This window comes from Bradyrhizobium sp. MI1.7, from assembly GCF_055811795.1.
This window is the reverse complement of record NZ_JBVVPO010000002.1, coordinates 278,022-335,256: the sequence shown is the minus strand read 5'-3', so window position 1 is coordinate 335,256 and position 57,235 is coordinate 278,022. Positions and strand designations below refer to the sequence as shown.

Below are 57,235 nucleotides of genomic sequence, written 5' to 3'. Positions count from 1 at the left end.
GAGGCATTCGCCGATGGCTTCGCCAAGATCAATGTCGAAGCCGATATATTTGCTGGGATCCTTCGGGTCGATCGTTTCATAGCCCGGCGTGTGCGGGTTGATGGCGTTGACGAGGGTCTTGCCCTTCCAGTCCGGATATTTCTCCTGGAGTGCGGCGCAGGCGGCGGGTGCGGCGGCCTGCGCGCTCAGCGGTGCCGCGGCGACGAAGCCGAAAGCGATGGTTGCGCCGAGCGCGACCTTGCGCCATGGCAATGATGCGCGTGCGATCCCCCGTGCATGGGGCAATACCCGTGTCTCCATCTCCAGCTCCTTCGAATTGTCATGGCACTGGCCATGTTCCAGATCTCGGGAACGAGCCTAGGTGGAGTGCGGACGGGAAAGCTTGTCCGCGGGCGTACAAAAAATTGGATGAATGGGGCCCGAGAATTGGGCAGCCCGCTGCACAAAAACTGCTCGTGTGTCAGGTGTCCTGCGGCACGCAATTCCGAATTCGGGAAAACCAAATGATCTCGCACGACGCAATAATCTGCACGGTCGGAGAATCAATCAGTCAGGATATTTGACAGAGATATGACGTTCGCTGACGGAAATGAGGCGCGGGGCAGACGCATCTGTGGACGACATCCACAGCATCTCACCGCTTTCCACAGCCTGTCCGCAGCATATCCACAGGCCGACTATGCCGGATTCGCGAGGCCGCACGAGCCACTTGCTGCGCACAAACCCACAGGGCGGCTATGTCAGCCGCCGGCCTGGTCGAAGACGGTGCGGCAAGCCTCGCTCAAGCTTGACCGGTTACGGCGCAGACACGCCGTGACGGCGCGGACGTTGGGGATCTCGCCGGCGCAGAGCCGGTAGACGTCGGGGGTGCAGGCCCGGCGCTGCTCCGCCGTTCCCTGCTGCGCCTGAGCGACGGTGGCGAACAGCACCAGGAACAGCCCGACCGTCGAGGCGCGGCGCGCCCGGCTCTTCGCACCTGCAAACCGTAAGAACCTTGCCTTCATGACCAAGTCTCCCGTCCGCCTTGCCCCGCCCTTCGCTGGCCGGTGTCGTGGCGAGGGGTAGGAGAAATAAATCGCGGGGGATGTGATCTCTTTCACACTGAGGCCGGACGGGAGGAACGTACGGTTCCGCGGGGATTTTAAGGAATCGCTAACCAATCGGAGCCCGATCGCCGGGTCGCTAAAATGCGAACGATCGGCTCAATCGGGTGACAAACCGGCTTTGCGACATTGCGCCATCCGCGTTCTGCGAGGGTGCGATGAGCGAAGCCGAATTCAACTTGCTGCTGGATGCCGTCCGGGACGCCATGGTCTATCAAGATTTCGCGCCCGAGCCGGAGGAGGAATTCGTGCCCCGCTCGTGGTCGTACGTCGCAACGCCCAAAGCCGCCAATGACAATGAGGGCGCCTGGCCCCTTCTGCCGTTTCCGGACGGCTGGTACGCGGCCGGTTGAGGCCACTTTCAACGTCAACCGATGCGCCCGCTCCCGCGGGCGTTTTGCTATCGGCCATACGCCGGAACGGCGCGGCGCCGATCAGGTCTTGACCCGCTCCTCGCCGTCCTGCGGCACCCGGTCGGGTGCGGCCGGCGGAAAGATGCTGTCATAGATCGCACGGGCCTCGCGAATGAGGCGAGCCCGCTCCAGCTCGGATTTCGGGACAAATCGGACGACGTCGCTCACGTGCTCTCCAGCTCCAGGGGTTCGTGACGCATCACTTCGCAGATGCGAAGTCTATGCCATCGGGCCTGAATCGCTGGTGTCCGCCAAGCCCCGGGCAAACCCGGTGTGCACGGCCTAGCAGGCCTCAATCGCGTGCTCCGCGGAACGCGCGGTGAGCAAAATTTATGATGAAATATCAGGAGGTTGTTATGGAGGCCACGACCAGAATTGAACTGGTGTACACGGTTTTGCAGACCGTTGCGTAACCACTCCGCCACGTGGCCCCGTAAGGGCGGAGCAATATAGGGGATCAATGGCTTAGGCAACCCCGACCGGGCGTTTACGCCTTGCACCCGCCCGGGCCGGCGAGATATTTCGCAAGAATCGCATCGGTCGGGCCGGCCGCGGTGATCCGCCCTTCCTCGAGCAGGATCGCGCGGTTACAGGTGCTCTGGATCAGCTCGATGTCGTGGGAGGCCAGCACCAGGATGCCGGCACGGGCCACGATCTCGTCGAGCCGCTGCCGCGCCTTCCGGCGGAATTGCTGGTCGCCGACGCCGATCCATTCGTCGAGCAGCACGATCTCGCCTTCCACGGCGGTTGCGACCGCGAAGATCAGCCGCAGCATCATGCCGCTGGAATAGGTCCGCAGCGGCAGGTCGAGCCGGTCACCGAGCTCGGTGAACTCGGCGATCTCCGCCCGCCGCGCATCGATCTCGGAGCGCCGTGCGCCGATCACGAGACCGCGGCGCACGATGTTCTCGTAACCTGTCGCTTCCTCGTCGAAGCCGGCCGACAGGTCGAACAGCGACAGGCAGCGGCCGAGCACGTCCACGCTGCCCGCGGTCGGATGATAGATGCCGGCGAGAACCCGCAGCAGCGTGGTCTTGCCTGCGCCGTTGGCGCCGATGATGGCGACGCGGTCACCGGCGCGGATGTCGAGACTGACGTCGTTGAGCGCGGAGACGATGTGCGGCACCGCCGACGTCCGGCGCAGCGTCACCGCGCTGACGAAGCGGCTGCGCAGCGAACGGTCGCGGAACGACAGGACCGGAAATTTGACCGAAACGTTGCGAAGCACGATGTGGGCAGCAAGGCTCATGCGCGCCTCACAGCCAATACGCCACGCGGTGGCGGTATTTCGCGTAGCAGCCGAAGGCGATGACGGCTACGACGATCGCATAGATCGCCCCGAGCAGCCATTGCTCCGGATCGGTCGGCTGCGACAGCAACGGCCTGCGCACGAGGTCGAGCAGCGTCGCGAACGGATTGGCGCGGATCAGCCAGTAGAACGCGGTGCCGCGCAGGGCGTCCTCGGTCCAGATGATCGGCGTCAGGAAGAAGATGAATTGCAGGCCGCTGACGATCGCCGTGCCGATATCGCGAAAGCGCGCGCAGAGCATGCCGAGCGCGACCGAACCGCCGAGCAGAACGATGAGCAGGATCGCAAAGCCGGGCACCGCGAGCAGCATGCTCCCATGCAGCGGCCAGGGCATCACGATGTAGAGCAGCACGACGATCACCAGATGATGCGCGAAGATGAGCACGTTGCGCGCGATCATCTGGAGCACATGCACGATCAGCGGCGCCGGCACGGCCTTGATCAGGTGGCCCGACGCCACGAAGATGCTGGAGCCTTCCTGGAGCGTCGTCGCGATCAAGGTCCAGACGATCAAGCCGACGGCGAAGGGCGGCAGGAACCCCGCGATGTCCTGCTTGAACAGTGCGGCGTAGACCGTGCCGACACTTGCGATCGTCGCGGCGAGCGTCAGCGTGATCCAGAGCGGGCCGATCACGGTGCGCCGGTAGCGCAGCGAAATGTCCATCAGCGCGAGCGTGCCCCATCGATCGGGCCGCGCCGCCTGTGCAAGGATTTCCTTCGCCGCGGCCTGAATTCGACTGCCCCTTCCGCTTCCGGCTTTCCGATTCTGCGAAGATAACAGTTCGCGGCCCATCGGCCGATCGTCTCTACCCGCCCGTCTCGCGCGGGGCAATCAACCGTACGGAGGATTTAAGCGCGAGTCAGCTGCGCTTGCTGCGCCGGACACCGCGCCGGCGGTCCTTGACCGGCGGTTTTGGCGCCAATTCCGGCATTTCGGCCTGAACCTCGCGGTAGCGCGTCAACATCCGTTCAAAACTGGCATTGAGCGTCTCGGCGATATCGGGGCGCTTCTCAAGACTGGCCAGGATGGTCGCGGCCGCCTCGATGGTCGACAGCCCGTCTTTCCGCGGCTCCTTGCGCAGGCGTCCGTATCGGGAGGGATGCGCCGGGTTGAGGATCACGCGCTGGCATTTGAGCATCCAGGGATTGCGCCACCACAGCGCCTTGGCCTGGCTCCAGGTGCCGTCGAGCAGCACCACGCCTTCGAGCTTGCCGAGGATCGAGCGCTGGTTCTCCGCGACTTCGCCCTTGCGGTTGAGCGCCAGGATCTCGCCCTCGGCCTCCAGATCGGCCGCGCGCGCCGAGCCAAGATAGAGCACGGCCCAGTGCGAGGCGTTCTCGACCGGCCGCGCCAGCGCCTTGGACAGGCTCGACCAGGACAGGCCGACCCGCACCGTGGCATCGGCAAAGTGCTTCGCAAGCAGCCGGGCGGTGCCGAGCGCCCTGTCCTGCTCCTGCGGATGCTGGAGGATCAGGAGCGAGAGCCGGTTCTTGATGGGCGTGACACTGTCGCAGATGCACAGCGGCATCGGCTTCTGGCAGTGCGGGCATTCGGGGATCGGATCGGGCAAAGCGGCGGCGGCGACTGGGGGATTGGACATGACCGCCGCTATACGCTCGAAGCGGCGCTTCAACAACCCGGCCTTGCGTGGACTCGGCAGTGGCTGCCGCCGGATCTTCGTCGTCCTCGGCAGACAAAAAGACCGCCCGAAGGCGGTCGTTTCGCGTGCATGTCGAGAGCAATCCGACTACTTCACTAGGGAGCAATGGACACAACAACTGCTCCGGCGGCGTTCTTCCACTGGTCGTTGTCTTCACTGTCCTTACCGGCGTACCAGATCGGAATTCCGAGGCTGGTGTCATAGAACTGATCGCCGATCATGAGATTGCCCGTCGGCGGAGTACCGCCCCGGCCAGTCGCAAACGTATTGGTTGCACCCAATCGAACGCGCCCCGTGTTCGACGTGATGAAGCCCGCGTCTGGCCCGTCGACGTCGAGGTAGAGTCGGTGACCGATGACATTGCGGTTGGGATCGAGCTCGGCAGCGAACGCAAATTTGCCGAACGACACCGAGCGGTCGGCATCAACCGGAAACTGCAGGACCTGGCTGATCTGGTTGTAGATCACCGTGTACGACATCTTGGAAGGCGCGGCACACTGTACGATCGCCCCAGCAGCATGCGCCTTATCCAACGCCTTATCAATTGTGAGATCATACCACACATGCTGCGGAGGATTTAAACCGTCAGAGGCGACGGTGTAGGCCGTCGTGGTGCGGTCTTCCCGATTGGGGCCCGGATCGATCAATATCGGCGTGCCCACCGGGATGAAGTCCACGGACGAAATTTTGTCCGCGCCGATCGAAACATCAGACAGGATGGACGTAATGATGTTCTGCGGGCCGAACTGAATTTGCGGGAACGAGAACGTGGGGACGATGAATCCAATATCGACCTCACCCATCCGGTTGAGCGCGCCTACGACGCGGCCGTAGAAGAAATAATTTCCAAATGCGGCGAAATCGTCGTTGGTCGCATACGGGCTGGGCGGATTGTCGCTGTTGCGGCTCACGGCCCAGGCTCGCTTGACCATGGCGTTCAGGCCGGGGCTGTCGTTTTGATATTGAAGTGTCGGCTCGAGAAAGCATAGGCCACCCGTAAACTGAGACACACGCGTGTCGCTCCAGCCGAACACCTCGCCATTGGGACCGAAGATCACAACGCCGTTGCCGCGAACCGCCATCTTCACGCGATAGGTCGTCGTGCCGTCGTTCTTCATCGGCACTGTCCAGCTCCCCGCGGTGACCCCGGCGAGCGGCGCACCAGCCCCGACCGCATCTCCGAAGCTGAGAGAAAACCCCGTGGGTCCGAAGTTAAAATGGAGCATTCTGGTGAGCGTGAGTGTCGTGGTGTCGGGCGAGATCGTCAATGTCATTGGGAGCCTCGTCATATCGGAGCCCCCGGACCACACGATGTCGCATCCAAGTTCGTTAACTGGAGTAGGCTGGATCGAATAGAGGTAGCCAGGCCTTTGACCGTTCTGAGCCTTGCTGACGAGATAGTGGTGATCGATCGTCGGCGGGACCTCTCCGGACTCTTTCCAATTTGCCCTACGATCGGCGCTTGCCCCTGGATCGAACCATCGGGGTACCGGGAAAATTCGTCATAAAGCGAGAGATCGACATCGAAGCCGGTTGCAGGTACGGGCATTTTGATTGCTCTTCGTTGGTAACGACCGCGTCGCACTCGCAAAAAGGCGAGTGCAAGTGCCGATCAACGGGATGGGGATTGGGAGGCGATGGTCATGAAGTGTGGTGGTCAGGCCCTAATACACGCCCCAGTTGACCGCCGAATGACGTTATCGCTCGGACTTGGTGACGTCTTGGAGGTTACGATCTTTCTACAAGGCTGCTGCGTTGCGTGACGTTCCGCGCTCGAAGGCCTTTCGTCCCGTGCGCTCTTTCGTCTTCGCAACGAGGTGTACGGCAGCTTGAGCCCGGCGTAACTTGGCTGTCGGGCTCACGGCACGGGGCGTTTGCGCATGAACGCCGTCAACACCGTCTTGAACGGAGCCGGCGTGCAGTGCTGAACCGCAAGCAACAGCGAATAGAGCAGCTTCGATCCGAAATAATAGGCCGGCTCCGCGTCCCACGGGATCACATACAGATCGTATCGGGAGGCGGGAAAATGCCGTTTGAACGCGCCGGCAGTGTTCAGCCGATAGACGGCCGGGAAGACATCCTCGCCCTTGCGGTCGTCCTGGGCCGACTGGATGATGCGGGCATGCAACTGGTCGGGGATCATCCGGTTGGCGAGTGCGATGTATCCATAGCGGTTGGGCGTTCGCGCGCAGATCCAGCCGCCCGGCTTGAGCACGCGGTCGAGTTCACCGGCGGCTCTGGCAGGATCCTGGAGATGCTCGAACACAAAATCCGATACGATCACGTCGATGGAGTGATCGGCGATCGGTAGCTCTCCATCGGGTGTGATCACGAACGCCCGATCCAGCGCCTTGTTGGTCGTGACAGCCGGGTCGACATCCACCCCGACGAGCTCGCGCACCCGTCCCTTCAACGACCGCAGACTGCGCCGGTAGGCGACCGAATCCTCGCTCTGGCCGGCGCCTCGTCCGGCGCCAAAGTCCAGCACGATGGAATCCTGGCCAACCAAGGCCCCGACCCGCTGCCAGAACTGAACCGTGCCATCAACCCGAGAGAATCCACCCGCCGCAATCTCCGGGAAAAAGTGCGATCCGACCGTATTAGCCATTTGGCCAATCACTCCAAGACACCACGAGCCAGCCGATTTCCGCTCGCCCGCAAGGATTCCCAAGCACGTCACACGTTCTCGGGGCGGGATTCCGTTCGAATGCAATAGCTTCGGGCGGCGCGACGAGCGAAGGCCGCGCCCGTTCCGTTCTGTAACGAGCTTTGTTGACAGAAATGAGAAGTAACAGCCTTTATGAGAACAGATGTTAAGTTGACAACATCAAATGTTAGGGGATCGAGCCGACTGACGGTGTCGGAACGTGCGCGATACTTGGCCTATTCCGCGGGCGCGGCGAGCGGACGGGGCTCGGAACGGCGGCGCAGGCGGTCGATCAGCAGGTAGATCACGGGCGTCGTGTAGAGCGTCAGGATCTGCGAGACGAACAGGCCGCCGATGATGGTGATGCCGAGCGGACGGCGCAGCTCCGTGCCCGGACCGGTCGCGATGACCAGCGGAATGCCGGCGAACAGCGCCGCCATGGTCGTCATCAGGATGGGGCGGAAGCGCGCCTGGCAGGCCTCGAAGATCGCCTCCGCCGAGGACAGGCCGCGCTGGCGCTCGGCATCGAGCGCGAAGTCCACCATCATGATGCCGTTCTTCTTGACGATGCCGATCAACAGGATGATGCCGACGAAGGCGATCACCGTCAGCGGCGTGTTGGTGAGCTGCAAGGCGAGCAGTGCGCCGAGCCCGGCGGACGGCAGCGTCGAGATGATCGTCAGCGGATGGGCGAGGCTCTCATAGAGCACGCCGAGCACGATATACATCGCCACCAGCGCACCGAGGATCAGCAGCGGTTGCCGGCCGCTGGTCCTGGCGAAATCGCCGGCATTGCCGTCAAAACTGCCGCGAATGCCTTCCGGCATGTGCAGCTCCTCGATCGCGCGCTGCACGTTCTGGGTCGCGGTCTGGAGCGGCACGTCCGGCATCAGGTTGAACGATACCGTGGTCGAGGGAAACCCCTGCGAATGGTAGACCGCCAGCGCAGCGAGCCCGCGCGTCGCATGCACCACGGCCGACAGCGGCACCTGCGCGTCATTGGCACCGGCGACATAGATGCGATCGAGGTTGGATGGGTCGACCTGGAATTTCGGGTCGATCTCCAGCACGGTCATATACTGGTTGCGCTGAGTGTAGATGATCCCGATCTGCCGCTGCGAAAATGCGTTGTTGAGCGCGTTGTCGATGTCCTGGACCTTGACGCCGAGCGCCGAGGCCTTCTGGCGGTCGATCGAGAGCGTGAGCTGAAGCCCGCCGGGATCGCGGTCGCTGGAAATATCCGTGATGCCCTCGACGCTCTCCATGCGCTTGGCCACGATCGGCGCCCATTTCTGGAGCAGGCTAAGGTCGGTGCTGGTCAGCGTGTACTGGTAGTCGGAATCGCTCTGCCGTCCGCCGGCGCGGACGTCCTGGGCGGCGAACATGAACAGGCGGATGCCGGGCACCGGGTACAGGGCGCGCCTGAGACGGTCGATCACGACCTGCGTCGAGACGTGGTCACGCTCCTCCGGCGGCTTCAGGCTGATGAACATGGTGCCGCGGTTCGAGGTCGCTCCCCCCGGCCCGCCTCCGCTGCCGACCGTCGAGCCGATGCCGGCCACGGCCGGATCCTGCATCACGATGTCGGCGAGCCGCTGCTGCAGGCCGAGCATGGACTGGAACGAGATGTCGGCCGAGGCGCGCGTCGCGCCGATGACGAAGCCGGAATCGTCGGTCGGGAAATAGCCCTTGGGGACCTTGATGTAGAGCGTCACCGTGAGGCCGATGGTGGCGAAGAACACCAGCAGCGTCAGCAGCGGATATTGCAGCACGGTGCGCAAGCTGCGGGCGTAAAACGTGACGACGCGTGACAGCGAGCCTTCGATCAGCCGATCGAACAGCGTCGCGGTCCCGGACGTGGTCTGCCGGATGTAATGGGCGCAGATCATCGGCGTGACCGTCAGCGACACCAGCGTCGAGACCAGGATCGCGAAGGTCAGCGTCAGCGAGAACTCGCGCAGCAGGCGGCCGACGATGCCGTCCATGAAGATCAACGGCGTGAAAGCCGCGATCAGCGATAGGCTGATCGAGACCACGGTGAACCCGATCTGCCGGGCGCCTACGAGCGCCGCCTGGAGCGGCCGCATGCCATGTTCGAGATTGCGGTACATGTTCTCGATCATGACGATGGCGTCGTCGACCACGAAGCCGACCGAGATCGCCAGCGCCATCAGCGACAGATTGTCGATCGAGAAGCCCGCGACCCACATCCCGGCACAGGTCCCGGCCAACGCCAGCGGCACGGAGATGCCGGCCGCGATCGTCGGCGTCAGCCGCCGAAGGAACACGAACACCACGACCATTACGAGGACAGCGGTTGCCAGCAGCGTCCACTGCATGTCGAGCACGCTGGCGCGGATCGTACTGGTGCGATCGACCAGCGTGGAAATATCGACACCCGCCGGGATCCATTGCTTCAGCGCCGGGATCAGCGCCTTCACCCGGTCGACGGTGTCGATGACGTTGGCGTCGCCCTGCTTGGTGATCTGGATCAGCACGGCCGGCTGCTTGTTGAACCAGGCGATCGAGCGAGCGTTGCGGACGGAGTCCTCGATGTCGGCGACGTCGGACAGCCGGACGAAATTGCCGTTCGAGCTCTTGATGATGATGTCGCGGAACTCTTTCGCCGTCCGCATCTGCTTGTTCAGCGACAGCGTCTCGCTCTGGCGCTCGCCGTTGAAGATGCCGACGGGACCAAGCGGGTTGGCGTTGATGATCGCGGTCCTGACGTCGTCGGTGGCGATGCCGGCGTTGGACAATGCGACGGGGTTGAGCTGCACGCGCACCGCCGGCTGGTCGGCGCCGCTCACCGTCACGTCACCGACACCAGGCACCTGCGAGATGCGCTGCGCGAGCACGGTATCGGCGACGTCGTAGATCGCGCTGGCCGACAGCGTCTTCGAGGTCAGCGCCAGCACGAAAACGGGCGCGCCGGCCGTGTTCGCCTTGCGGAAGCGCGGCAGCGTCGGCAGGTCGCTCGGCAGGTCGATCAGCGCCGCGTTGATCGCCGCCTGCACGTCGCGTGCGGCCTTGTCGATGTTGCGACCGATGTCGAACTGCAGCTGGATGCTGGTCGTGCCGAGCGACGACGTCGAGGTGATCTGGTTGATGCCCGCGATCTCGCCGAGCCGACGCTCCAATGGCGAGGCCACCGTCGCCGCCATGACGGACGGGTCGGCGCCCGGCCGGCTGGCCGACACGAAGATGGCGGGGAAGTCGACGTTCGGGACCGAGGCGACGGGAAGGAACTCGTAGGCGACGACACCCAGCAGGAACAACCCGATCGACAGCAGCGTGGTCGCGACCGGCCGGCGGATGAAGGGCTCCGAGATCGATGCCATCACTGCATCCCCTCGGTTGCGCCCGCGACCGGCGGGCCGCCGGATTCAGCCGGCGGCAGCGCCTGCTCGAGGCGACGGTTGATGCGGTCGAGCGCCAGGTAGATCACGGGCGTGGTGTAGAGCGTCAGAAGCTGGCTCAGCAGCAGGCCGCCAATGATGGATATGCCGAGCGGAAAGCGCAGCTCGGCGCCGGTGCCGCTCTCGATCGCGAGCGGCAGCGCGCCGAACAGCGCCGCCAGCGTCGTCATCATGATCGGACGGAAGCGCAAGAGGCAGGCCTGCACGATCGCCTCGTTCGGCGACATCCCCTGCCTGCGCTCGGCCTCGAGCGCGAAGTCGATCATCATGATCGCGTTCTTCTTGACGATGCCCATCAGCAGGATGATGCCGATCAGGCCGATCACCGAGAGGTCCTGACCGCACAGCATCAGTGCCAGGATCGCGCCGACGCCGGCCGAGGGCAGCGTCGACAGGATGGTGATCGGGTGGATGTAGCTCTCATAGAGCACGCCCAGCACGATGTAGATCGTGATGACGGCGGCGAGCAGCAGCCAGGGCTGGCCGGCGAGCGCCTTGGCGAATTCGGCGGCATCGCCGGCATAGACGCCGACGATGCTGTTGGGCATCTCGATCCGGGTCTCGATCGTCTTCACCGCCTCGACGGCATCGCCGAGCGCGGCGCCCGGGGCGAGGTTGAAGCTGAGCGAGATCGACGGGAATTGCGCCTGGTGCGAGATCGCGAGCGGCGCCGTGGTGCGCTTCAGGGTCGCCACGGCCGAGAGCGGCACCTGGGCGTTGGGCGCGCCCACGATGCTGCTCGCCGCGCCCGGCAGATACAGCTTCGACAGGATCGAGGGATCGCGCTGGTACATCGGCAGCGCTTCCAGCACCACGCGGTACTGGTTGGCCTGGCCGTAGATGGTCGAGATCTGCCGCTGCGCGAACGCGTCGTTGAGCGTGTCGGTGATTCCTTGCAGGCTCACGCCGAGCTGTCCGGCCCGGGTCCGGTCCACATCGAGCTGCGCCCGCAGGCCGCCCTCCTGCGCCTCCGAGGAGACGTCGCGGAACAGCGGATCGCGCCGCATCTCGGCAACGAGCTTGCGCGCCCATTCCGACACCAGCGTCGCGTCGGTCCCGGTCAGCGTGTACTGGTACTGCGAACGGCTCGACTGGGTCGAGATCTGCACGTCCTGCACCGGCTGGAAATAGACGGTCATGCCGGGGATGGCCGACACCCGTTCCTTCAGCCGGGTCACGACCGCGCTGACGTCGTCGCGCCGCTCGCCGCGCGGCTTCAAGGTCATGACCAGGCGCCCGACATTGGTGGTCGGGTTGACCGAGCCCGCCCCGATCACCGAGACCACGCCGACCACATCAGGGTCCGCCTTGATGGCATCGGCCGCCTCGGCCTGCCGATTCTGCATCTCGGTGAACGACACGTCGGGTCCCGCCTCCGTCACCGCCGTGATCGATGCGGTGTCCTGAAGCGGCAGAAAGCCCTTTGGCGCGACGACGTAGAGGACGAGGGTCGCGCCCAGCGTGGCGAACGTCACGAGCAGCGTGGCGCGCTGGCGTTCCAGGACCCAGAGGAGCGTCCGGTGATAGAACTCGACGGTGCGATCGATGAAGCGGCTGATCGCGGCCAATCCCGGCACAGCCAGTTCCTCATGGGCGTGCTTGAGCAGCCGCGAGCACATCATCGGCGTCAGCGTCAGCGAGACCACGGCCGAGGTCACGACCGCGATCGTCAGCGTCAGCGCGAATTCGCGGAACATGCGCCCGACGAGGCCGGACATGAACAGCAGCGGGATGAACACCGCAATCAACGACACCGTCAGCGAGATCACGGTGAAGCCGATTTCGCTGGCCCCCTTCAGCGAGGCCTCCATCGCGCTGTCGCCGTTCTCCATGTGGCGGACGATGTTCTCGATCATGACGATGGCGTCGTCGACGACGAAGCCGGTGCCGATGGTGAGCGCCATCAGCGACAGATTGTCGAGGCTGAAGCCGGCGAAATACATGATGCCGAAGCTGGTGATCAGCGACAGCGGCAGCGCGACGCCCGCGATCAGCGTGGCCCGCAGCGAGCGCAGGAACAGCAGCACCACCAGCGTCACCAAGACGACGCTGAGGATCAGGGTGAACTGCACGTCGCGGACCGAGGCGCGGATCGTGACGGTGCGGTCGGAGACGATGGTGAGGTTCACGCCGGCCGGAATGGCGCGCTGGACTTTTGGGATTTCCGCCCGGATCTGGCTGACGACATCAATGACGTTGGCGCCGGGCTGGCGCTGGATGTCGATGATGACCGCCGGCGTGCCCTGGTACCAGCCGCCGGTGCGGTCGTTCTCCAGGCCATCCACGATCTGCGCGACGTCGCCGATCGTGACCGGGGAGCCGTTGCGGTAGGCGATGATAACAGGCTTGTAGGCGTCGGCAGCGGCGATCTGGTCGTTGGCGGCGATGAGGTAGGATTGCTGCGCGCCGTCGAGCGAGCCTTTTGGCCCGGAGACGTTGGCATTGGAGATCGCGGTGCGCAGATCCTCCATGGCGATGCCATAGGCGGCAAGGCGCGCCAGATCCGCCTGGATGCGCACGGCCGGCTTCAGCCCACCTAGCACCGAGACCCGGCCGACGCCGGAGATCTGGCTCAGCCGCTGCGCCAGAAGCGTGTCGGCGATGTCGCTCATCGCCCGCAGCGAGATCGTGTCGGAGCGAAGCGCCAGGGTCATCACCGGTGCGTCCGCCGGGTTCACCTTGGCGTAGGTCGGCGGATAGGGCAGCGTCTTGGGCAGCACGCCGGCCGCCGCGTTGATCGCGGCCTGCACGTCCTGGGTCGCGCCGTCGATGTCGCGGTTGAGATCGAACTGGAGCGAGATCTGGCTGACGCCGAACGAGCTCGTCGAGTTCATCGCCGTCAGCGACGGGATCTGGCCGAGCTGCCGTTCCAGCGGCGCGGTGATCAGCGAGGCGATCACGTCGGGGCTCGCGCCCGGAAGCTGCGTCGACACCTGCACGGTCGGGAAATCGACCTGCGGCAGCGCCGAGACCGGCAGCGAGAAATAGCCGAGCGCGCCCCCGATCAGCAGGGCGATGCCGAGCAGCGAGGTCGCGATCGGGCGGCGGATGAAGGGTTCGGAGACGCCCATGGGATATGCCTGCCGCTCAGGCGGCTGTTGTCGGGATCATGGCTGCTTGGCTCCAGGTCCCGATGCCCCCGGCCCCGATGCCGGTCCGGTCTGCCCCTTCTGGTCGCCTTCACTGCTGCTCCGCTTGGCGCGGTGCTCGCCGTCCTTGCCCTGTCCGTCCTTTTGCCCGTCCTTGGCCTGCCCATCCTTTTTCTGGCCGTCCGGGCCGCGCGTGCGCTTGCGCGGGGCGAGATCGGCCGACGGTGTCTGGTCATCGCGGCCGACGACCACCTTGGACCCGTCGGACAGATTGGCAAAGCCCGTCGTGACGACCTTGTCGGTCGGCGACAAGCCGCTGGCAATGACGGCGTCATGCTCGTTCTGCTGGGTCACGGTCACCGGCTTGGCGGAGACGACATTGTCCTCGCCGATGACGTAGCTGAAGGTGCCGATCGGTCCGCGCTGCACCGCCGATGTCGGCACCACCAGCGCCTGCATCAAGGTCTCGACCTTGAGGCGGACATTGACGAACTGGCCCGGCCAGAGCTGATAATTGGCGTTGGGGAATTCCGCCTTGAGCTTGAGCGTGCCGGTGGTCTGGTCGACCTGGTTGTCGATGCCGGTCAGCTTGCCGGTGTCGATCACGGTGATGCCGTCATTGCCGAACACGTCGACCGCGAGCGTGCCCTTCGACGCCGCTGCGTTGACGCGCATGATCTGCTGCTGCGGCAGGCTGAACCACACCGCGATCGGCTGCAATTGCGTGATCACCAGGAGGCCGGTGGCGTCGGCGGCGTGGATGATGTTGCCCTGGTCGACCTGCCGCAGGCCGGCGCGGCCCGAAAGCGGCGCCACGATCTTGGTGTAGCTCAACGTCGCCGTCGCATTGTCGATCGCGGCCTGATCGGCTTTGACCAGCGCCTCGGTCTGCGCGACCGCGGCGCGCTGGGTGTCGGCCTGCTGCTTGGAGCCCGCGTTGGAGGCAGCCAACTGCTCGTAGCGCGTGAGATCGATGCGCTGGTTGGCGAGCTGGGCCTCGTCCTGCGCCTTCTTGGCGACGGCCTGGTCGTACGTCGCCTGGTAGAGCGCGGGATCAATCTCGCCGAGCACGTCACCCTTCTTGACGTCCTGGCCCTCGGTGAATTTCACGGCGATCAGCTTGCCGTCGACCTGCGAGCGCACGGTCACGGTGTTGAGCGCGCGGATCGCTCCCACGCCGTCGAGATAGACCGGGACGTCCTGGATGCGGGGCGTCGCCGCCAGCACCGGCACCGGCAGATCGGGCCGTTGGTTGCGGCCATTCGCTTGCTGCGGCTGCTGGTGCCAGACGGTCCAGCCGAAATAGCCGAGCCCGCCAAGGATGGCGAGCGTGATCAGGGTCATGACGAAGCCGCGGCCGCGCGATTTCTTCGCCGTCCCTTCTTTCGCGCCTTCCTTCGTATCCGGCTTAAAGAGCATTGACCGGTTTCTCCATTCGCGGCTCCCAGCCGCCGCCGAGCGCCTGATACAGGCTGACGATGGCGAGAAGCCGTGCGAGTTGGGCCTGCCACAACGCATCTTCGGCCTGAAATAGTGTCTGCTGGACGTTCAGCACAGTCACGATGTCGGCCGTGCCGGCGCGCAATTGCTGCTCGGCGAGATCGAAGGCGCGCTTCGACGAGGTAACGACATCGCGCTGCAATTGTAGCTTGATCGTGGTCTGCTTGATCGAATACAGCGCGTTGTCGACGTCCGCAAACGACTGGATGATGGTCTTGCGGTAGGTCTGGAGCAACTCGTCCTGCCGCGCCTTGGCGAATTCGAAATTGCCGAGGATCTTGCCGCCGTCGAAGATCGGCTGCGTGGCGCTGCCGACGAGCTGGAAGAAGGCCGCATGCGGCTGGAACAGCGAGACCAGCGCCGAGCTCTGATAGCCGCCATTGCCGGTGAGCTGGATCGTCGGAAAGAACTGCGCGCGGGCATTGCCGATGTTCGCGGTCGCCGAGGCGAGCTGTGCCTCCTGGCGGCGGATGTCGGGCCGCTGCGTCAAAAGCTCCGACGGCAGGCCGGGCGTGACGCGCGGGATCGCGATCTTGTTCAGCGTGCCGCCGAGCACGCGCACGCTCTCCGGCGGCCGCGACACCAGCACGGCGAGCGCGTTGACGTTCTGGTCGAGCGTCTGGCGCAGCGGCGGCACCAGCGCCTTCTGGTTGGCGACCACGCTCTCCTGCTGGGCGACGTCGAGATCGGTCCCGGTGCCGGCCTTGCGGCGCTCGCGAATGGCATCAAGGATCCGCTGCGCGCTGGCGATGTTGCTCTGGGCGGTGCGCAGCCGGTCCTGCGAGGCCAGCACCTGGAAATAGGCGTTGGCAACGCCTGCCAGCGTCGTGAGCGCGACGACGTCACGATCGAACCGGTTGGCATTCGCCGTCTCTTCCGCCGATTGCAGCGCATCGCGGTTCTGGCCCCAGAAGTCGAGCTGGTAGCTCGCGCTCAGCGACGCCGAATAGTTGACGACCTCGCGGCCGCCGATGGACAGGCCCGAGGCGCTCGAACCCGAGGTGCGTGAATAGGTTTCCGATCCGCCGCCCGACAGGCTCGGCAGCAGCGCAGCGCCCGCCTGCCGCGCCTGGGCGTCGGCCTGGACGATGCGCGAGACGGCGGCGGCGATGTCGAGATTGACGGTCTGCGCCTCCTCCACCAGTTGCGTCAGCTCCGCGGAGCGAAAGCCGCGCCACCAATCCAGCGACGGCGGCGCATCCGGCTTGCCCGCGTATTTGTACTGCGCGGGAACATCGAGTGCGGGATCAGGCAAATCCTGCGTCAGCACGCAGGCGCCTGAACTGGCGGCAAGGCACGCCACGGCAGCCCATCGCGCCGCGCGCGACGTCCGGAACGTAAGGCCGGGAGATCGCCTCATGGCGACCGCAGGACCATCCTGTGTCACATCCACCCCCCGCCGGGCAGATAGATCCGCCACCGCAGAGCCGGATTAACCGATTCGTGGCGGGACGGCCGGGGGCGTTTATGTAACTCGTTCACAGCCGTGATGCTTTCTGCGGAACCTGAAGTTCATACTAGCGGGGCGCGGAACAGGGGGACAGTCCCGCACCTGCGAAATGCGGCCTCGAATGCGTCGATGTCGAACTCACGCAAATACAAAATATACCTGTGTCACAGGGCTTTTTTGTATTCCAACCTCGCTCCGAGGCGCATTCAAGCTTACCAAGATTTCATGTGATATTGCCGCCACGCCGACGCCAGAGCTACCGGTCCCGCCAGGCGCTCCACCGAAACCTGCGCCGCGGCGCACCGCAGCTTCCCCGGCCTTGGCTGAGCGCACGGCGCGCTATGATCGGGTGCTGGCCCGCAATTGCGCTGTGCACACGGCGGTGGACTGCCGGAGGTACCCCGCCAGCCCCTTGGCGACCGGCGCAGCGCGCACCTATATCATGCGCATGATTCGACGCTGACCGTTTGCGGGGCGCCCTCGGGTCCAGCGATATGAGGCGTATGGGGGCGCCTGGCTCGCGGTCGGACAGTATCCGTTCAGGTGATGGATCTGCCGATGTCGCATACCATCTCGGTGACGTCAGACACCATAGACACAGTGCTCGCCGATCTGCCGCGCATCGTTCGGCTCGCACTCAGTTTTGGCGCGCGGCTGCGGCGAGGAACGCTCGACGTCACCCTGCCCGACGGACGCGTGATCCGTCTCGGCGGCCAGGAGCCGGGCCCGAATGCGGCGATGCGACTGCACAATTACGGCTTCGCGTCGCGCCTCATCAACGGCGGCGACATCGGCATCGCGGAGGCCTATCTCGCCGGCGACTGGGATACGCCGGACCTGACGCAATTCCTCTACCTGTTCTGCGTCAATCACGATCTGATCCAGGCCATGCTGAACGACAAGCCGCTGATGCGGTTCGTCCAACTGCTGCAGCACTGGTTCAACCGCAACACCCGCCGTCAGGCGCGGCGCAACATCCATGCCCATTACGACATCGGCAACGCGTTCTATTCGGCCTGGCTCGATCCCGGCATGACCTATTCCTCGGCGCTGTTCGAGGAGAGCACCTCCGATCTCACGGCAGCCCAGACCAACAAATACCGCCGGCTCGCCGAGGCGCTCGACCTGAAGCCGGACCAGACGCTGCTCGAGATCGGCTGCGGCTGGGGCGGCTTCGCCGAGTTCGCCGCAAAGACCTTCGGCACGCGCGTGGTGGGCCTCACGATCTCGACCGAGCAGCGCGATTTTGCGCAGAAGCGCATTCACGAGGCGGGCCTTGCCGACAAGGTCGAGATCCGTCTTCAGGACTATCGCGACGAATGCGACCGCTACGACCGCATCGCCTCGATCGAGATGATCGAGGCCGTCGGCGAGCAGTTCTGGCCGAAATATTTCGCCCAGTTGCGGGACCGGCTGCTGCCCGGCGGCCTCGCCGGCATCCAGGCGATCACCATCCAGGACAGGCTGTTCCAGAGCTACCGGCGCGAGGTGGACTTCATCCAGCGCTACGTCTTTCCCGGCGGCATGCTGCCCTCGCCCGCCGTGCTCAAGTCGCTCGGCGACAGGTTCGGCCTGCCCGTCATTCGCGAGCGCATCTTCGGGCAGGATTATGCCAAGACGCTGGCCACCTGGCGGAATAACTTCCAGACGGCCTGGCCGGGCCTCGTGCCGCTCGGCTTCGACGACCGGTTCCGGCGGCTGTGGGAGTATTACCTGTCCTATTGCGAGGCCGGATTCCTGTCCGGAAATATCGACGTCCGGCAAGTCATCTTCGCAAAGCAGCAATAAGAGTTTGCGGGCTCGCCTTGCAAGGGTCGCTTGTAAGGCCCGCCACCCTACTTTAGGGTCGCGCCCACCCTATGATCCAGCCGGTAATTGCCTGACATGACCATCAAAAATGACGTTGTCGAAGCCATCGGCAACACCCCGCTCATCAAGCTCAAGCGCGCCTCCGAACTGACCGGCTGCACCATTCTGGGCAAGGCCGAGTTCATGAATCCGGGCCAGTCGGTGAAGGACCGCGCCGGCAAATGGATGATCCTGGAGGCCGAGAAGCGCGGCGAGCTCAAGCCGGGCGGTCTCGTGGTGGAGGCGACCGCCGGCAACACCGGAATCGGCCTCGCGGTCGTGGCGAGCGCGCGCGGTTACCGCACGCTGATCGTGATCCCGGAGACGCAGAGCCAGGAGAAGAAGGATTTTCTGAAGCTGTGCGGCGCCGAGCTGATCGAGGTGCCGGCCCTGCCCTATGCCAATCCTAACAATTATCAGCATGTCGGCCGCCGGCTCGCCGACGAGCTGCGCAAGACCGAGCCCAATGGCGTGCTGTTCGCAGACCAGTGGAACAACCTCGACAATGCGAAGGCGCACTACGAGTCGACGGGCCCCGAGATCTGGGAGCAGACCGGAGGCAAGGTCGACGGCTTCGTCTGCTCGGTCGGCAGCGGCGGCACGCTCGCCGGCGTCAGTCGCTATCTGAAAGAGAAGAACAAGGACGTCCGGATCGCCTGCGCCGATCCGCATGGCGCCGGCATGTTCGAATATTTCCGGAGCGGCGACGCCAAGGCGACGCCGGGCGGCTCGATCACGGAAGGTATCGGCCTCAACCGTGCGACCGCAATCGTCGAGAGCGCCAAGGTGGATGACGCCTATCTCGTTCCCGACGCGGAAGCCGTCACGGTGATCTACGAGCTGCTCCAGCACGAAGGCCTGTGCCTCGGCGGTTCCACCGGCATCAACATCGCCGGCGCGATACGACTCGCGAAACAGCTCGGGCCCGGCAAGACCGTCGTCACCGTGCTCTGCGATTCCGGCAGCCGCTATCAGTCGAAGCTGTTCAATGCGGATTTCATGCGCGCCAAGAACCTGCCGGTGCCGGAATGGCTGGAGAAGCGCAGCAACATCAAGCCGCCGTTCGTCTAGGCCGGGAGGGTTGCGGCCGCCCGGATTTCGAAGTCCGGCTCAAGTTGAGGCAAGCCGCGGTGCCGTAGCCGTAGGGTGGGCAAAGCGAAGCGTGCCCACCTTGCTTGCCGGAGACTGCGGACGGATGGTGGGCACGGCGCAAAGGCGCCTTTGCTCACCCTACGGGGTCACCGCAAGATCTGGCTCAAGAACAGCTTCGTCCGCGCGTGCTGGGGGGCGGCGAAGAACTCGTTCGGCGTATTGGCCTCGATGATCTGGCCCGCATCCATGAACACGACGCGGTTGGCGACCTCGCGGGCGAAGCCCATTTCGTGGGTGACAACCAGCATGGTCATGCCCTCCTCGGCGAGGTCGACCATGGTGTCGAGCACTTCCTTGACCATTTCGGGGTCGAGCGCCGAGGTCGGCTCGTCGAACAGCATCACCTTGGGGTTCATCGTCAGCGCGCGTGCGATCGCGACGCGCTGCTGCTGGCCGCCGGACATCTGTCCCGGAAACTTGTTGGCCTGGTGCGGGATCTTGACCCGCTCCAGGAATTTCATCGCGTTGACCTCGGCGTCCCTCTTCGGGATGTTGCGCACCCAGATCGGCGCCAGCGTGCAGTTCTCCAGGACGGTCAGATGCGGGAACAGATTAAAGCTCTGGAACACCATGCCGACCTCGCGGCGGACCGCATCAACGTGCTTCAGGTTCGGCCCGAGCTCGATGCCGTCGACGACGATCTCGCCCTCCTGGAATTCCTCGAGCGCGTTGATGCAGCGGATCAACGTCGACTTGCCCGAGCCTGAGGGGCCGCAGATCACGATGCGCTCGCCCTTCTTGACCTCGAGGTCGATGTCGCGCAGCACGTGGAACTCGCCGTACCATTTGTTGAGGCCGGAAATCTTGACGATGGGGTCGGACATGATGACCTCGATCAGTTGCGACGGTGAGCGTTGAGGCGGTGCTCGACGAAGAGCGAGTAGCGCGACATTCCAAAGCAGAAGATGAAGTAGATGATCCCGGCGAAGGCAAAGCCGGTGAACGCGGTCGACGGCGTCGACCATTTCGGATCCGAGAACGACGCCCTGAGCGAGCCCAGCAGGTCGAACAGCGCCACGATCGAGACCAGCGACGTGTCCTTGAACAGCGAGATGAAGCTGTTGACGAGGTTCGGAATGACGTGGCGCAGCGCCTGCGGCAGCACGATCAGCGAGGTCGTCTTCCACCAGGACAGGCCCAGAGCGGCCGCCGCCTCGCCCTGCCCGCGCGGGATCGCGGCCAGCCCGCCGCGGACGTTCTCGGCCTGATAGGCGCCCGTGAACAGCGAAATGCCGATCAGCGCGCGCACCAGACCGTCGACCGTGAAATTGCCCGGCAGGAACAAAGGCAGCATGTAGGTCGCGAAGAACAGCACGGTGATCAGCGGCACGCCGCGCCAGAACTCGATGAAGGCGATCGAGAAGATCCGGATCAGCGGAATGGTCGAGCGGCGGCCGAGCGCCAGCGCGATGCCGATCGGCAGCGAGGTGACGATGCCGGTCACCGAGACCACCAGCGTCACCAGGAGCCCGCCCCACAGATTCGTGGTCACGACCGGCAGGCCGCCGTGATCGAGCCCCATCAGCTTGATCACGACCGCGATCGCGATGAAGGTGCCGATGCTGGATGTCAGCGCCCGGCCGCCGGTGCGAACGCCGCCACCGGCGACGAAGGCGATCAGGGAGACGACCGCCGCCGTGATGGCGAAATCGGCCCAGACCGACTGGCCCGTTCCCTGGAGCTGGTCACGCAGCCAGGTCAGCGGAAAGATCAGCCAGTAGATCGCGCTGCCGACCAGCACGATGAGATTGCCGGCCAGCCAGAAGAGCGGTGCGATGGCTGAGGTCTTGGCGAGACTGAGCAGAGCCTGCCCGGCGCCGATGATGCTGTCGTCGAACAATTGCAGCAGGCCGGCCGTCCAGCTCAGGCCGAACCCGGTGATGCCGCCGCCGTGCAGCAGAAAGAACGCCACCACGGGAAAGGCGAAGAAGAAGAGACTTGCGTTCAGTCCTTTCGCCGGCAGGCGCGGAATGAGCAGCGGCAGCAGCAGAGCCGCCGCCAGGATCAGCGAGAGGTTGACCCGCCAGCGCTCGGCCTCGGGATAGAAGCCGTAGATCAATTGCGGCAGCTTGGCCTGGATGAAGGGCCAGCAGGCGCCGACCGTAAAGCCGGCATTCTCGGTCAGGCACGCCGTGCGATCCTTGCCGGTCCAGACCGCATCGACCATCAGGAACTTGACGGCAGGAATGACGGTGAACCAGAGCAGCAAGGCGCCCACGATCGTGAGCAAAATGTTGGTCGGCGAATTGAACAGGCGCGTGCGCATCAGGCCGATGAAGCCCGTGGTCTTGACCGGCGCGGGACGCTCGGTGAGCAGGTCCCGGCGGACATAGGCCGACGAGATGATGTCGCTCATGCGCCCAGACTCCGGCTGACGCGCCAACCGTAGACGCTCATGACGGCGCTCGTGAGCAGCGAGATCAGGAGGTAGACGCCCATCGTCATGGCAATGATCTCGATCGCCTGCCCGGTCTGGCTCAGCGACGTGCCGGCGAACACCGAGACGAGGTCGGGATAGCCGATCGCGACCGCCAGCGAAGAGTTCTTGGTGAGGTTGAGATACTGGTTGGTCAGCGGCGGCACGATCACGCGCATCGCCTGCGGCACGACGATCAGGCGCAACGTGGTGCCGCGGCTCAGCCCCAGCGAGGATCCCGCTTCCATCTGACCGGAGTGGACGGACAGGATGCCGGCGCGCACGATCTCGGCGATGAAGGCCGCGGTATAGGTCGACAGCGCCAGCGTCAGCGCCACGAATTCCGGGATGACTCTTGAGCCGCCGGCAAAATTGAACCCCTTGAGCTGCGGCAGCTCGAAGGTGAAGGGCAGGCCGAACACCAGCACGGCCGCGAGCGGCAGCCCGAACAGCAGGCCCAGCACATAGGGCCAGATCCGGATCATCTGACCGCGCTGAAATAGCGCCCGCCGCGCATAGAAGCGCAAAACCAGCGAAGCGACGATGCCGAGGACCAGCATCGCCAGGAACGGCTCGAAGCCGCCCTCGCCGATCGGGCGCGGAATGACGAGCCCACGGTTGCTGATGAAGGCGATGCCAAGCAGCGAAATGCTCTGCCGGGGATTTGGCAGGGCCGCGAGCACCGCCAGGTACCAGAACAGGATCTGGAACAGCACCGGCAGATTGCGGCCGATCTCGACATAGATCTCGCCGACGCGCGACAACAGCCAGTTGGGCGACAGCCGGCACAGCGCGACGATGAAGCCGATCACGGTGGCGAAGAAGATGCCCACCACCGAGACCACGAGCGTGTTCAAAAGCCCGACCACGAACACGCGCAGGAACGTGTCCGAGCCGGTGTAGGAGATCAGCGTCTGGTTGACGTCGAAGCCGGCATTGTTCCGCAAGAAGCCGAAGCCGGCGGCAATGTGCTGGTTTTCGAGGTTGGCCCGGGCGTTGGAGACGATCTCATAGCCAATCCAGCCCAGGATCGCCGCGAAGGCAAACTGGACGGCGACGCCGTTCCAGCCTGCCTTGCCGCCCAGAACGCGCCTGATCTTCAGCGCGATCTGGGCCGGCGGTTTTCGAGCCTCGGTGCTCATCGCCGCGGATCAGGTGGGATCAGCGGATCGGCGGCGCGTACTGAAGACCGCCCTTATTCCAGAGATTGTTGAGGCCACGGCTGATGCCGAGCGGCGAACCGGCGCCGACGTTGCGGTCGAACACCTCGCCGTAATTGCCGGTGGCCTTCACGATCCGCACCACCCAGTCCTTGGTCAGGCCGAGCTGTTCGCCGAAATTGCCGTCGCTGCCGAGCACGCGCTTCAGCTCCGGATTTTCCAGTTTCGCCTTCTCATCGACGTTCTTCGAGGTCACGCCGAGCTCTTCCGTGGTGACCAGGGCGAACAGCGTCCATTTCACGATGTCGAACCACTGGTCGTCGCCGTGACGCACCATCGGCCCGAGCGGCTCCTTCGAGATGATTTCGGGGAGCACCATATGGTCGTTGGGATTGGCAAGCTTGAGGCGGTTGGCGTACAGGCCCGACTGGTCGGTGGTGAAGACGTCGCAGCGCCCGGCTTCATAGGCCTTGACGGTCTCGTCGTTGGTGCCGAACGCGATCACCTCGTACTTCATGTTGTTGGCCTTGAAGTAGTCGGCGAGGTTCTGCTCGGTGGTGGTGCCGGTCTGGACGCAGACCGAGGCGCTGTTGAGCTCGAGCGCCGAATTCACCTTGAGCGACTTCTTCACCATGAAGCCCTGCCCGTCATAATAGGTCACGCCGGTGAAGTTGGCGCCGAGCGAGGTGTCGCGCGAGATGGTCCAGGTGGTGTTGCGCGAGAGCACGTCGATTTCGCCGGATTGCAGCGCCGTGAAACGATCCTTGGCGGACAACGGCACGTACTTGACCTTGGTCGCATCGTTGAAGATCGCGCCTGCGATCGCGCGGCAGAGGTCGACGTCGAGCCCGGTCCAGTTGCCCTTGTCGTCGGGCGAGGAGAAGCCGGGCAGGCCTTGGCTGACGCCGCAGGACAGCATGCCCCGGTCCTTGATGGTCTTGAGCGTTTGCGCATCGGCGGCCTGGGCGGAGAGGCCGGCGGCGACAGCGAGAGTGAGAGCCAGAGTTACGCGTTTCATGGGCTGAAGGCCTTTCAAAGTCGTCTCAAGGTCAGGAATGGCGTCTTTGGGATCGTCTCCGCCAGGGCTAGCCGCATCAAGACTAGCCTTGCAAGAGTCATGCTGGAAAACCTTGCCGAACACTCGCCCATCCCGGGAGGCCATACCTTAATCCCCCGCCGCAGGCGCCCGCCGTTATGGCTGTGACGCAAGGTCCGGTCAGACGATGGATCGAAGGTCGCGGCAGCCCCTCAACATGCGGCGACTGAATAGCACCCGCGCATCTCAGAACGACTGGCGAGCCGGGTCAAGGGGTTGACGGGACTCTTCTGTGTTCTGTTATTAACGGCAGCGGCCTTCGGCCGGCCCGCGGGCGCGGCGCGCCCGGTAGAAACGCGGTTTTGAAAGCAGACGCATGGATTCCTCGCACCCCTCCCAACAGCACGCCGAAACCCGGCTGGTGACCTCCGGCCGCGACACCAAGGCGCAGAAGGGGTTCGTCAATCCGCCGGTGTTTCACGGTTCAACCGTGCTCTATCCGACCGCCGAGGACCTGCACGCCCATCGCGGCGAGTTCCAGTACGGCCGCCACGGCACCCCCACCACCAGGGCGTTCCAGGAGACGCTGATGGCACTGGAGGGGCCGCAATGCGCCGGCGTCGGCATCGTGCCGTCAGGCCTGTCGGCGATCTCCACCACCCTGCTCTCGGTGCTGAAGACCGGCGACCATCTGCTCGTCTGCGACAACGTCTATCGGCCCTCGCGCAATTTCTGCAACGGCATGCTCGCGCGCCTTGGGATCGAGACCACCTATTTCGATCCGCTGATCGGCGCGGGCATCGACAAGCTGTTCAAACCCAACACCCGCGCGGTGCTGGTGGAAGCGCCGGGCTCGCAGTCGTTCGAGATGCCGGACATCCGCGCCATCGCCGAGGTCGCGCATGCGCGCGATGCGCTCGTCATCGACGACAACACCTGGGCGACGCCGCTCTATCATCGCTCGCTCGACCAGGGCGTCGACATCAGCATGCAGGCCGCCACCAAATATATCGGCGGCCATTCCGACATCATGTTCGGCACCATCTCGGCCAACGCCAAGGCCTGGCCGCAGATCGCCGAAGGCATCCGCCTGCTCGGCGTCTGCGCCGGCCCTGACGACGTCTTCCTCGCGCTGCGCGGCCTGCGCACGCTGTCGGTACGATTGGCGCAGCATCATCGCTCGGGGCTCGACATGGCGCGCTGGCTCGCGGCCCGACCCGAGGTCGCGCGCGTGCTGCATCCGGCGCTCGAAACCGATCCCGGCCATGCGATCTGGAAGCGCGATTTCACCGGCGCGTCCGGCCTGTTCAGCATCGTGTTGAAGCCCGCGCCGCAGAAGGCCGTCGACACCATGCTCGACACGCTCAAGCTGTTCGGCATGGGCTTCTCCTGGGGCGGCTTCGAGAGCCTCGTGATTCCCTTCGATTGCGACGCCTATCGCACCGCCACCAAGTGGTCGCCGGGCGGCCCGACCCTGCGACTGCACATCGGCCTCGAAAGCGTCGACGATCTCAAGTCCGATCTCGATCGCGGCTTCGCTGCCCTCAAGGCGGCAATGTGAGCCTGCTCACAAGGCATCGCGCCTCGGGACGCGGCAATCGCGCGCCGCGGGAACGCGCAACCGCCGCAAACGTTAACGCGGATGCGCCAACAAAGGGTTTGAACTGCTGACGTTTGGCGCTAGCCTCACCAATCGACTCCAATCCGGACGCGGAGCATGGGAACGTTGGTTCTGCTCGATCTGATGGGCGGCGTGGCGCTGTTGCTGTGGGGCCTGCACATGGTCCACAGCGGGATTCTGCGCGCCTTCGGCCCGGACCTGCGGCGGCTGCTCGGCAAGGCGCTCGGCAACCGATTCAACGCGTTCGCCGCCGGACTAGGCCTCACCGCGCTGCTCCAGAGCAGCACGGCGACGGCGCTGATCACCAGCTCATTCGCGGCAGAAGGCCTCGTCAGCCTGGCTGCCGCGCTCGCCATCATGCTGGGAGCCAATGTCGGCACGACGCTGATCGTGCAGGTGCTGTCGTTCAACATCGCAGCCGTTGCGCCTGTCCTGTTCGTGCTCGGGCTCGTCGCCTTCCGCTCCGGCCCACGGTCGCGGATCAAGGATATCGGGCGCGTCTTCATCGGCCTCGGCTTGATGCTGCTTTCGCTGCACATCCTGCTCGACACGCTGGCTCCGGCGGAGAACGCGCCGGGTGTTCGCGTCATGATGTCGACGATCACGGGCGATCCCGTGCTCTGCATCGTCATCGCCGCGCTCGTCACCTGGGCGGTGCATTCGAGCGTCGCCAGCGTGCTGCTGATCATGTCGCTGGCCTATTCGCAGTTCATCACGCCTTACGCAGCCCTCGCGCTGGTGTTGGGGGCCAATCTCGGCAGCGCCATCAATCCCGTATTCGAAGGCGCCCGGCGCGACGATCCCGCAAGCTACCGCCTGCCGCTCGGCAATCTCGCCAACCGCGTGATCGGGATCGCGCTGGTGCTGCCCTTCCTGAGTGGGATCGCCGAGCACATGCACGCCTGGCAGCCCGATCTCGCCAGGATGACGGCGGCCTTCCACATCGCCTTCAACGTGGGCACGGCCGTCATCTTCATCGGCCTACTCGATATCATGTCCCGGCTCCTGACCCGGCTGCTGCCTGATCGCGTCCGGGAGGACGATCCGGCCCGGCCGCGCTATCTCGACGAGAGCGCGCTGGAGACGCCGTCACTGGCGCTCGCCGACGCCGCGCGCGAGACCTTGCGCATGGGCGATCTGGTCGAGGTCATGCTGCGCAAGGTGATGGCGGCGATGATGACCGGCGACCGTGCGCTGGTCGACCAGGTCACGAAGATGGACAATGTCGTCGACAGCCTCGACGAAGCCATCAAGCTCTATGTGACGAAGCTGATGCGGGGCAGCCTCGACGAGAGCGAGGGCCGGCGCGCGATGGAGATCATCTCCTTCGCCATCAACCTCGAGCATATCGGCGACATCATCGACAAGAGCCTGAGCGAGCTCGCGACCAAGAAGATCAAGCGCCGCTTTCAGTTCTCGGTCGAGGGCGCCGAGGAGCTCGCCGCCTTCCACAAGCGCACGATGGACTCGCTGCGGATCGCCTTCGGCGTCTTCATGTCGGGCGATGCCAACGAAGCGCGCAAGCTGCTGGTGGAGAAGACCACGCTGAAGAACACCGAGCTCGCCGCCGTCGAGCGTCATCTCGACCGCCTGCGCGAGGGCCGCCCCGAGACCATCGAGACCACCTCGCTGCATCTGGACGTGCTGCGCGACCTGCGCCGCATCCACTCGCATATCTGCTCGGTCGCCTATCCCGTGCTCGATGCCGCCGGCGAGCCTTATCGCAGGAGTGAGGCGGATACCGCCCTGCCCGCCTCCGGCGCGGCCTCGGCGTTACCGCGCTAGCGGCGCGCTTCAGCGTTCCAGCGTATTCGAGGCGCGGCCGCGGTTCTTGATGATCAGCATGATGTTGCGGATGTAGATGATGGTCGCGAGCGCCTGTCCGAGGATGATGACGGGCTCGCGCTTCACGACGCCGTAGACCAGCGTCATCAGCCCGCCGCCCATCGAGCAGAACCAGAACGCCATCGGCACCACGCTGTTGCCGGCCCGCTCGCTCGCGATCCACTGCACCAGGAAGCGCGCGGTGAAGAACAGCTGCGCGATGAGGCCGAACGCCAGCCAGAAATCGAACTTGGCGACGAAGACGTCGTAGAGATAGTTATTCAACGCCTGACCGTATTGGATGATCATGCCTTCACCTCAGTCACATCTGGTGCCGGCTTCTTGCGGCGGATCAGCCACCACACGCCGACGAGATCCATGATGCCGATCCACAGCCGGTCGAAGAAACCATAGTTTGACACGCCGGAACGGCGCGGCCGGTCGATCACGTCGACATAGGCGATCTCGTAGCCCTCGCGGCGCACCAGCGCCGGCAGGAAGCGATGCAGCCCGTCGAAATAGGGCATCATCAGGAACACGTCGCGCCGGAACGCCTTCAGGCCGCAACCGGTATCGCGCGTTCCGTCCTTCAGGATCGCATTGCGGACGCCGTTCGCCACGCGCGACTGGAACTTCTTGAAGCCGGTATCCTTGCGTCCGACACGCTGACCGGCAGCGAGACCGACGCGCCCCGCCCCCTTCTCGACCGCCGCGATCAGGTCGGGCAGGAAGGCGGGATTGTTCTGCCCGTCGCCGTCGAGCGTCGCCACGATCGTGCCGCGCGCCGCGCGCACGCCACTGCGCACTGCTGCCGACTGGCCGCCTGATCTGGCATGGCGAAGCTGCCGGAGATTGTCCCGCTGCTGCATGATCGCGCCGAGCCGTTCGCCGGTCGCGTCCGTCGAGCCGTCGTTGACGTAGATGATTTCATAGGCCCAGCGGCCGTCGAGCGCCGCGCCGATCTCCTCGATCAGCGGCGCGATGTTGTCGGCTTCGTTGCGCACGGGAACGACGATGGAAACCGAAGGCTGGGACGACGACAAATCGAAAGCTCGTGGTTGGAATTGGCCTGCCCCGGGGAACCGGCGGTCCCGGCAGGCAGCCGCTTTTATGGGGCGGATGCCCCGTGGGCAACCCTTTTGAGGCGGCCCGAGACCGCCCCTGCAAGAGGCACAATGGTGCCGTCGGCGCGGATGGCAAAGCCGAGCCTCCGGGCCGCGAACCAGTAGCGCACTGCCATGGCGCCGACCATGCCGACCAGAGCGCCGGCGACGACGTCGCTCGGATGATGCGCGAGCAGCACCAGCCGGGTCAGCAGGATCACGATTGCGTAAGTGAACATGAACACGCGCAGGCGCGGCCACAGTGCCGAGACCGCAAACGCCAGCGCAAACGCCGTCACCGCATGACCCGACGGCAGGCTGGCATAAGCCCCCGTTCCCTCTAACGGGATGAAGTTGAACGGATCGGCCTTGCCGCTCACGAACGGACGTCCGCGACCGATGAGATATTTCAGGATCTCGGCAACGAACACGGACAGGGCGACAGACAGAAACATGAACTGCAGCCGCGTACCGAGGCCGAGCAGCAGCCCACGACGGGTGCCGTGCAATCCCGCTGCAACGAGCGCCAGGAGCACCAGCGTCCCCCCGAGCAGCGAGAGCACATACTCGTCCTTGCCGAAATCGGTGAGGATGCGGATCGGCCACAGGCTCGGCGTGCCACGCACCGGCATCAGCTGGATCTCGGTCTGATCGAACGCGAGCATCAGCACGATAATCAAGGCCGCACCGGCCGCGCTGAGCCACAGCGAATGCCGCGCCAGCTTTCGCGCGGCTTCGGCGCGGCATGAATGCGAAGGCGTACGGACGAGCTGCGCCAGGGCACGGCCCGACACCGCGAGCAATTGCGCGGGATAGCCCGGGCGCGGCGTGATGTCGGCTGGCGCCGGCATCTACTCAGTGCCTTCCGAGCGGAAGATCGAGATCGAGATCGCGCGCCCTTGCGAGAAATTATAGCCGTCGATGCGCGTACCTACCTTGTAGCGCAGCCCGATCGCCTCGGCCCGCTGCACGAAGCTGCGCTCCGAGCGCTGCTCGATCAGCGCGAAGCGACAGCTCCCCTGGCGCAGGAAATCCGCCGCGCCCGAGCCGTCTGTGAGCAGCGTCTGCGTGCCCGTCAGGAACACGAGGCTCGGCTCGTGATAGCCGGCGGCGGCTGCCTTCGGCCCGACGCAGGTGACGTTGCGAAGCGCGCGTGCGATCTCGATGCTCGGAAACAGCGGGGTCAGCGACGGCAGCACGATGCCGTAGACCACGACCGCGAGCATCAGCGCTGCGACCAGCGCGTTGAGCAGCGAGCGCTCGGCGCGGTTGGTGTCGAACAGCCACCAGGCGAACAGACCGAAGATGAGCGAGGCCGCAATGAACGGCCAGGCCACGAACGCCGGTTGCCGCGTCAGCATGACCGCGCCGACCACGGCGATGATCGAGGCGGCAGCGGGAATCGCGAACCACCACGCCGAGCCGCGCGCGAGCCACGAGCGCGACAGCACGTTGCGCTCCAGCGCACCGACGGTAAGGATCGCGATCGCCGGATACAGCGGCAGCACGTAATGCGGCAGCTTGGTCAGCACTGCCTCGAACACGATCCAGGACGGGATCAGCCAGGCCAGCAGGAACTGCGCGCCGGGCTCGCGCCGGGCCCGCCACACCGCCGGCGCCGCCATCGCCGCAAGCGGCGCGCCGGGCCAGAACGTGATCCAGAATAGTGCCAGATACAGTCCGGGCGGCGCGCCATGGGATTCCTGGGCGCCGATTTTGCTCAGCATGTCGCCGCCGACGGAATCGGCGAAGAAGGCATCGCCTGCGCGCCAGAAGATCGCGACGAACCAGGGCAGCACCAGCACCAGCATCCACATCAGGCCCCAGAGCGGACGCAGCTTCCACAGCCACGAGGCATCTCGGTCCTGGATCGCGAGCGCGACGATGGTCAGGCCCGCGAACATCAGGATCAGCGGACCCTTGATCAGGATGCCGACGGCGAGCGCGGTCCAGAAGATCGCGGGCCAGCTCCAGGGCGGATGGGTCTCATCCTCTGCGCGCTGCCACGACAGATAGGCGCGCGACATCGCGCCCATCGCGGCGGTCACACAGAACAGCAGCATCGCATCGGTCTTCGCCAGCCGTGCCTCGACGCCGAGCAACACGGAGGCACACATCAGGAGCGCGGCGAGCACCGCGGCGCGCCGCGTGACGAAGCCGAGCGCGGCCCAATAGGTCATCAGCACGGCGCCGATGGCGCCGATCAGCGACGGCAGCCGGTACACCCAGATCCGCAATTCGGCCTTCGGCAGCTTGAGCGCTGATGCGGCTTCAACTGCGGCCGATTGCAACCAGTAGATGCCGACCGGCTTCTTGTAGCGGACGTCTTCCTGGAAACGGATGTCGACATAATCGCCGCTCTCGACCATCTGCTTGGTGGCCTGCGCGAAGCGCGCCTCGTCGCGGTCAACAGGCGGAATCGTGAAGAAGCCCGGCAGGAACAGCAGCAGCGCACACAGCAGCAGGAAGCCGACTGCGCGGGCGTGACTGGCCGTGGCGTAGTCCAGCATAAGCACGAGCCGGCTGCCCGGATTCACGGGCGCTTTCGGCTCGCGGGGTGCTCCAAAACGGGGGCTGGGATAGGTCTCGGCCATTGGTTCCGCTTACGCTGAAACCGTCATTCCGACAACCGGTTAAGGCGGGGTCATTGAATTCGAATGACAACTGTGTCCGCGGCGCCAGTTGCGTCGATCACGGTAAGCCGCGCAAAGCCCGGACCGGGCGGATCGATCAGGCGCTGGCGGCGCCCGTCGATCTCGCCGAGTGATGTTCCATTAACCATGACGGTCATGGGAAGGACGCCGCCGGCGACCTTCACCGGCATGGCTGCGCTCCCCTCGCCGCCGGAACGGTCGACATCGATCCGCGAGCCGTTCAGCGGGAACTGGATGTGCAGCGCCTGCTCGCTGCCGGTCCGCACCAGGTCCCCGACCGGGCGGAACCGCTTGAGTGGCAATGGCAACTTGGCGTTGCTGGCGACCAGGGTTCCCTTCGGCGGCTTCGGCAACGGGGCCAGCGTCTTGCCGGTGCGCGCGAAGGCGTCGAACAGGATCGGGGCTGCGGCCACGCGGCCGATCAGGCCGGGAACCGGCGCGCCGTCGGGCCGGCCGACCCAGACGCCGATGGTCATGCGGCCGTCGAAGCCGACCGACCAGGCGTCGCGATAGCCGTACGAGGTGCCGGTCTTGAACGCGATGCGGTTGTGGGCGGCGTTTTCGGGCGGCGGCGTGCCCAGGAGCACGTTGCCGACCTGCCAGGCCGCAACCTGGTCCAGCAGCCGCAGCGGTTCCCGATCGTCCCGGCCGGTCATGAGGTCGCGCAACGGCATGGTGGTGCCGAGCCGAGCGAAACCCGTATAGAGCTGGGTGAGGTCCTGGAGTGTCACACCGACGCCGCCGAGTCCCATCGCGAGCCCCGGTGCCTCGTCCTTGGGCAGGACCAGATTGCCGCCGGCCTGCCGCAGCCGCGACGACAGCCGGCTCGCGCCGACGCGGTCGAGCAGCACGATCGCCGGCACGTTCAGCGACAATTGCAGCGCCTTCTTCACTGGCACCGTGCCCTGAAACGTCATGTCGAAATTTTCCGGCGCGTAGGAGCCGAAGCGGACGGGCCTGTCGTCGATCAGGCTGTCGGGATGGACAAAACCGTCCTCGAAGGCGAGCCCATAGATGAAGGGTTTCAGCGTCGAACCCGGCGAGCGGACGGCGCGGGTCATGTCGACCTGCCCCGCCCGGCTCTCGTCGAAATAATCGGCCGAACCGACGCGGGCGAGCACGTCGCCGCTCTCATTGTCGACCACGATGATGCCGACCGAGATGTTGGGCCCGAGCGCAATGGCGCGGTCGCGCGCCAGTGGCTCCAGCACCTTTTGCAGATTGGCATCGAGCGTCAGCTTGATGACCGGCGTATCCTTGACCGTCGACAGCGCCGTGTCGGAAGCGTGCGGCGCGAGGATCGGCATCGGCTTGCGCAGTTTTGGCACGGGCACGGCCTTGGTCTGCTTCGCGTCCTCAAGACTGACCACATGCTCCTCGACCATGCGGTCCAGCACGCGGTCGCGCGCCTTGCGTGCGGCCTCGGGATAGCGATCGAGCCGGCGCGTCTCCGGCGATTGCGGCAGCGCCACCAGCAGCGCGGCCTCGGCCAGAGAGAGCCGCTTCGGCTCCTTGCCGAGATAGGCGATCGAGGCTGAGCGGATGCCTTCGAGATTGCCGCCATAGGGCGCCAGCGCGAGATAGAGGTCCAGGATCGCATCCTTGCTCATGCTGCGCTCGATCTCGATCGCCCGCACGATCTGCCGCAGCTTTGCATAGAGCGAGCGCTGCCGCCGCGGCTCCATCAGCCGCGCCAGCTGCATCGAGATGGTCGAGCCGCCCGAGACGATGTGGCCGCGCGTGGTGAGCTGTAGTGCGGCGCGCCCGAGAGCGAGCGGGTCGAGACCGTTATGCGCGTAGAAGCGCTGGTCCTCATAGGCGAGCAGCAGTTTGAGATAGGTCGGATCGACATTGGCCTTGGCATCGACCGGCAGCCGCCAGCGGCCGTCGGCCATGGCATACGCGCGCAGCAGTTTTCCGTTGCGATCGACGATGGTGGTGGAGACCTGGCGCGCCTCGTCGAGCGGGAGCGGGCCGAGCGAGTAGACCCAGGCGACAAAGCCGAAGATGGCGAGGATGAGCGTGAGCGCGAGGCCCGAGAGGACGCGAAAGCCCCTGCCCCTTGCCCCGTCATGGCCGGGCTTGACCCGGCCATCCACGTCTTTGCCGGCAGCGCCACAGCTCGTGGATGCCCGGGACATCTGCGCGAAGACGCGCTTCGCGCTTTTGCCCGGGCATGACGACGGAGTATGTGGCTCTGCTTCGCTCATCTCTCCACTCACTTCGCCGCCCGCACCTCGACGTTACCCGTCCCGGTCCGGCCGTAGCGCGAGGGATTGTACATGTCCTCGACATAGGCCTGCGGCAGCACGTATTTGCCGGGCGAGACCGCGCGCACGACGTAGGCGACGGTGAAGACCGACTTGGAGTCCGAGGCGCGATCGACCGCCGCCGTGAAGCGGTCGTCACGGAACTCGGTATCTTCAGGCTCCTCGCCGTCCTCGATCCAGTCCAGCGTGCCACTGTCGCCCGACGACACCAGCTTCGGATTGTCGATCTCGAGGCCCGCGGGCAGATAGTCGGACACCATGATGTGGCCGTACTCGGGCTTCGCCTCGGTGATCTTCAGCACCACGGCGAAACGCTGGTTCTGCTTGACCTTGCTGATGTCGGCGGGCTTGCCGTCGAGCGTGAAGTAATTGCGCTCGATCTTGAAGCCGTTCGATGCAGCCGGCTCCGGCGTGACCGGCGAGCCCGACACCGAGACCACCGCCTGGACCGGCGCATCGCCGGTGTTGGTGATCTTCAGTGGCTTGCCCTCCAGCGTCACGGCCTTGTAGCTGCGGTACAGCGCGGTCTTGACCGGCTGGCCGTCGACGTCCATCGACAGGTTCTCCTTGGCGAGCGCGCGCGCCGCCAGCACCAGCCACGCATTCTCCTGCGTCGAAGTGTAGGGCGTCAGACCGCGCGCGGTCTCGACCCGCGACACCGCCTGCGTCAGCGTCGCCTTCGGCGCATTGCCTTCGCTGGCGAGCGAGACCAGCGCGGCGGCATCGCGAAGCTGCGAGCCGTAGTCGGTGCGGCCGAACTCCAGCACCGGTTTTGGCGCAAGGCTGTCGAGCGCGGCACCGTAGACGCGTTCCGCGCGGTTGCGGTCGCCGACCAGTGCGAGCGCCGCCGCAAGCTGCGACTTCGCGATCGGCGTTGCGAGGTTGGCGAGCTTGGTGTCGGCGAGGTAGCGCAGATCGCCGATCGGAGCAGCGCCGTTACGCGCGAGCACGTAGAGGCCGTAGGCGAGATCGCGCCCGCCGTCCTTCTCAGGCTCGTTGCCGTTCACGACCGAGTTGCGGATACGGTCGAGCGCGTTCTTGAACAGCACGTCCGGCACCGCAAAGCCTTTTTCGCGGGCGCGGGTGAGGAAGTCCGTTACGTAGGCGTCGAGCCAGGCGTCGTCGCCTCCGGCCGACCACAGGCCGAACGAGCCGTTGGAGCCCTGGCGTGCCAGGAGCCGCTCGATCGCATCGCGGATGCGCTGGTCGACCTCGGTGTCCATGGCCAGATGCGCGCCGACGGCGAGCTCATTGACATAGAGCAACGGCAAGGCACGGCTCGTGATCTGTTCCGAGCAGCCATAGGGGTAGCGGTCGAGCGCCTTCAGGATCGTTGCGGCGTCGAGCGCCGTCGACAGGCTGGCCGAAACCGAGACGCTGCCGGTGCCCGGGACGAGATCGGAGAACATGTCCGAGGTCAGCGTCAGGCTTTCACCCTTCGCCAGCGTCCGGATCGAACGCCGCGCCAGCACCTGTGTCGCCGCCTTGACGTCGAGCGCATAGTGACGCGCCAGCGCAAGGCCGTTCGGCCCCTTGATGTCCACGTCGAGCGTCGCCTGCCCCGCCGCCGTCGCGTCGATTGCGAGCGTAAACGCGTTGCGCTGCTTGGCGGCGAGCTTGACCGTGGTTGCGGGATTGCCGGTCATCTTCACCGGGCCGCCGGTCTTCACGTTGATGACGTAGTCGCCGGCCTGGCCCTCGACATTGTCGATCTCGAGGTTGACCGTGCCGTGGTCGCCATTGAGCAGGAAGCGCGGCAAGGTCGTGGTCAGCACCACGGGATCGCGGATCACGACATCCGTGTTGGCACGGCCGAGTTTCGTGGCGGTCCACGCCACCGCCATGACGCGCGCGGTGCCGGCGAACTCGGGGATATCGAAGCTCACTTCGGCGGTGCCGTCGGCGGCGACCGTGACGATGCCCGAGTAGAGCGCGAGCGGCTTTTGCGCGGGCGGAGAGCCCTGCAATTCGCCGGCGCCGGCATCGCCGCCGGACTTGATCTGTCCGCGCGTGCCCGACATGCCGTCGATCAGTTGCCCATAGAGATCGCGGATTTCCGCGCTCAGGCGGCGCTGGCCGAGATAGTAATCGTCCGGCGCCGGCGGCTTGTAATTGGTCAGGTTGAGGATGCCGACATCGACCGCGGCGATGACGATTTTGGCGTCCTCGCCCGGATTGAGCCCGTCGAGCTTGACCGGGATCTTCAACGTCGCATTCGGCCGGACCAGTGCCGGCGGCGTCAGCTTCACCTGGAGCGTGCGGGTCTGCTTGTCGATGCCGAACCATTTCAGGCCGATCGCCCGGCCCGGCATGCGTTGCGCAGCCGCATCGAGCGGCCGGCGCAGCGTCGCCACCACATAGGCGCCGGTGCCCCAGTCCTTGCCGACCTGCAGCCTCACCTGCGCGGTACCTTCCTTGACGTCGATGGTCTGCGTCGTCAGCAGGCGGTCGCCGAGCACATTGACGGTGAGCTTGCCGGCGCTGCGGACGTTCACCGATACCGTCATGGTGTCGCCGGAGGCATATTGCGGCTTGTCGATCGAGGTCTCCAGCAGGTCCGGCGTGTCGGCGCTGCCGTCGGAATACCAGCCGACATCGAACTGCACCGAGGTCACCGGACCGTCGGCATCGTTCGACTTCACATCGAGCCGATAGCGGCCGGGCTGCGGTGCCAGCGAAATCCGCGACGGCTTGTCGGCCGCGATCGTCACGTCGCCGTCGGAAACGCGCGAAGTCGATTTGACCGGCTCGTACTCCCAGTAATTGTTCTGGCGATACCACTGGTAGCGCGACTCCATCTTCAGGAGCTCGTAGCGCAGGCCATCGCGGCGCAGCCTCTCACCTTCGGGCGAGACGAACACGACGTCGAACTCGGCCTTGTCGCCCTCGGCGACGTTCTTGTCGCCGAACAGCGGCTTGATGCCGATCATGGCGTTGGCGGGCGCGACCGGCAGCACGATCTTGCGCTCGACGGCACGGCCGCCGGTCTCGACCATGCGAACGAAGATCTGCGCTTCCTGCGGGCGCGTCGAGGCGGGCTGCTTGTCCAGCGTCACCGGGAAGGTGGCAACGCCGTTGGCGTCGGCTTCCGGCAAATTCTCCAGCGGCGTGCGCTCGTTCGAGGTGGTCTCCTCGTCGGCGACGCCGAACTGGTAGCCGGCAAAGCCCGGGCGTTCGCTCGCGGGCGCGACCAGCATGTCGCCTTCGAGCTGGAGACCCGACGCCGGCGCTCCATAGAGGAAATGACCATCCGCCTTGAGCTCCACCGGAGCGTTAGCTTTGATCAGCTTGTCCTTGGCGGACAAGTCGAATTCGATCCGATCTGGAACGTAATCCTCGACCATGAAGGTGGTTTCGCCGACCGACGAGCCCTTCGGATCGGTGAAGGCACGCACCCGCCAGGTCCCGGTCGGGACGGCCGAATTGAGCGGCACGGACAGCGTACGGCCGCCGGCGCCCTGGTCGGCCAGCACCGCGCGGCGGAATTCGACGCCGTCGGGGCGCTCGATCACCAGCGTCAGCGGCCCGCCGGCAATGGCATTGCCCTGCCCGTCGCGCAAGAGCGCGGTGAGATAGACGGTCTCGCTGGAGCGATAGACGCCGCGCTCGGCGTAGACGAAGGCATCGGCGCCCGATGGCACCGCCCGGCCCGAAACGCCGCGGTCGGACAGGTCGAAAGCCGAGGTCTTCAGGCTCAGGAAAGCATAGTCGGCCTTCTCGCCCGTGACAGTCAGCATCGCCGGCGACAGGCCGCCCTCGCCACGCGCAAGCCCCGCCTCGAACAGCACATGGCCGGACTCATCCGTCTTGCGGGTCGCCAAAATCTCGTTGTTGCGCGCGACCAGCCGCACCTCGGCCTTGCCGACCGGATCGGTCGAGGCCAGCGAGTTCACGAAGACATGGATGCCGTCATTGCCGGAATAGGCGGTGACCCCGAGGTCTGAGACGATGAACCATTGCGTCGCGAGCTGGTAATCGTCGTCCGAGCCCGGCCCCTTGGCCGCGGCGGTCATCACGTAGACCCCGGGCTGGAGCTCGCCGAGCGCCTGGTCGACCGGGAATGCGGTGGTGACGTCCTGGTTCAGCGTCATCGCGGTCGCGAGCTCGCCGGTCCAGACCTTGACGCCACGCTCGCCGCCGAGATCGGCGAGCTGGTAGCGCGACAGCGTCTTCTGGAAATCGCTGTCGACCACCGTGTTGATCAGGTTGCGGTCGCCGATCCGGAAGACGTTGACGTTGACGGCGGGCGTGTTGACGCTGACCACGGGAATGCCGCGCTGGCCGGTCCGCGGCAGCACATAGGCACGGCTGGTGAAGCGCACGAAGGGCTTGCGGTCGCGCACATAGACGTTGAACTCGGCCGATTTCGGCAGGCCCTCCTTCACGGTGGACGGCAAGCCGGCGCGCAGATTGATGTTGTAGCGCTCGCCGTGCTTCAGCCCGTCGACGCAGAGCTGCTTGCCTTCGGCCGATAGCGCCGGCTTGTCCTGGCCCGCCAGCGCGAGGTACGGCGCGAAATCGGTGCGCTTGGCCAGCTCCTCCGAGAACTGGAAGCAGGCGCGCGGGCTCGCCGAATCCGAGTCCACGGTATAGTCGAGCAGCCGGAAGCCGTGCTCGTCGCGCATCTTCTCGTATTGGCCGCGAACGTCGGCGACCTCGCGCATGTCGAGCGACAGCCGCAGCGCATCCAGCGCCGGCCGCCACAGCTTGCGTTCGGCCAGCGACTTGCCGAGCACGGCGAGCGCATCCGCCTCCTCGCCCGGATTGCCGGCGCGCTGGTAGGCGATGTAGGCGGCGGTCGAGGCCCGCTCCAGCAGGAACGTCTGCTCGCTAGAGCTCTTCGGCGAGATCTGGAAGATCACCTTGGCGAGCCGCAGCCAGTTGCCGGTATCCTCCGGCGTGGTCGCGGCGATCTGGCCGAGCACCGACAGCCCGGTGCGGAAATCATTGCGCCGGAAGGCGGCGTCGGCGTCGGTGCGCAGCGTCGCGCTGGTCTTGGCGACCGGCCCCGCCTCGCTCTTGATCTGGGCCTCCAGCTTGATCGCGGAATCGGCGAGGTCGTCGCGCTTGAACGCTTTGTCGGCGGCCAGCGCTGCGCTAAGGCCGAGCGCCAGCGTGGCGCAGAGTGTGACGGCGCGAACAAGACCGATCATAATGGACTCCCGGAAATCGCGGCGAACGCCGCGTGAGCATGAAATGCGCGGAAAGGTGACCGACTCAAGGCGATGGAACCAAAGGTGCAAATCGTCGCATTCGCCATGACAAGGCAAGCCCTGAGGAGACCGATCGAGATATCACCGCGCACGCCGTCCTGATGGCGCAGCCATACCTGACCGATCGACCGGCGGCCGTGTCCCGGAAGCTGGCCAGCGTTCCCGGCGATGTAATCCATCGTCCAGTCCGCTGCCGCTCAACCCGGCACCCTGACACCCCACCGTTCCGCTTAGTCGCGGCGTTCAGGAAAACGGTTCGGTTCAGACTTGGCGGGGTCGAGGATTTTTTATATCTGGCGTGATAGAAGACCGGCAGGCGGCAGCCAAGGCTGGCCTCAAGACGGTCCCATAGCTCAACTGGATAGAGTAGCGGATTTCTACTCCGCGGGTTGCAGGTTCGAGTCCTGCTGGGATCGCCATTCATCACTGGATTGACGAGGCCGATGAGAGCCGACTTGCGGTATCGGCCGCCCGCTCACCGGAGACGTCTTCAAGAGCCTCGCTGTTCTCGTCGATCCCGTGGACGATTTCGATTCGCGCTGCCGGAATTTCGGTGCCGCTTGATCGACGTGACGGACGCACAGTTACCAATCCTCATTACTTCACGAATACGTGGGTACCCTCGCCCCGGTCTTTGAACCGGACAGACGAACCCTATCTATGCGCCGGGCGACGTGCGCCCGATAGGGAATTCGATGCTGCCAACCGAGTGGACGAGAATGACTATCGCATCTGCGGTTGCCGTGATCGCGATGTCGTATTTGGCAATCGACGCTGGCGTCGTGAACTCCAGCGTGATCACACGGCGCATCGAGACGGCGCGGGCTTCCATTGCGGACGCGGCGGCCAGTCAGCATCAACTCGCCTTCGCTATTCAGGCCTGGGCGCGTCCAAGCCGCCAGAAGGCGGACTCGGAGCCACATCTGGAGCACTGCCTGGCGATCGATTGAGTCAGGCGCAGCACCAGATCAGCCGACGCCTAAGCGGCATTTCTTTTGTTCACGGTCCGACTCCGCTTCGTTCCAAAAGCACGAATCGTCATCGCAAAAATCGGCAGCGCGCATTCATTAATGCCGCGTTTCGCTGGCTCGGTTCGTTCATGCATCCGAGGTCACGAGCACGGGCCGCAATCGGTACGCATCGATCGCGGCGTTCGACAGCAGCAGCCTGCGCCGCTCGCCGCGCAGCATCAACCGGTCGATCCTGTTCAGGATGAAGCGGGCTGAATCATTGGGCTCACCGGTGAGCAGGCCGGATTGGTCGAGATATTTCCAGGCGATCTCGAAAGACTGCGCGCGCAATTCGGGGTCTGTCATAGCCGGCCAACGTCGACGGGGAACGGATGTTCCTAACCGCGCAACGTCAGTCGCAGCGAACCACGGCGCGACGAAATGCGTAGCGCCGCGAACGAGATCACGACCAGCACGTTGGCTGCAACGAAATGGAGTGGTGCCGACCCGCCAGCCCCGGTCGGCTTTGAAGGGCCCCGTGCTTGTCCCCCCGAGCACGGGGCTTTCTCATGCAGGCCAACCAGCGTCCCGACCTCGGCCGGCCATTGACGCGAGATCTCGCCGAGGATGCGATTAGTCCGTCTGCTCGTCGCGCCGGTCGCGGGCGAGTTGATGCCAGGCCAGAGCCAGTTGGATCAGTCTCTGCCGGTCGGCGCCGTCGGCGGACGCCGCGGCCCGCTTCATCGCCGCCTCGGCTTCGTGCTGTGGGTCGTACTTGGGGCACATGAGGCCGAACCTAACCGACCGATATGGACGGACCGATGGCAATTTCGTCCGTATGAATGCGGGGTGGCTTCGCGTCGTCCGAACCCACCCTGACGCATCTGTGAAGTGCGTCACAGCCTGCAACCGGCGTCTCGGCTAAACAGAACTCAACCGCTCGCACCACCGCGAGAGGGCATGGGTGGTCCATCATGACACAGGAAGCAGCAGCCGAGGCTCACGTCCCAACGCGACGCGCAAGGCCCGACCTGTTCGGCGCCACGTTTCTTGCCACCATCGGTATCGTGATGCTGGCCTGGATCGCAGGCCTGGTCTGGGCCGCGATCGCGTTCTTCAACTGGCTGGTGTGACGCGCGAAGCGATCAGTATCGCTTCAGCAAGCAATACGTTGCCCAGACAAAAAGAGGCGGGCCTGCGCCCGCCTCCTTGTTTCAGACCTTGCCTGAAGCCTCAGTAACACGCGCGAGGATCGGCCTGCACATACTGGCCGCTCGGATAGCGGTAGTAGCAATTGCCCTGGGCGAAATAATAGCCGGGCCGCGAGGCAGCCGTGGCGCCGGCGATCGCGCCGGTGGCGCCGCCGATCACGGCACCCGCGGCCGCGCCCGAGGCGTTGCCCGAGATCAGGCCGCCCAGCACGCCGCCGACGATGGCGCCGCCAAGTGCGCTTGCGCCGGGATCAGCCGGTGGCGGAGGCGGCGGCGGTTCGTAGGCGACGGGAGGCGGCGCCGGAGCATAGGCCACCGGCATGTCGTCGAAGTAATCCTCGGAGATGTAGGCCGGCGGGCCGGCCATCCGCTGCGGATAATAGTACCAGACGCCGCCGACGTCCCACCACCAGCCGGAGCGGCCGTTGCGGACCTCGTGGCGCCAGCGCCCGCCATCCCAGGCGCGATTGCCGCGATAGGCGTGTCCGCCCCAGTCGCGCTCCGGTGCGGGGCCCCTGGCGTAATTGCGTCCGGGCGGCGGGCCGCCTGCTCCGTGCGGGCCGGGACCGGGGCCGCCGGCGTGGGGCTGGCCGCCGGGCTGTTGCGCGGGCCGGGCCGCCTGCTGCGGCGGGGGGCCCTTGCGCATGTTCTGGTTGTTCTGGGGCGGCGCGCCCGCGCCGGGCCCCGCAGGCGTCTGGGCCTGGGGTCTTGGCGGCAATGAGTCCTGTGCCTGCGCCGAAAGCGCGACAAGGGACATGGCCGAAACCAAGGGAATAATGATCTTCATGCGGCTGGACGCACTCATGCGTGCTTGACCCCCTACTCTCGCGATTGCCGTGGTGCCTAGCGCGATAGACGATTCGCCTCGCGCCTGGCTGATGCCGGCGGACATAACTGACCTGCTTTGGTCGGCTAAGTCCCGTTACAAATGATTAAGATCACGGCAATTTTCGGCCCTGGGGGCGCGGCGGAACCGTTCTAGCGCGCCGGCTCGATCACATTGCAGTTGGTCCGCCCCGACATCAGGCAGTCCTGCATCTTGCTGGCCGCGGTGAGATCGCGGGCGAGCCACCAGCCGACACCGAGGATCACGAGCGCGATGATCAATCCGGCAATCGCGCCGCGACGGTTGTCGCCGGATTGAGGTTTTGCGAGGGATTTGGGCTTTTTGCCCGGTTCGGGCTTGGACTCAGACTTGGACATGACTGGCCGATCGCAGGGGTGAGCCGGCTTTACCACCTCTGCGACGTCGCGTCACATCCCGGTCGATCGTTCAGCCCCGGGTCTGCCGGATCGCATCCTTGCGCGAGGTTTCGACCGCCGGTGTGGCCCGCGGTGCGCAGGTCGTCAGCAAGAATGCGGTCTGGGTGCATTCCCAATCCGCGCCGAGGACGGCACTTTCGATCGGCTTCGGGCGGGCGAGCAACAGTGCGACGCCAGCCAAGGCGACCACCGCGACGGCGATTGCGAGCGCCTTCGGGCTCAGTCTTGAGATCATCATGCCCGTGCTCCGTCTCGTACCGGGCGGACGCTAGGCGCCGCTCCGTGTGGTCCTCTATGAAGGACATCACAATTCGGCAGTTTTTCGGGGCTACGAGAGATCGTCGGGGGTGGCGATTTTTCGTCTACCTGATCGGCTGCGATTATGGGTGGCTTCGCGACGCGCGCCGATGTACACGCTTCTGCGTCGCGTGGTGCCTGCTATGCCCAGCCGACGTACCAACAGTCACCGATGTAGGATTGAAAGCGAGGAAGGCAAGGCCCGTGAGTGGATTTAGGGAACCCGGGTTTTCAGACCGGCAAAAGGCGGCGCAGGAAGCGCGCAAAAATCTTTTGAACAAATTCAAGTCGCAGCCCGGGCTGGATGATCCGGCGGTGGCGGCACGTCGTGCTGAGCGCGAGGCGCTCGCGGCCAAGCGCGCAGAGGCAAAGGCCGCGCGCGAAGCCGAGAAGGCCGAGCAGAAGCGTATTGCGGAAGAAGCTGCAGCGGCCGAAGCCGCGCGTATCGCCCGCGAAGCGGAAGAAGCGATCGCCAAGCAGGCTGAAGTCGAGGCCGAGCAAAAGGCCAAGCGCGATGCCCGCTACGCTGCCCGAAAGGCTAAGCGGAAGTAACGTTCGCAAGTCACGTTCAACTCACGTCGCGTTCAAGTGAAGTTGAACTCAAACATCGCTGGGGGCGGTCCATGTGACCGCCCTCGGACTTCCAAGCGCGCGACGACGGCGGAAGATCAGTTCTTCTTCATCATCCCGTCGTCTTTCTTCATCCCGTCCTTCGACATGTGGTCCTTCTTCATGCCGTCGTCCTTGGACATGGTGTCCTTCTTCATGCCGTCCTTGGACATCGTGTCCTTCTTCATCATGCCGTCGTCCTTGCCCATCTTGTCCTGGGCAAAAGCGGCCGGCGACAGCGCGAGGCCAAGCGACAGAGTGGCAGCCGAGACGCCGAGCACGATGCGGGTGCGAATGGTCATGAGTGATTTCCCTTCGAGATGGTGTTTGTCAGCGACGGACGCCGCTATCTGATCTCGACGGATTGCCCGCTGGCGTTGTTACGCGCCCACTGACAAAATTTCTGCGGGCCGGCTGCGAGGATGTTCCGTGTGCACTGCAGCAAGACCGGCACTTGCCCCGGCATTCGGTCTCGAACTATCAGATGAGAGAATATTGGGTGAGAGACCGGCTAGGATGGACCTATGCGCTGGTCTCAAGGACCCAGCCCACCTCACACCAAACAAGAACCGGCCAAGGGCCGTCCAAGGGGATACACCATGCTCACGCGCCGTCATCTGATCGCGACCGCCGTCGCCGCACCCGCCATTCTTCGCTTCGGCACTGGTACCGCGCATGCCGCGACCACGCTGAAGATCTCGCATCAATTCCCGGGAGGGACCATCGACAAGGGCGACTTCCGCGACCGGCTCTGCCGCATGTTCGCGGCTGAAGTCGCCAAGCGCAGCAAAGGCGACATCGCCGCCGAAATCTATCCGAACTCCTCGCTGATCAAGACCAACGCGCAGTTCTCCGCGATGCGCAAGGGCGCGCTCGACATCAGCCTCTATCCGATGCCTTACGCCGGTGGTGAGCTACCGGAGACCAATATCGGCCTGATGCCGGGCCTCGTGACCACCTACGACCAGGGCATGCGCTGGAAGAAGGCGCCGGTCGGCAAGGCGCTGACCGACTTCCTCGCCGACAAGGGCATCATCCTGCTCACCTGGGTTTGGCAGGCCGGCGGCGTCGCCAGCCGCTCCAAGCCGATCGTCGCTCCTGAAGATGCCAAGGGCATGAAGGTGCGCGGCGGCTCGCGCGAAATGGACATGGTGCTCCAGACCGCCGGCGCCTCGGTGCTCTCGGTGCCGTCGAACGAAATCTACGCGGCGATGCAGACCGGCGCCTGCGATGCCGGCATCACCTCCTCGACCAGCCTGATCTCGTTCCGGCTCGAAGAGGTCGCGAAGTCGCTGACCTCCGGTGCGGGTGCCTCCTACTGGTTCATGCTCGAGCCGCTGATGATGTCGAAGGCGATTTTCGACAAGCTGCCGAAGAACCAGCAGGACGTCCTGCTCGCGGTCGGCACCGAGCTCGAAGCCTTCGGCCGCAAGGGCGCGCAGGACGACGACGTCGAGGTCGCCAAGGTCTACGAGAAGGCCGGCGCCAAGGTCAGTGCGCTCGATGCCGCCACCGTCGGCAAATGGCGCGACATCGCCCGCGACACCGCGTGGAAGGATTACGGCGCCAAGACCGCGACCGCCGCCAACCTGCTCAAGCTCGCCTCCGACGTCGGCGCATGAGCCACGGTCCGCTTCCGGATCGTGACGACCAGGCGAACGCTGCCGCAGGGACCGGCCTTGCGGCGGCGATCGATCGCGGTCTCGCCGTCCTCAACACCATCATCGTCGTGTTCGCAGCGATCGCGCTGATCGCGGCCTGCGCCATCCTGAGCTACAGCGTGCTCAGCCGCGCTCTGTTCAAGGCCGCCAATTACTGGCAGGACGAGGCCGCCGTATTCCTCTTGGTCGGCGCCACCTTCATGACGGCGGCCTATGTGCAGCAGAACCGCGGCCATATCGGCATCGAGGCCTTTGTCGGCCTGCTGTCACCGCTCGCGAACCGGATCAGGCTCTGGTTGGTCGATGCCGCGACGTTCCTGTTCTGCGCCTTTTTCGCCTGGAAGTCCTGGACGCTGACCCATGAAGCCTATGTCGACGGTCAGGTCTCAAACTCGATGTGGTCGCCGCCGCTCGCCATTCCCTATTCGCTGATGGCGCTCGGGATGAGCCTGCTCTGCATCCAGATCCTCGTGCAGCTTGCGCTGCCTTTCGCAGGAGCCAGGCGTCCATGAGCGTTTTCGGTATCGGCCTCGCCTACGGTATCGCGACGCTGGTCGTGATGTTCTCAGGCATGCCGATCGCGTTCGCGCTCGGCGCGGTCGCGGTCGTGTTCATGGGCATCTACATGCCGGCCGCGTCCCTGGATACGGTGACGCAGAACGTCTACGAAGAAATGGCCTCGATCACGCTGCTGTCGATCCCGCTCTTCATCCTGAAGGGCGCCGCCATCGGCAAATCGCGCGCCGGCCAGGATCTCTATTCGGCCCTGCATGCCTGGCTGCATCGCGTCCCCGGCGGCCTCGGCGTCGCCAATGTGTTCGCCTGTGCGCTGTTTGCGGCGATGGCGGGCTCCAGCCCCGCGACCTGCTCGGCGATCGGATCGGCCGGCATCCCCGAGATGCGCAAGCGCGGCTATTCCGGCGGATTTGCCGCCGGCATCATCGCGGCCGGCGGCACGCTCGGCATTCTGCTGCCGCCCTCGATCACGATGATCCTGTTCGCGGTCGCCGCGGAAAAATCGCTCGGCCGTCTCTTCCTCGCCGGCATCGGGCCCGGCCTGCTGCTGGTGTCCCTGTTCGGCGCCTATGCGGTGATCCGCTTCCGCCAGGAATATGCCGCGGCGCAGGCGATCTTTGAGAAAGGCGGGCCGGAGGCTGCGATCCTGGCCCGCGACGAATACACGCTGGCCGAACGCTTCAGCGTGCTACCGCGTGTAATCCCCTTCGTGCTGCTGCTCACCGGCGTCATGATCGCGCTCTATGGCGGCTACGCGACGCCGTCGGAAACCGCCGGCCTCGGCGGCCTGCTCGCGCTGGCGCTGATCGCGGCGATCTACAGCGTGTGGCGGCCGAGCGACCTCGCCCCGATCTTGAAGTCGACGATCCGGGAATCGACCATGCTGATGATGATCATCGGCATGTCGCTGCTCTATTCCTACGTGATGAGCTATCTGCACATCTCGCAATCGGTCGCCGAATCCATCGTCGCGATGCACCTGCCGCGCTGGGAGCTGCTGTTCGCGATCCTCGTCATGGTCGTCGTGCTCGGCTTCTTCCTGCCGCCGGTCTCCATTATTCTCATGACCGCGCCGATCATCCTGCCGCCGCTCCGCGCCGCCAATTTCGACATCATCTGGTTCGGCGTAGTCATGACCATCGTGATGGAGATGGGGCTGATCCATCCGCCGGTCGGCCTCAACATCTTCGTCATCCGCAACGTCGCGCCGGACATTCCCCTGCGCGAGGTGATCTGGGGCACCCTGCCCTTCGTGCTGCTGATGATGCTCGCGGTGCTGCTGCTGTGCTTCTTCCCGGGAATTTCGACCGGCCTGCCGGACCTTGTGATGGGGCCGGACGGGAGCAGGTAGAGGCAATCGCAATTGCCGTAGGGTGGGCAAAGGCGCGCAGCGCCGTGCCCACCATCTCTCCTCGATCCCGATAAAAGTGGTGGGCACGCTTCGCTTTGCCCACCCTACGAGCCAACCCTAAGATCTCTACGATTTATCCTTCCGCCGTGCCTTCGGCGCGATCGTGCTGCCGGCCACCACCTGCAACAAATCCTTGCGCACGGCCTCGATGTGCCGCTCCAGGAACCGGCAGGCCTCCTCGACCTTCTGCGCGCGGCAGAGCGCGATCAGATGGGCGTGCTCCTTTTCGGCGGTCCCCATCGCCTTGGTGTTGGAGAGCTGCAGGCGCGTGTAGCGGTCGCTGGTCTGGAGCAGTGACAGCACGATCGCGCGCGTACGCGGCTGCGGGGCGTGAACGTAGAGTGCCATGTGAAAATCGGCGTTGAGCTGGCCCCATTCGCTGACGTTACGCGCCTTGATCGCCTTCTCGAAGCTCTTGTGGATGTCATCGAGCCCGCTGAAATCATCGGCGGTGAAACGCGGCGCCGATTGCGCCAGGAGGCGTGGCTCCAGGATTCCGCGCAGGTCGAACACATCGTTGATCTCGTCCAGCGACAGCTCCGAGACGATCGCGCCCTTCTGCGGGACGATGCGCACCAGGCCTTCGGCTTCGAGCTGGAACAGCGCTTCGCGCACCGGGATGCGGCTGACGCCATAGGCCTCGCCAAGTGCGTCCTGCCGTAGCTGCGATCCGGCCGGATAGGTGCCGTCGAGGATCGCCTGCCTGAGCTGGTCGACGATCGCGGCCGACAGGGTGCGATGCTTCAGAGGCTGTTTCATCTGACCTTCTGTTGTCCTTCCCGACTCATCCGGCCGAAGCGGTCTCTCTCTTGCATGTTGAGGGGCCCAACAAAAGTGTGGGGCCCGGCAAAAGCCAGTGCCCAGCAAAAGCGCGTCCTGCCGCCGAAATGACCGCAATCTCCGTTTGACACGCAAAATGTATAAATTATACATTTGCCGATAGCACGAGATTTCTCAGGGGTCGGGGCCTCTTTCATGATCGAGCAGACGATGCCGGCCACGCGCGCACTCAGCGTTCGACACATGGTCGTCCGCGCGTCCAGTGCCCTGCTCGCCGTCGAGCGCGTCGCGCTGATGGGCCTGATGTACCTGCTCACCGGCCTGATCCTGGTGAACGTCGTCACCCGTTACGCGCGCTTCCCGATCTACTGGATCGATGAATCCGCCGTCTATTGCGTGGTCTGGCTGACCTTTGTCGGCGCCTCCGCGATGACGCGGCTGCGGCTCGATTTCGCGGTCACCATGCTGACGGAGCGTCTTTCGCCACGGCACCAGAAGATCGCAAAGGTGATCTCGACCGGCATGGTCGTCGCGTTCGGAATCGCACTGATCGTGACCTGCATGCTCTGGATGGACCCGATTGGTCTCGCGCGCGCCGGCTTCGACGGGCGCAAGCTCGCGGCTGAGACCTTCAACTTTCTCTACACCGAGCATACCCAGACGCTGAACTGGCCGACCTGGGTGCTCTATTTGACGCTGCCGATCTTCGCGGTCTCGATGACCATCCACGGCCTCGCCAACCTGCTGGAAGATCTCGAACTGGTCCCGCGCACGCCGCCGAAGGGCTTTGCGCTCTCCGAGCTCGACGGGGTCAACTGATGATCACGTCAGCCGCCTTCGTCGCGATCATGCTGGTCGGCGTGCCGATCGGCCTCTGCCTGTGCCTCGCCGGCCTCGTCTACATCGCAGCATCCGGCAATCCGGTGCTGTTCCAGTCCTATCCGCTCCAGCTGTTCGGCGGCGTCGACAGCTACGGTCTGATCGCCATTCCGCTCTTCATCCTGATCGGCGAGATCATGAACGGCGGCGGCATCACGCGGCGCATCGTCGACATGGCGATGGCCTTCGTCGGCTCACTCAAGGGCGGGCTCGCCTACGTCAACATCCTCGCCAACATGTTCATCTCCTCGATCCTGGGATCCGCCACCGCGCAGGTCGCGATCATGGCGCAGATCATGGTCCCGGAGATGGAGAAGAAGGGCTACGACAAGACCTTCGCGGCGGGATTGACCGCCTATGGCGGCATGCTCGGGCCGATCATTCCGCCGTCGGTGATGTTCGTCGTCTACAGCGTGCTCGCGCAGGTCTCGGTCAGCGACATGCTGATCGCCGGCATCGTGCCGGGCGTGATCCTCACGGTGATGTTCTGCCTCGTCATCGCGCTGATGGGATATGTCTACAACTATCCCCGTGCCGATTATCAGACGCCGCGCCAGCGCGTCATGACGATCCTGCGGACGTCACCCACCCTGCTGATCCCGATCGTCATCGTCGGCACCATCCTCAGCGGCCTCGCCAATGCGACGGAATCCGCGGCCGTCGGCGCGGTCGCCGCCGCACTCGTCGGGAAATACTGGACCAGGGAATTCGAATTCTCGCAGTTGCCGCAGATGATGCTGCGCAGCGCCATCTATTCGGCGATCGTGCTGTTCCTGGTCGCGGCCGCGGCGGTGTTCTCCTGGGTGCTGATCTTCGGCAAGGTGCCGCAGGAAACCGCCGGCTGGATCCAGTCCGCCGCCAAGGACCCGGTCAGCTTCATGCTGATCTGTAACGTCATCCTGCTGATCATCGGCACTGTCATCGACGGCATTCCCGGCCTGATCATGACGGTGCCGATCCTCCTGCCTGTCGCAACCGACGTCTACCATATCGATCCCCGGCATTTCGGCGTTGTGGTGGTGATCAACCTCGTGCTCGGCCTGCTGTCGCCGCCGGTCGGGCTTTGCTTCTTCGTCGCGGCCGCCGTCACCGGCGCCAAGCCGGGCAAGATGTTCATGGTGACGCTGCCGTTCTTCGTCATCTCCTGCGTCCTGCTGGTGCTGCTCTCGCTCTACCCCTCGCTCTCGCTGATCCTCATCAAATAGGCCCGTTCAAAAGGAAGCCCGACCATGCCGCTTTCACGCCGCCGCTTTCTCGCCGCCAGTGCCGCCGCCTCGGTGTTCGCGCCCTCGCTGGCGCTCGCCCAGGCCAAGGAATTCCGCCTCGGCCTGATCACGCCGAACGGCCATTCCTGGAACAAGGCGGCGCTCAAGTTCGGCGACGAGCTCAAGGGGGCCACCAACGGCCGGCTCACCCTGACCGTGTTCCATTCCGGCCAGCTCGGCAACGAGCCCGCGATGATGCAGCAATTGCAGTCCGGCGCGCTCGACATGGGCTTCATCCAGGCCGCCGAGCTCGGCTCGCGCGTGCCACACATCGCCGCGATCAATGCGCCCTACATCGTCCGCTCGACGCCTGCGGTCGCGAAATTCGTGCGGCATCCGGCGGCGGTGAAGCTGTTCGATGTGCTGCCGCAGGAGACCGGCACCATCGGCCTCGGCTGGGGCATCACCGGCATGCGCGCGGTGTTCTCCTCGAAGGACCTGAACTCGCTCGCCGACATCAAGGGCATGAAGCTGCGCATCAACCCGACGCCGGTCTATCGCGACTTCTATTCCTCGCTCGGTGCCGCACCGACGCCGATCCCGACGCCGCAGGTGTTCGACGCGATGGCCAACGGCCAGGTCGATGGCCTCGAGGCCGATCTCGAATTCTCCTGGAACCAGCGCTTCGACAAGGTCTCCAAAGTGATCCTGCAGATGAACGCCGTCTTCATGCCGATGGCCGCGGTCGTTTCCGGCCGGGTCTGGCAGACGCTCCCCGCAGCCGACCGCGAGCTGATTGCCAAGACGGTGAAGTCGACGCTGGACGCGCAGATCGACGAGTTGGCCTCCAACGAGCCCGCGCTGATCGAGAATTTCAAGAACGCGCCGATCCCGATCCGCCAGGTCCCGCCCGGCGACACCGAGGCTGTCATCGCCGAGTTCGACAAGATCTGGCTGCCCAAGGCACCTGTTCTCGCCGAGCTGCGCAAGGTCGGCGCGACGCTCTGATCCCATTCGCCATCCTCTTCACCACAGCCGGCGGATCCAGCCCCCCGCCGGCAAACTCACTTGGAGTCACATCATGAGCCGCCGCGTTTCCTGGGAAGGCGTCTTCCCGGCCGTCACCACGCAATTCCACGATGATCTCTCGCTCGACATCGACGCCACCGCCAAGGTCATGGACGGGTTGATCCGCGACGGCGTCTCCGGTCTGATCGTCTGCGGCTCGGTCGGCGAGAACACCTCGCTGGAGCGCAAGGAGAAGGTCGCGATCATGGAGACGGCGAAATCCGTCGCGGCCGGCCGCGTGCCCGTGCTATGCGGCATCGCCGAATTCACCACCGCCTTTGCGGTCGAAACCGCCAAGGAAGCCGCGCGCGTCGGCATCGACGGCGTGATGGTGATGCCGGCGCTGGTCTATTCGTCGAAACCGCACGAGACCGCCGCACATTTCCGCGCGGTTGCCAGCGCGACCGACCTGCCGGTGATGCTCTACAACAACCCGCCGATCTACAAGAACGACGTCACCCCCGACATCCTGGCCTCGCTCGTCGACGTCGAGACCGTGGTCTGCTTCAAGGATTCCTCGGGCGACACGCGGCGCTTCATCGACACCAGGAATATGGTCGGCGACCGCTTCGTGCTGTTCGCAGGGCTCGACGACGTCATCGTCGAGAGCATCGCCATGGGCGCGGTGGGCTGGGTCTCCGGCATGTCCAACGCCTTCCCGCGCGAGGGCGAGACGCTGTTTCGCCTTGCCAAGGCCGGCCGCTTCGCCGAGGCCATGCCGATCTACGAATGGTTCATGCCGCTGCTGCACCTCGACGCACGCCCCGACCTCGTCCAGTGCATCAAGCTGTGCGAGCACATCATGGGCCGCGGCACCGCGCTGACCCGCCCGCCCCGCCTCGCGCTGCTGCCGCAGGAAAAGGCCGAGGTCGAGGCGATGATGGCGAAGGCGCTCAAGAACCGGCCGCGCCTGCCGGATGTCGGGCTGAAGGCGGCGTAGGCGAAGGTCTCGTAGGGTGGGCAAAGCGGAAGCGTGCCCACCATTCGCAAATTCGGTCGCGGAGAGATGGTGGGCACGGCGCTACGCGCCTTTGCCCACCATACGAAGCTAGGAAGCAGCCCGCTTCTTCTTCGCGTTCAGCGCGGAGGCTACGCGGCTCACAGGCGGCTTGCCCAGCACGCCGCTCATCTCGTTCGTGGCCGCCAGCAGCTTGTCCATGTCGACACCGGTCCTGACGCCCATGCCTTCGAGCATGTAGACCACGTCCTCGGTCGCGACATTGCCCGTCGCGCCCGGCGCATAGGGGCAGCCGCCGAGGCCGCCGGCGGCGGAATCGATGACGCGGACACCCTCCTCCAGGCCGGCATAGAGATTGGCGAGCGCCTGGCCGTAGGTGTCGTGGAAATGCATCGCGAGTTTTGTTGGCGGGATATTGGCGCTAACCGCGCGCAGCATCTCCTTGGCCTTATCAGGCGTGCCGACACCGATGGTGTCGCCGAGCGAGATCTCGTAGCAGCCGAGCTCCCACAGCGTGTTGGCGAGATCGGCGACCGCCTTTGGCTTGATCTCGCCGTCGAACGGACAGCCCAGCACGCAGGAGATATAGCCGCGGACTCTGACGCCATCAGCCTTGGCGCGCGCCAGCACCGGCTTGAAGCGCTCGATGGACTCCGCGACCGTGCAGTTGATATTGGCGCGCGAAAACCCTTCCGAGGCCGCCGCGAACACGGAGACGACTTGCGCGCCGGCAGTGCGCGCGGCGTCATAGCCCTTCTCGTTCGGCACCAGCACGTGGAATTCGGCACCCTTGACGTGGCGGACGCCGCGCAGCACGGCGTCCGAGCTCGCCATTTGCGGGATCGCCTTGGGCGAGACGAAGGCGCCGACCTCGACCGTGGTGAGGCCAGCGGCTACGAGCGCCTCGACGAAGGCGATGCGGGCCTCGACGCTGACGGGCGTCTTCTCGTTCTGGAGGCCGTCGCGCGGCCCCATTTCGATGATGCGGACGGGATCGCTCATCTCACTCTCCCGATGGCTCGACCACGGCGAGCTCGACGCCCTCCTGGACGATGTCTCCGACCTTGCATTTGATCGATTTCAGCACGCCGGCGTAGGGAGCGCGCAGCGTCTGCTCCATCTTCATCACTTCCAGGGTGAGGATCGGCGCGCCCTTGTCGAGCTTGGCGCCCTCCTCGGCCAGCACGGCGACGACCGTGCCCGGCAGGGGCGCCGCGATCTTGTCCTCGCCGACATGCTCTTCGCTCTCGCCGCCGAACGGATCGACCCAATGCAGGTCGAAGCGGCCGTTGCGTGTGCGCAAATACAGCTCGTGACCGTCGATCACGGCTGCGACCTGCGATTTGACGCCATCGAGCGTCAGATCGAAGCAGCCGTCACGCGGCGCGATCGTGAACGCCAATTCGCGCTCGCCGGTCACCAGCGTCGACGGCCCGCTGCCATAGTTCAGCGTGATCTTCTGTTCAGGTCCATGGCCGACTCGGAAGGCAAAGCTGCGCTGGCGGCGACCGACCGGCATCCAGCCGAAGGTCTGCCAGGGCGAACTCGCCTCGTCTTGCGCGGCCTGCCGCTCGTCGTTGATAACAGCGGCGACTGCCGCGCACAGCTCGAGCTCGCCGGGCGCCGGCGGGGCCTGCGTCAGCACCGCCAGCTCGCGCTCGATGAAGCCGGTGTCGATCGCATTGGACCGCACCTTCGGATGCGTCATCAGCGCCGACAGGAACGGGATGTTGGTGACGATGCCGCGGACGTCGGATTCTTGCAGCCCGCGGTTCAGCCGTTCGATCGCGACGTCCCGCGTCGGCGCCCACGCGATCATTTTTGCGAGCATCGCATCGTAATAGGGCGAGACCGTATCGCCTTCGCGATAGCCGGCGTCGATGCGCAGGCCGCCGGTTTCCGCCGGCAAGCGCCAGGTCGAGATCCTCCCGACCGACGGCATGAAGTTCTTGGTCGGATTTTCCGCGTAAACGCGCGCCTCGACCGCGTGGCCATTGAGCCGGAGCTCGTCCTGTTTCAGCGGCAGCGCCTCGCCGAATGCGACGCGCAGCTGCCATTCGACCAGATCGATGCCGGTGATCAACTCGGTCACGGGATGCTCGACCTGGAGACGCGTGTTCATCTCGATGAAGAACACGTCCTTGCCGTCGGAGACGAACTCGATCGTGCCGGCACCGACATAGTTGACCGCGCCGGCCGCCTTTCGCGCGGCGGCGCAGACGGTCTCGCGCTGGGCTGGATTGAGCGTCGGCGACGGTGCCTCCTCGATCACCTTCTGGTGCCGGCGCTGCAGCGTGCATTCGCGCTCGAACAGCGACAGCAGATTGCCGTGGCTGTCGCCGATGATCTGCACCTCGATGTGACGGGGATTGTCGACATATTTTTCGATCAGCATGCGGTCGTCGCCGAACGCGGCCTTGGCCTCGCGCTTGGCGCTGACAATCGCCGGTCCAAGCTCATCCGCCGAGCGAACGATGCGCATGCCGCGGCCGCCGCCGCCGGCGGACGCCTTCACCAGGATGGGAAAGCCGATCTTGTCCGCGGCCTTCGAAAGCGTCGCATCGTCCTGGGCCTCGCCGTGATAGCCGGGCACCAGCGGCACGCCGGCCTTCTCCATCAGCGCCTTGGAGCCGGACTTCGAGCCCATCGCCGTCATCATCGCGGCGGTCGGGCCGACGAACACCAGGCCCGCCTCCAGGCACGCCCGCGCGAACTCGGCATTTTCGGACAGGAAGCCGTAGCCGGGATGCACGGCCTCGGCGCCGGTCTTGCGCGCGGCCTCGATCAGCCGCTCGGCACTGAGGTAGCTGTCGCGCGCCCGCGCCGGACCGAGCAGCACGGCTTCATCCGCGAGCGCGACATGCATCGCGTCGCGGTCGGCCTCGGAATAGACCGCGACCGTGCGCAGGCCCATGGCTCGCGCGGTGCGGATGACGCGGCAGGCGATCTCGCCGCGGTTGGCGATCAGGAGCGTGCGAAAACGCCGGTAGAGCATTGAACGGTCCATCGCATCACATCCTGAACAGGCCGAATTTGGTAGGCTCGATCGGCGCATTCGACGCCGCGGAAAGGCCGAGGCCGAGCACGAGGCGCGTGTCGGCCGGGTCGATCACGCCGTCGTCCCACAGGCGGGCGGTCGCGTAATACGGATGTCCCTGGCTCTCATATTGCGCGCGGATAGGCTCGCGGAACTTGTCTTCCTCTTCCTTCGACCAGCTATCGCCCTTGGCCTCGATGTTGTCGCGCCGGACCTGGCTCAGCACCATCGAGGCTTGCTCGCCGCCCATCACCGAGATGCGCGCGTTCGGCCACATCCAGAGGAAGCGCGGCGAATAGGCGCGGCCGCACATGCCGTAATTGCCGGCGCCGTAGGAGCCGCCGATCACGACGGTGAATTTTGGCACCGAGGCGGTCGCCACCGCCGTGACGAGCTTGGCTCCGTCACGCGCGATGCCGCCGGCCTCGTACTTCTTGCCGACCATGAAGCCCGTGATGTTCTGCAGGAACACCAGGGGAATGCCGCGCTGGCAGCACAGCTCGATGAAATGCGCCCCCTTCAGCGAGCTCTCGCTGAAGAGAATGCCGTTGTTGGCGATGATGCCGACCGGATGGCCCCAGACATGGGCGAAGCCGCACACCAGCGTCGTGCCGTAGAGTTTTTTGAACTCGTCGAACTCCGAGCCGTCGACGATGCGGGCGATGATATCGCGCACGTCAAACGGCTTTCGGCCGTCGACGGGCACCACGCCGTAGATCTCTTCCGCCGCAAACAGCGGATCGCGCGGCTTGTGCATGTTGAGGTTCGGCCGCACCGACGGCTTCAGCGTGCTGACGATGCGCCGGGCGATGCCGATCGCATGGGCGTCGTTCTGGGCGTAGTGGTCGGTCACCCCCGATTGCCGCGAATGCACGTCGGCGCCGCCGAGCTCCTCGGCACTCACCACCTCGCCGGTCGCGGCCTTCACCAGCGGCGGGCCGCCGAGAAAGATGGTGCCCTGGTTGCGGACGATGATGCTCTCGTCCGACATCGCGGGGACATAGGCGCCGCCGGCGGTGCAGGAGCCCATCACGATCGCGATCTGCGGGATGCCCTGCGACGACATCTGGGCCTGGTTGTAGAAGATGCGGCCGAAATGGCGCTCGTCCGGAAAGATTTCGTCCTGAAGCGGCAGGAAGGCGCCGCCGGAATCGACCATGTAGACGCAGGGAAGATTGTTCTGCCGCGCCACGTCCTGCGCGCGCAGATGCTTCTTCACCGTCATCGGATAGTAAGTGCCGCCCTTGATGGTGGCGTCGTTGGCGACGATCACGCATTCGCGGCCCGAGATGCGCCCGACGCCGGTGATGACGCTCGCCGAATGCACGTCACCGCCATAGAGGCCGTACGCCGCCAGCGGCGACAGCTCCATGAACGAGGTGCCGGGATCGACCAGCAGGTCGACGCGCTCGCGCGCCAGCATCTTGCCGCGCGAGGTGTGACGGTTGCGCGAGACCTCGCCGCCGCCGCCGGCGACCTGGCTCAGTTTTTCACGCAAGTCCGCGACAAGCCCGCGCATGGCCTCGGAATTGCGCGCAAAGTCTGATGAAGACGTATCGATGCTGGAATGGAGCGGCATGTTGATTCCAATGAGGTGAAGGTTTCAGGCCGTCTCTGACATCAGCTCGCGGCCGATCAGCATGCGACGCACCTCCGAGGTGCCGGCGCCGATCTCGTAGAGTTTTGCGTCGCGCCAGAGACGTCCGACCGGAAATTCGGAGGTATAACCGACGCCGCCCAGCGCCTGGATCGCCTCGCCCGCCATCCACGTCGCCTTCTCCGCGGAATAGAGGATCGCGGCGGCTGCATCCTTGCGCAGCGTGCGGGCGTGGTCGGCCCGGTCGCAGGCGCGCCCGACCGCATAGACATAGGCGCGCGCCGACTGCCAGGTCGCATACATGTCGGCGAGCTTGCCCTGCATCAGCTGGAAGTCGCCGATCGGCTGGCCGAACTGCTTGCGCTCATGCATGTAGGGCACCACGGCGTCCATGCAGGCCGCCATGATGCCGAGCGGGCCGCCCGACAGCACCGTGCGCTCGTAATCGAGGCCGGACATCAGCACCTTGACGCCCTCGCCGATCTTGCCGAGCACGTTCTCCTCGGGCACCTCGCACTCGTCGAAGAACAGCGGATAGGTGTTGGAGCCGCGCATGCCGAGCTTGTCGAGATGCTGGCCGTGGGTGAAACCCTTGAAGCCCTTTTCGATCAGGAAGGCGGTCATGCCGCGCGGGCCCGCCTCCGGATCGGTCTTGGCATAGACGACCAGCACGTCGGCGTCGCCGCCATTGGTGATCCACATCTTCGAGCCGTTGAGCACGTAGCGGTCGCCGCGCTTGTCGGCGCGCAGCTTCATCGAAACGACGTCGGAGCCCGCGCCGGGCTCGGACATCGCGAGCGCGCCGACATATTCGCCGGAGATCAGTTTTGGCAGATAGCGCGCGCGCTGAGCGTCGTTGCCGTTGCGGCGGATCTGGTTGACGCAGAGGTTGGAATGGGCGCCGT

48 protein-coding genes, 2 tRNA genes and 1 pseudogene (2 of these 51 only partly in view) are annotated in these 57,235 nt (G+C 65.2%); 16 read left to right on the top strand and 35 right to left on the bottom strand.

The window, feature by feature from the left end:
- Positions 1-300: the start of an ABC transporter substrate-binding protein gene (locus tag AC0L3X_RS04420; protein WP_071914115.1), read on the bottom strand. It extends 618 nt beyond the left edge of the window; 300 of the gene's 918 nt are visible here — the first part of the coding sequence; the start codon lies at positions 298-300; its stop codon lies beyond the left edge, outside the window.
- Positions 301-740: 440 nt separating this feature from the next.
- Positions 741-1,004: a hypothetical protein gene (locus tag AC0L3X_RS04415; protein WP_283016438.1), complete on the bottom strand. Its 264-nt coding sequence runs from the start codon at positions 1,002-1,004 to the stop codon at positions 741-743.
- 257 nt (positions 1,005-1,261) lie between these two features.
- Between AC0L3X_RS04415 and AC0L3X_RS04410 the strand changes: the two genes are divergently transcribed.
- Entirely contained in the window at positions 1,262-1,456 is a 195-nt protein-coding gene (locus AC0L3X_RS04410; protein ID WP_014495402.1) for a hypothetical protein, read from the top strand.
- 81 nt (positions 1,457-1,537) lie between these two features.
- On the opposite strand, the gene AC0L3X_RS04405 is transcribed toward AC0L3X_RS04410, so the two are convergent.
- The 11 genes and pseudogenes from AC0L3X_RS04405 to AC0L3X_RS04355 form a co-directional block, all read right to left on the bottom strand.
- On the bottom strand, positions 1,538-1,684 hold the full coding sequence (locus AC0L3X_RS04405; RefSeq protein ID WP_167767891.1) for a hypothetical protein: 147 nt from the start codon (positions 1,682-1,684) through the stop codon (positions 1,538-1,540).
- Between the two features lie 189 nt (positions 1,685-1,873).
- A tRNA-Cys gene (locus tag AC0L3X_RS04400) sits at positions 1,874-1,947 on the bottom strand.
- 56 nt (positions 1,948-2,003) lie between these two features.
- Positions 2,004-2,609, bottom strand: a pseudogene (locus tag AC0L3X_RS04395) (ABC transporter ATP-binding protein); the annotation flags it as partial.
- 163 nt (positions 2,610-2,772) lie between these two features.
- A complete protein-coding gene (locus AC0L3X_RS04390; RefSeq protein WP_335622588.1) occupies positions 2,773-3,489 on the bottom strand; it encodes an ABC transporter permease in 717 nt (238 codons plus the stop codon).
- Positions 3,490-3,685: 196 nt separating this feature from the next.
- Positions 3,686-4,426: a tRNA-uridine aminocarboxypropyltransferase gene (locus AC0L3X_RS04385; RefSeq protein ID WP_283016435.1), complete on the bottom strand. Its 741-nt coding sequence runs from the start codon at positions 4,424-4,426 to the stop codon at positions 3,686-3,688.
- 155 nt (positions 4,427-4,581) lie between these two features.
- The gene (locus tag AC0L3X_RS04380) at positions 4,582-5,760 is read right to left on the bottom strand and encodes a hypothetical protein (RefSeq protein ID WP_473316270.1); all 1,179 of its coding nucleotides are present in this window, start codon (positions 5,758-5,760) and stop codon (positions 4,582-4,584) included.
- A gap of 584 nt (positions 5,761-6,344) precedes the next feature.
- Positions 6,345-7,157: a class I SAM-dependent methyltransferase gene (locus AC0L3X_RS04375; RefSeq protein WP_354097820.1), complete on the bottom strand. Its 813-nt coding sequence runs from the start codon at positions 7,155-7,157 to the stop codon at positions 6,345-6,347.
- Positions 7,158-7,369: 212 nt separating this feature from the next.
- On the bottom strand, positions 7,370-10,474 hold the full coding sequence (locus AC0L3X_RS04370) for an efflux RND transporter permease subunit (RefSeq protein WP_063983414.1): 3,105 nt from the start codon (positions 10,472-10,474) through the stop codon (positions 7,370-7,372).
- Positions 10,474-13,623: an efflux RND transporter permease subunit gene (locus AC0L3X_RS04365; protein ID WP_063983415.1), complete on the bottom strand. Its 3,150-nt coding sequence runs from the start codon at positions 13,621-13,623 to the stop codon at positions 10,474-10,476. The genes AC0L3X_RS04370 and AC0L3X_RS04365 overlap by 1 nt, the downstream gene beginning before the upstream one ends.
- Positions 13,624-13,659: 36 nt before the next feature.
- Positions 13,660-15,060 carry an efflux RND transporter periplasmic adaptor subunit gene (locus AC0L3X_RS04360; RefSeq protein WP_354131353.1) on the bottom strand — a complete coding sequence of 467 codons (1,401 nt, stop codon included), beginning with the start codon at positions 15,058-15,060 and terminating at the stop codon, positions 13,660-13,662.
- Complete coding sequence (locus tag AC0L3X_RS04355) at positions 15,050-16,501, bottom strand: efflux transporter outer membrane subunit (protein ID WP_245328438.1); 1,452 nt, start codon at positions 16,499-16,501, stop codon at positions 15,050-15,052. Before AC0L3X_RS04355 ends, AC0L3X_RS04360 begins: the two co-directional genes overlap by 11 nt.
- Positions 16,502-17,149: 648 nt before the next feature.
- Between AC0L3X_RS04355 and AC0L3X_RS04350 the strand changes: the two genes are divergently transcribed.
- Positions 17,150-18,379 carry an SAM-dependent methyltransferase gene (locus AC0L3X_RS04350; protein WP_063986386.1) on the top strand — a complete coding sequence of 410 codons (1,230 nt, stop codon included), beginning with the start codon at positions 17,150-17,152 and terminating at the stop codon, positions 18,377-18,379.
- Between the two features lie 96 nt (positions 18,380-18,475).
- Complete coding sequence (locus AC0L3X_RS04345) at positions 18,476-19,510, top strand: cysteine synthase A (RefSeq protein WP_063983418.1); 1,035 nt, start codon at positions 18,476-18,478, stop codon at positions 19,508-19,510.
- Positions 19,511-19,677: 167 nt separating this feature from the next.
- Here AC0L3X_RS04345 and AC0L3X_RS04340 read toward each other — a convergent pair whose 3' ends face one another.
- From AC0L3X_RS04340 to AC0L3X_RS04325, 4 genes are read right to left on the bottom strand one after another with little or no spacing between them, the layout of a single operon-like run.
- The gene (locus tag AC0L3X_RS04340; protein WP_063983419.1) at positions 19,678-20,415 is read right to left on the bottom strand and encodes an amino acid ABC transporter ATP-binding protein; all 738 of its coding nucleotides are present in this window, start codon (positions 20,413-20,415) and stop codon (positions 19,678-19,680) included.
- Positions 20,416-20,426: 11 nt separating this feature from the next.
- The gene (locus AC0L3X_RS04335) at positions 20,427-21,947 is read right to left on the bottom strand and encodes an amino acid ABC transporter permease (RefSeq protein WP_063983420.1); all 1,521 of its coding nucleotides are present in this window, start codon (positions 21,945-21,947) and stop codon (positions 20,427-20,429) included.
- A complete protein-coding gene (locus AC0L3X_RS04330; protein WP_063983421.1) occupies positions 21,944-23,149 on the bottom strand; it encodes an amino acid ABC transporter permease in 1,206 nt (401 codons plus the stop codon). Before AC0L3X_RS04330 ends, AC0L3X_RS04335 begins: the two co-directional genes overlap by 4 nt.
- A 19-nt stretch (positions 23,150-23,168) precedes the next feature.
- Positions 23,169-24,185, bottom strand: coding sequence for an amino acid ABC transporter substrate-binding protein (locus tag AC0L3X_RS04325; RefSeq protein ID WP_063983422.1), 1,017 nt, complete (start codon positions 24,183-24,185; stop codon positions 23,169-23,171).
- Positions 24,186-24,579: 394 nt separating this feature from the next.
- Here AC0L3X_RS04325 and metC point away from each other — a divergent pair, with 394 nt between their 5' ends.
- Both metC and AC0L3X_RS04315 read left to right on the top strand, forming a co-directional pair.
- Positions 24,580-25,764, top strand: coding sequence for a cystathionine beta-lyase (metC, locus tag AC0L3X_RS04320; RefSeq protein WP_038957187.1), 1,185 nt, complete (start codon positions 24,580-24,582; stop codon positions 25,762-25,764).
- Between the two features lie 156 nt (positions 25,765-25,920).
- Positions 25,921-27,609 (top strand): Na/Pi cotransporter family protein, encoded by a 1,689-nt coding sequence (locus tag AC0L3X_RS04315; RefSeq protein WP_063983424.1) that lies wholly within the window; start codon positions 25,921-25,923, stop codon positions 27,607-27,609.
- 9 nt (positions 27,610-27,618) lie between these two features.
- Here the strand turns inward: AC0L3X_RS04315 and AC0L3X_RS04310 are convergent, their stop codons facing one another.
- From AC0L3X_RS04310 to AC0L3X_RS04280, 7 genes are all read right to left on the bottom strand, one after another.
- The gene (locus tag AC0L3X_RS04310) at positions 27,619-27,957 is read right to left on the bottom strand and encodes a lipid-A-disaccharide synthase N-terminal domain-containing protein (RefSeq protein WP_063983425.1); all 339 of its coding nucleotides are present in this window, start codon (positions 27,955-27,957) and stop codon (positions 27,619-27,621) included.
- The gene (locus tag AC0L3X_RS04305; RefSeq protein ID WP_231141895.1) at positions 27,954-28,691 is read right to left on the bottom strand and encodes a glycosyltransferase family 2 protein; all 738 of its coding nucleotides are present in this window, start codon (positions 28,689-28,691) and stop codon (positions 27,954-27,956) included. The genes AC0L3X_RS04310 and AC0L3X_RS04305 overlap by 4 nt, the downstream gene beginning before the upstream one ends.
- A gap of 65 nt (positions 28,692-28,756) precedes the next feature.
- Positions 28,757-29,602 (bottom strand): phosphatase PAP2 family protein, encoded by an 846-nt coding sequence (locus AC0L3X_RS04300; protein ID WP_063983427.1) that lies wholly within the window; start codon positions 29,600-29,602, stop codon positions 28,757-28,759.
- Positions 29,603-31,345, bottom strand: coding sequence for an ArnT family glycosyltransferase (locus tag AC0L3X_RS04295; RefSeq protein ID WP_028151725.1), 1,743 nt, complete (start codon positions 31,343-31,345; stop codon positions 29,603-29,605). It abuts the gene before it with no gap.
- A 50-nt stretch (positions 31,346-31,395) separates the two neighbouring features.
- The gene (gene pbpC / locus AC0L3X_RS04290) at positions 31,396-33,504 is read right to left on the bottom strand and encodes a penicillin-binding protein 1C (RefSeq protein ID WP_473316268.1); all 2,109 of its coding nucleotides are present in this window, start codon (positions 33,502-33,504) and stop codon (positions 31,396-31,398) included.
- 119 nt (positions 33,505-33,623) lie between these two features.
- Positions 33,624-38,828 (bottom strand): alpha-2-macroglobulin family protein, encoded by a 5,205-nt coding sequence (locus AC0L3X_RS04285; protein WP_354131351.1) that lies wholly within the window; start codon positions 38,826-38,828, stop codon positions 33,624-33,626.
- The gene (locus AC0L3X_RS04280) at positions 38,825-39,067 is read right to left on the bottom strand and encodes a hypothetical protein (protein ID WP_155795229.1); all 243 of its coding nucleotides are present in this window, start codon (positions 39,065-39,067) and stop codon (positions 38,825-38,827) included. The genes AC0L3X_RS04285 and AC0L3X_RS04280 overlap by 4 nt, the downstream gene beginning before the upstream one ends.
- A gap of 163 nt (positions 39,068-39,230) precedes the next feature.
- Here AC0L3X_RS04280 and AC0L3X_RS04275 point away from each other — a divergent pair.
- Together AC0L3X_RS04275 and AC0L3X_RS04270 are read left to right on the top strand one after the other, a co-directional pair.
- Positions 39,231-39,307: transfer RNA gene (locus AC0L3X_RS04275), tRNA-Arg, on the top strand.
- A gap of 276 nt (positions 39,308-39,583) precedes the next feature.
- The gene (locus AC0L3X_RS04270) at positions 39,584-39,838 is read left to right on the top strand and encodes a hypothetical protein (RefSeq protein ID WP_354123820.1); all 255 of its coding nucleotides are present in this window, start codon (positions 39,584-39,586) and stop codon (positions 39,836-39,838) included.
- Between the two features lie 147 nt (positions 39,839-39,985).
- Here the strand turns inward: AC0L3X_RS04270 and AC0L3X_RS04265 are convergent, their stop codons facing one another.
- Positions 39,986-40,204, bottom strand: coding sequence for a hypothetical protein (locus AC0L3X_RS04265; RefSeq protein WP_063983431.1), 219 nt, complete (start codon positions 40,202-40,204; stop codon positions 39,986-39,988).
- Between the two features lie 267 nt (positions 40,205-40,471).
- Positions 40,472-40,624 (bottom strand): hypothetical protein, encoded by a 153-nt coding sequence (locus AC0L3X_RS04260; RefSeq protein ID WP_014495428.1) that lies wholly within the window; start codon positions 40,622-40,624, stop codon positions 40,472-40,474.
- 188 nt (positions 40,625-40,812) lie between these two features.
- Here AC0L3X_RS04260 and AC0L3X_RS04255 point away from each other — a divergent pair, with 188 nt between their 5' ends.
- Positions 40,813-40,971, top strand: coding sequence for a hypothetical protein (locus tag AC0L3X_RS04255; RefSeq protein ID WP_028161343.1), 159 nt, complete (start codon positions 40,813-40,815; stop codon positions 40,969-40,971).
- A gap of 100 nt (positions 40,972-41,071) precedes the next feature.
- On the opposite strand, the gene AC0L3X_RS04250 is transcribed toward AC0L3X_RS04255, so the two are convergent.
- From AC0L3X_RS04250 to AC0L3X_RS04240, 3 genes are all read right to left on the bottom strand, one after another.
- Positions 41,072-41,854, bottom strand: a complete 783-nt coding sequence (locus tag AC0L3X_RS04250; RefSeq protein WP_247310434.1) for a hypothetical protein — start codon at positions 41,852-41,854, stop codon at positions 41,072-41,074.
- 173 nt (positions 41,855-42,027) lie between these two features.
- A complete protein-coding gene (locus AC0L3X_RS04245) occupies positions 42,028-42,252 on the bottom strand; it encodes a hypothetical protein (protein ID WP_166096504.1) in 225 nt (74 codons plus the stop codon).
- A 70-nt stretch (positions 42,253-42,322) separates the two neighbouring features.
- Positions 42,323-42,550 carry a hypothetical protein gene (locus tag AC0L3X_RS04240; protein ID WP_028150973.1) on the bottom strand — a complete coding sequence of 76 codons (228 nt, stop codon included), beginning with the start codon at positions 42,548-42,550 and terminating at the stop codon, positions 42,323-42,325.
- A gap of 263 nt (positions 42,551-42,813) precedes the next feature.
- On the opposite strand from AC0L3X_RS04240, the gene AC0L3X_RS04235 reads away from it, so the two are divergent.
- Positions 42,814-43,161, top strand: coding sequence for a DUF6481 family protein (locus AC0L3X_RS04235; protein ID WP_071914157.1), 348 nt, complete (start codon positions 42,814-42,816; stop codon positions 43,159-43,161).
- Positions 43,162-43,277: 116 nt separating this feature from the next.
- On the opposite strand, the gene AC0L3X_RS04230 is transcribed toward AC0L3X_RS04235, so the two are convergent.
- Positions 43,278-43,520, bottom strand: coding sequence for a pentapeptide MXKDX repeat protein (locus tag AC0L3X_RS04230; protein WP_354131290.1), 243 nt, complete (start codon positions 43,518-43,520; stop codon positions 43,278-43,280).
- A 297-nt stretch (positions 43,521-43,817) separates the two neighbouring features.
- On the opposite strand from AC0L3X_RS04230, the gene AC0L3X_RS04225 reads away from it, so the two are divergent.
- Genes AC0L3X_RS04225 through AC0L3X_RS04215 form a run of 3 tightly spaced genes read left to right on the top strand, consistent with a single transcriptional unit; the run spans position 43,818 to position 46,746 of the window.
- Positions 43,818-44,840 (top strand): TRAP transporter substrate-binding protein, encoded by a 1,023-nt coding sequence (locus tag AC0L3X_RS04225; RefSeq protein ID WP_063983435.1) that lies wholly within the window; start codon positions 43,818-43,820, stop codon positions 44,838-44,840.
- On the top strand, positions 44,837-45,391 hold the full coding sequence (locus tag AC0L3X_RS04220) for a TRAP transporter small permease (protein WP_063983436.1): 555 nt from the start codon (positions 44,837-44,839) through the stop codon (positions 45,389-45,391). The genes AC0L3X_RS04225 and AC0L3X_RS04220 overlap by 4 nt, the downstream gene beginning before the upstream one ends.
- Complete coding sequence (locus AC0L3X_RS04215) at positions 45,388-46,746, top strand: TRAP transporter large permease (protein WP_063983437.1); 1,359 nt, start codon at positions 45,388-45,390, stop codon at positions 46,744-46,746. Before AC0L3X_RS04220 ends, AC0L3X_RS04215 begins: the two co-directional genes overlap by 4 nt.
- Positions 46,747-46,872: 126 nt before the next feature.
- On the opposite strand, the gene AC0L3X_RS04210 is transcribed toward AC0L3X_RS04215, so the two are convergent.
- Positions 46,873-47,565: a GntR family transcriptional regulator gene (locus tag AC0L3X_RS04210; protein WP_071914159.1), complete on the bottom strand. Its 693-nt coding sequence runs from the start codon at positions 47,563-47,565 to the stop codon at positions 46,873-46,875.
- Between the two features lie 231 nt (positions 47,566-47,796).
- Between AC0L3X_RS04210 and AC0L3X_RS04205 the strand changes: the two genes are divergently transcribed.
- From AC0L3X_RS04205 to AC0L3X_RS04190, 4 genes are all read left to right on the top strand, one after another.
- A complete protein-coding gene (locus tag AC0L3X_RS04205) occupies positions 47,797-48,405 on the top strand; it encodes a TRAP transporter small permease (RefSeq protein ID WP_283018865.1) in 609 nt (202 codons plus the stop codon).
- Positions 48,405-49,670, top strand: coding sequence for a TRAP transporter large permease (locus tag AC0L3X_RS04200; RefSeq protein ID WP_063983439.1), 1,266 nt, complete (start codon positions 48,405-48,407; stop codon positions 49,668-49,670). The genes AC0L3X_RS04205 and AC0L3X_RS04200 overlap by 1 nt, the downstream gene beginning before the upstream one ends.
- A 24-nt stretch (positions 49,671-49,694) precedes the next feature.
- The gene (locus AC0L3X_RS04195) at positions 49,695-50,678 is read left to right on the top strand and encodes a TRAP transporter substrate-binding protein (RefSeq protein WP_283016383.1); all 984 of its coding nucleotides are present in this window, start codon (positions 49,695-49,697) and stop codon (positions 50,676-50,678) included.
- A 73-nt stretch (positions 50,679-50,751) separates the two neighbouring features.
- Positions 50,752-51,678 carry a dihydrodipicolinate synthase family protein gene (locus AC0L3X_RS04190; RefSeq protein WP_166096502.1) on the top strand — a complete coding sequence of 309 codons (927 nt, stop codon included), beginning with the start codon at positions 50,752-50,754 and terminating at the stop codon, positions 51,676-51,678.
- Between the two features lie 108 nt (positions 51,679-51,786).
- Here the strand turns inward: AC0L3X_RS04190 and AC0L3X_RS04185 are convergent, their stop codons facing one another.
- The 4 genes in view from AC0L3X_RS04185 to AC0L3X_RS04170 are tightly spaced (at most 24 nt apart) and all read right to left on the bottom strand, a layout consistent with a single transcriptional unit that may run on beyond the window.
- The gene (locus tag AC0L3X_RS04185; protein WP_283016382.1) at positions 51,787-52,698 is read right to left on the bottom strand and encodes a hydroxymethylglutaryl-CoA lyase; all 912 of its coding nucleotides are present in this window, start codon (positions 52,696-52,698) and stop codon (positions 51,787-51,789) included.
- Position 52,699: 1 nt separating this feature from the next.
- Positions 52,700-54,703: an acetyl/propionyl/methylcrotonyl-CoA carboxylase subunit alpha gene (locus tag AC0L3X_RS04180; RefSeq protein WP_283016381.1), complete on the bottom strand. Its 2,004-nt coding sequence runs from the start codon at positions 54,701-54,703 to the stop codon at positions 52,700-52,702.
- A gap of 4 nt (positions 54,704-54,707) precedes the next feature.
- Complete coding sequence (locus AC0L3X_RS04175; RefSeq protein WP_166096500.1) at positions 54,708-56,312, bottom strand: carboxyl transferase domain-containing protein; 1,605 nt, start codon at positions 56,310-56,312, stop codon at positions 54,708-54,710.
- A gap of 24 nt (positions 56,313-56,336) precedes the next feature.
- Positions 56,337-57,235: the 3' portion of an isovaleryl-CoA dehydrogenase gene (locus AC0L3X_RS04170; protein ID WP_283018864.1), read on the bottom strand. The gene runs 229 nt beyond the window's last position; 899 of the gene's 1,128 nt are visible here — the last part of the coding sequence; the start codon falls outside the window, past its right edge — the gene reads right to left on this strand; the stop codon is at positions 56,337-56,339.

Bases quoted from the DNA above. Each gene is read 5' to 3' on its own strand.
- AC0L3X_RS04255 (WP_028161343.1), top strand. From the start codon at position 40,813: ATGACACAGGAAGCAGCAGCCGAGGCTCACGTCCCAACGCGACGCGCA.
- AC0L3X_RS04335 (WP_063983420.1), bottom strand. From the start codon at position 21,947: ATGAGCGACATCATCTCGTCGGCCTATGTCCGCCGGGACCTGCTCACC.
- AC0L3X_RS04390 (WP_335622588.1), bottom strand. From the start codon at position 3,489: ATGGACATTTCGCTGCGCTACCGGCGCACCGTGATCGGCCCGCTCTGG.
- AC0L3X_RS04315 (WP_063983424.1), top strand. From the start codon at position 25,921: ATGGGAACGTTGGTTCTGCTCGATCTGATGGGCGGCGTGGCGCTGTTG.
- AC0L3X_RS04260 (WP_014495428.1), bottom strand. From the start codon at position 40,624: ATGTGCCCCAAGTACGACCCACAGCACGAAGCCGAGGCGGCGATGAAG.
- AC0L3X_RS04370 (WP_063983414.1), bottom strand. From the start codon at position 10,474: ATGGCATCGATCTCGGAGCCCTTCATCCGCCGGCCGGTCGCGACCACG.
- AC0L3X_RS04355 (WP_245328438.1), bottom strand. From the start codon at position 16,501: ATGAGGCGATCTCCCGGCCTTACGTTCCGGACGTCGCGCGCGGCGCGA.
- AC0L3X_RS04385 (WP_283016435.1), bottom strand. From the start codon at position 4,426: ATGTCCAATCCCCCAGTCGCCGCCGCCGCTTTGCCCGATCCGATCCCC.
- AC0L3X_RS04180 (WP_283016381.1), bottom strand. From the start codon at position 54,703: ATGGACCGTTCAATGCTCTACCGGCGTTTTCGCACGCTCCTGATCGCC.
- AC0L3X_RS04185 (WP_283016382.1), bottom strand. From the start codon at position 52,698: ATGAGCGATCCCGTCCGCATCATCGAAATGGGGCCGCGCGACGGCCTC.
- metC (WP_038957187.1), top strand. From the start codon at position 24,580: ATGGATTCCTCGCACCCCTCCCAACAGCACGCCGAAACCCGGCTGGTG.
- AC0L3X_RS04250 (WP_247310434.1), bottom strand. From the start codon at position 41,854: ATGAGTGCGTCCAGCCGCATGAAGATCATTATTCCCTTGGTTTCGGCC.
- AC0L3X_RS04220 (WP_063983436.1), top strand. From the start codon at position 44,837: ATGAGCCACGGTCCGCTTCCGGATCGTGACGACCAGGCGAACGCTGCC.
- AC0L3X_RS04340 (WP_063983419.1), bottom strand. From the start codon at position 20,415: ATGTCCGACCCCATCGTCAAGATTTCCGGCCTCAACAAATGGTACGGC.
- AC0L3X_RS04270 (WP_354123820.1), top strand. From the start codon at position 39,584: ATGCTGCCAACCGAGTGGACGAGAATGACTATCGCATCTGCGGTTGCC.
- AC0L3X_RS04195 (WP_283016383.1), top strand. From the start codon at position 49,695: ATGCCGCTTTCACGCCGCCGCTTTCTCGCCGCCAGTGCCGCCGCCTCG.
- AC0L3X_RS04230 (WP_354131290.1), bottom strand. From the start codon at position 43,520: ATGACCATTCGCACCCGCATCGTGCTCGGCGTCTCGGCTGCCACTCTG.
- AC0L3X_RS04325 (WP_063983422.1), bottom strand. From the start codon at position 24,185: ATGAAACGCGTAACTCTGGCTCTCACTCTCGCTGTCGCCGCCGGCCTC.
- AC0L3X_RS04365 (WP_063983415.1), bottom strand. From the start codon at position 13,623: ATGGGCGTCTCCGAACCCTTCATCCGCCGCCCGATCGCGACCTCGCTG.
- AC0L3X_RS04380 (WP_473316270.1), bottom strand. From the start codon at position 5,760: ATGACATTGACGATCTCGCCCGACACCACGACACTCACGCTCACCAGA.
- AC0L3X_RS04345 (WP_063983418.1), top strand. From the start codon at position 18,476: ATGACCATCAAAAATGACGTTGTCGAAGCCATCGGCAACACCCCGCTC.
- AC0L3X_RS04330 (WP_063983421.1), bottom strand. From the start codon at position 23,149: ATGAGCACCGAGGCTCGAAAACCGCCGGCCCAGATCGCGCTGAAGATC.
- AC0L3X_RS04350 (WP_063986386.1), top strand. From the start codon at position 17,150: ATGTCGCATACCATCTCGGTGACGTCAGACACCATAGACACAGTGCTC.
- AC0L3X_RS04205 (WP_283018865.1), top strand. From the start codon at position 47,797: ATGCCGGCCACGCGCGCACTCAGCGTTCGACACATGGTCGTCCGCGCG.
- AC0L3X_RS04410 (WP_014495402.1), top strand. From the start codon at position 1,262: ATGAGCGAAGCCGAATTCAACTTGCTGCTGGATGCCGTCCGGGACGCC.
- AC0L3X_RS04240 (WP_028150973.1), bottom strand. From the start codon at position 42,550: ATGATGATCTCAAGACTGAGCCCGAAGGCGCTCGCAATCGCCGTCGCG.
- AC0L3X_RS04175 (WP_166096500.1), bottom strand. From the start codon at position 56,312: ATGCCGCTCCATTCCAGCATCGATACGTCTTCATCAGACTTTGCGCGC.
- AC0L3X_RS04415 (WP_283016438.1), bottom strand. From the start codon at position 1,004: ATGAAGGCAAGGTTCTTACGGTTTGCAGGTGCGAAGAGCCGGGCGCGC.
- AC0L3X_RS04295 (WP_028151725.1), bottom strand. From the start codon at position 31,345: ATGGCCGAGACCTATCCCAGCCCCCGTTTTGGAGCACCCCGCGAGCCG.
- AC0L3X_RS04190 (WP_166096502.1), top strand. From the start codon at position 50,752: ATGAGCCGCCGCGTTTCCTGGGAAGGCGTCTTCCCGGCCGTCACCACG.
- AC0L3X_RS04210 (WP_071914159.1), bottom strand. From the start codon at position 47,565: ATGAAACAGCCTCTGAAGCATCGCACCCTGTCGGCCGCGATCGTCGAC.
- AC0L3X_RS04245 (WP_166096504.1), bottom strand. From the start codon at position 42,252: ATGTCCAAGTCTGAGTCCAAGCCCGAACCGGGCAAAAAGCCCAAATCC.
- AC0L3X_RS04310 (WP_063983425.1), bottom strand. From the start codon at position 27,957: ATGATCATCCAATACGGTCAGGCGTTGAATAACTATCTCTACGACGTC.
- AC0L3X_RS04215 (WP_063983437.1), top strand. From the start codon at position 45,388: ATGAGCGTTTTCGGTATCGGCCTCGCCTACGGTATCGCGACGCTGGTC.
- AC0L3X_RS04280 (WP_155795229.1), bottom strand. From the start codon at position 39,067: ATGGATTACATCGCCGGGAACGCTGGCCAGCTTCCGGGACACGGCCGC.
- AC0L3X_RS04360 (WP_354131353.1), bottom strand. From the start codon at position 15,060: ATGCTCTTTAAGCCGGATACGAAGGAAGGCGCGAAAGAAGGGACGGCG.
- AC0L3X_RS04225 (WP_063983435.1), top strand. From the start codon at position 43,818: ATGCTCACGCGCCGTCATCTGATCGCGACCGCCGTCGCCGCACCCGCC.
- AC0L3X_RS04285 (WP_354131351.1), bottom strand. From the start codon at position 38,828: ATGATCGGTCTTGTTCGCGCCGTCACACTCTGCGCCACGCTGGCGCTC.
- AC0L3X_RS04300 (WP_063983427.1), bottom strand. From the start codon at position 29,602: ATGCCGGCGCCAGCCGACATCACGCCGCGCCCGGGCTATCCCGCGCAA.
- AC0L3X_RS04200 (WP_063983439.1), top strand. From the start codon at position 48,405: ATGATCACGTCAGCCGCCTTCGTCGCGATCATGCTGGTCGGCGTGCCG.
- AC0L3X_RS04265 (WP_063983431.1), bottom strand. From the start codon at position 40,204: ATGACAGACCCCGAATTGCGCGCGCAGTCTTTCGAGATCGCCTGGAAA.